The following is a 56893-nucleotide window of genomic DNA, read 5'->3' on the forward strand; positions in this document are numbered from 1 at the left end:
CACCCGGCCGCAGATCGCGCCGGGTGAGAAGTCCCCGATGGCCGGCGGCTCGTTCGCGCTGGTGTTGCGGATCGAGGGCAGTCGGATCGTCGAGGTGGGTCGGGTCACGCACCCGGGCTCGACCATCCGTCGCTCGCTGGTGGTCGGCACCGAACTGTGGACCGTCTCGAACGCGGGGATCTCCGTCGACCGGCTCGCCGACGTGCGGCAGGTGGCCTGGATCCCGACCGCCTGAGCGTCCCGCGCGGCGTCCGGGCGGGCCGGTCTGGTATACCCGGGAGAGCTGATCTGACAGACCATCAGAAACGACCGGGAGCGCATATGGCGGCCACCGTCTTCACCGACCTCCAGCAGATCAAGGACTCGGTGGGCAAGCACCTCGGCCACAGCGAGTGGCTGGAGATCACCCAGGAGCGGATCAACCTGTTCGCCGACGCGACCGGCGACCACCAGTGGATCCACGTGGACGTGGAGAAGGCGAAGGAGGGCCCGTTCGGCGCGCCGATCGCGCACGGCTACCTGACCCTGGCGCTGTCCAACCTCTTCCTGCCGCAGATCCTCGAGGTGCGCAACATCTCGATGGGCGTGAACTACGGCGTGGACAAGGTGCGCTTCCCGGCACCGGTCCCGGTGGGTTCGCGGGTACGCGGCGGCGCGGAGATCGTGGCGGTGGCCGACATCACCGGCGGCATCCAGGCGACCATCCGGATCACCATCGAGATCGCCGACTCGGCGAAGCCGGCGTGCGTGATCGACTCGATCAGCCGCTACCTGGCCTGAGCGCGGGGCGGGTGCGGCGCGACTCGGCACAGCCCGAGCCAAGCCGCACCCGGTGTCGGCGAACGTGTGTCCGCGCGGGTGTCCGCGAACGCCGGACGGGTCCGCATCCCGGTCCGTCCGGCGTCGGCACGGCTACGCCCGCGGTTCGATCACCACGCAGCGGGTGCGGCTGTAGATGGTCGGCATGCACTTGTTGCAATGGATGCACAACGACCTGGTCTCGCGTTCGGCCGCGATCCGGTTGATCAGGTCCGGCTCACGCAGCACCGCGCGGCCCATCGCGACGAACTCGAAGCCCTCGGTCATCGCGAGGTCCATCGTGTCCCGGTTGGTGATCCCGCCGAGCAGGATCAGCGGCAGCTTCAGCTCGGCTCGGAACTGCCGTGCGGAGGCGAGCAGATAGGCCTCCTCGTACGGGTACGAGCGCAGGATCTTGTTGCCGATCAGTTTGACCCCGAGCCGCTGCGGCTGCGGGAAGGTCGCGGCGAACTCGGGCACCGGGGCGTCGCCGCGGAAGAGGTACATCGGGTTGAGCAGCGAGCTGCCGGCGGTCAGCTCCAGCGCGTCCAGCGAGCCGTCCTCCTCCAGCAGGCGGGCGGTGCGGATGCTCTCCTCCAATTGGATGCCGCCCGGGACGCCGTCCTCCATGTTGAGCTTGGCGGTCACCGCGATCCGGTCGCCGACCGCGTCCCGCACCGCCCGGCACACACCGCGCGCGACCTTGGCCCGGTTGGCGAGCGATCCGCCGTAGGCGTCCTTGCGGTGGTTGAGCTTGGGGCTGAGGAAGGCGCTGGCGAAATAGTTGTGGCCGAGGTGGATCTCCACCGCGTCGAAGCCGGACTCGATCGCGATCAGCGCGGCGTCGGCGTGCGCGCGGGTGATCCGGTCGATGTCGGCCTCGGTCGCGGCGCGCGTGACGCGCATGCCGAGCGGGTTGAACATCCGCCCCGCGGACAGCGCGGGTCGGCCGTTGGACTTGGCGTTGGCCACCGGGCCGGCGTGGCCGAGCTGGGCCGAGACCGCCGCGCCCTCGGCGTGCACCGCGTCGGTGAGCCGGCGCAGTCCGGGCACCGCCTCGGGGCGCATCCAGATCTGGTGCCGGTCGGTGCGGCCCTCGGGGGCGACCGCGCAGTAGGCCACGGTGGTCATCCCGATGCCGCCCGCGGCCGGGCGGCGGTGGTACTCGATCAGGTCGTCGGTGACCAGCGCGTCCGGAGTCGCTCCCTCGAAGGTCGCGGCCTTGATGATCCGGTTGCGCAGCGTGAGCGGGCCGAGTTTGGCGGGGGCGAGGACGTCGGGTATCACGGGGCACCTCGTTCTGTGCGTGCGGTCCGGGACGGACCGGGCGTGGACGGGCCGGGCGTGGACGGGTCGGCGGCGCGCGGGGCGTCGAGGCCGGCGGTGACGAAGCCGGCCACGGCCGCGGCGGCGGGCGGCGCGACGAACACGTCCGCCACGGGTTGGCCGTAGAGCTGGAGCAACAGGTCGAAGGCGAGCCGCCAGCGGTCCGTGATCTCCCGGGCGCTCAGGTCCGGGCGCGCCGCGGCCAGCAGTTCGCGCCAGGGTCCGTGCCGGAACCACGGGTCGTCCCAGGGCAGTTCGGTCCCGGAAAGCACGGTGCGGGCGAGCAGTTGGAGCAACATCGGCCCGTTCGGCTCGCGGGCCAGCCGGTCGAACGGCTCGACGATGATGGTGACCACTTCGCCGACCGTGGGCGTCCACCCGGCCGCGCGGGCGCGGTCCAACTCGGCCAGCGGCTCGGCCCACAACGGCCCGAGGCGCTCCTGCAGCAGCGCCACCACCAGGTCCCGTTTGGAGCCGAAGTGGTAGTGCACGGCGGCCGGATTCATCCCGGCGGCGGCGTTCACCGCCCGGACGGAGACCTTGTCGTAGCCCTGGGTGAGAAAGAGCCGTTCGGCCTCGTCGAGCAGCCGGGCCCGCGATCGCGCTGTCACGGCAGGCACGAAACCACGAAGCGCCGGCATTTTCAATCACTGATTGAATCGGCGATCGAAAACGCAGCCACCGGGAAGCGGCGCGCGTGCGGGCCGACCGGCCGGTCGGGCGCGCTGGTCGGTGGGCGAATGGGCGGCGGATCGCGCACGTCGCCGGCCCGCCTGCTCACTCCAGCGGCACCACCAGAACCGGGCAGTGCGCGTGTTCGATCGCGGTGGCCGCGACATGGCCGACCCAGTGCCGCAGTGGGCCTCGGCGGTGCCGGACCCCGACCACCGCCAGCGCACTGCCCACCGAGGCCTCCACCAGCGTCCCGGCCGCGTCGGCCATGACCGAATCCGCACGCACCTCGACATCGGGAAAGCGCGCCCGCGACTGCCCCAGCGCACCCGCCAGCGCGGTCGCGTGCACCTCGGAGACCGCGCGCATGTCCGCGTCGCTGGGACCGGCGAGGCCGGCGTAGCCGGGCCAACTCCACGCGTGCACCGCGTGCACCGGCAGGCCCCACGCCCGAGCCGCCTCGAACGCGGCCCGTACCGCCCGCTCGTCACCGTCGCCCTGCACGCCGAGCAGCACATCGGTCCCGCCCGGACCGGTCCCGGCCGGCGCCCCGTGCTCGCCGCGCACGATCAGCAGCGGGCACGGCGTCCGCGCGGTCAGGAAGCGGGAGACCGAGCCGAGCAGCAGGCCGGCGAACCCGCCTCGGCCCCGCGATCCCGCGACCAGCAGAACCGCGCCCTCGGCCGCCGCGAGCAGCGCGTCCCCGGGCAGGCCGTAGCCGACCCCGGCCTCCACGGCCAGGTCCGGATGGCGCCGCAGCGCCGCCGCCGCCGCGTCCTTGACCAGTTCCTCGGCCGCCCGGCGGGTGGCCTCGTTCGGTTCCACCGGCTCGAAGCCGGGGGTGGCCATCGGCACCCGGATCGCGTGCACCACGCGCAGCCGCGCACCGCACCGGGCGGCCGCCTCGGCGGCCCGGGCCACCGCCCGGTCGCCGTGTTCCGAGCCGTCCGTGCCCACGACCACCAGCGGCGTCTCGACCGCGTCCGGGTTCGCCATGCCTGCCTCCACTACGTCCTCGTTCGGCGCCGCGCCCTCGTCCGGCGGACGAACCCTGGTCCGGTCCGACGCCGGTTCGTCCGGCCTCATACGGCGAAGACCGGCCCGGCGGACCTGCCGCCGAGCCGGTTTCCGGTGACCGCCGCGATCAGAAGTTCAGGTTGCTCAGCAGGTTCGCGACGCTCTTCCCGCTGCTGTGGATGCTCGGCGCGATCGAGGTACTGGCGAGATAGAACCCGAGCAACGCGCACACGATCGCGTGCGGGATTCGCATGCCGCCCTTGCGGATGAAGATGAACACGATGACGCCGAGCAGGACGACGGTGGAGATGGACAAGGCCATGGGGGTGACTCCTCGGGAGGGCGCGCTCGGGAGCGCAGGGGACGGAACGGCCGCACCGTTTTCGGGACAGCGCGAGACGAGTGCCGGTGGGACTGCGGCATTTGTGTGCTTTGTCACCGGCACAAAAACTAACAGAAAGTGTCTATAAAGTAGCAAAATGTCACGCTTTCGCACGGTGAGTCGCGCTCCGTAACCGCGCGCCCGGCGTGTCGACGGCGCGTCCGGTACCGCGCCCGCGGGTCGAGGCCCGGTCGACGGCGTGACCGAGGCGTCCCGGGTGTCCCGGCCCATCGGTCCCGCGAGCGCGCCCGCCGCGACATTCCCGCGGCAACGCCCCGATCGCTCTTCCCGACCCACCCGAGCCGTGGAATTCTGACCGCGCCCGCGCCGCCCGTCAGCACCACTGCCGGAAGGTCAGCCCGTGCCCGAAAAGATCGACAGCGCCGTCCCGAACGCCACCGCGTTCGACGTCTACAGCCCCGACAGCTACGCGGCGGGCATCCCGCACGCCACGTTCGCCCGAATGCGCCGCACCGCGCCCGTGTACCGCCACGCCGATCCCGAACGGCCGGACGGCTTCTGGGCCGTCACCCGGCACGCCGACGTGGTCCGGGTGTCGCGGAACCCGGAGATCTTCTCGTCGCGCGAGCGGCTGTCGCTGCTCGGCGAACCCGAGGGGGACATGCTCGACACCCAGCGACTGATGATGCTCAACATGGATCCGCCGGAGCACTCTCGGCTGCGCAACATCGTCAACAAGGGCTTCACCCCGCGCAGCACGCTGACCCTGGAGGACAAGGTCCGCGACGCCTGCGAACGCATCGTGGCGAACGCCGTCGACACCGGCGAGGGCGACTTCGTGGCGATGTGCGCGGCCGAACTGCCGCTCGTGGTGATCGCCGACCTGATGGGTGTGCCCCAGGTCGACCGGCATCGACTGTTCGAATGGTCGAACAAGCTGGTCGGCGAGGCGGACCCGGACCTGCGCCGGGACGCGGGCGAGGCCGAGCAGGTGCAGATGGAGATGTTCGGCTACGCGGACGCGCTGGGCGCGGCCCGGCGCGCGTGTCCCGTGGACGACATCGTGTCCAAGCTGGTGTGCCCCGACCGCGACGGTCAGGAGCTGACCGCGCTCGAGTTCGATCTGTTCTTCATGCTGCTCGCCGTGGCCGGCAACGAGACCACCCGCAACGCGATTTCCGGTGGCATGCTGGCGCTGATCGAGCACCCCGAGCAGTGGGAGCGGCTGCGCGCCGACCCGGCCGGCCTGGCCGGCACCGCCGCCGACGAGATCGTCCGCTGGGTCAGCCCGGTCAACGCGTTCAAGCGCACGGCGGTACAGGACACCGAACTGAGCGGGCAGCCGATCGCGGCGGGCGACAAGGTGGTGGTCTTCTACGCCTCCGCCAACCACGACGAGGACGTCTTCGCCGACCCCTATCGCCTGGACATCGGGCGCGATCCGAACCCGATGCTCGGCTTCGGGGGCGGCGGCCCGCACTTCTGCCTCGGCCGGCACCTGGCCCGGCTCGAACTGGAGATCATCTTCCGCACCCTCGCGGAGCGGGTCGAGCGGGTGGAATCACTCGGCCCGGCGCGGCGGATGCGCTCCAACTTCCTCAACGGCATCAAGGACATGCCGGTCCGGATCCACCCGGCCTGAGCACGCCGCGGCCGGCCCGACCAGTGGTCGGGCCGGCCGCGCGCACCGCGAACACGGCCCGATCAGGTCGTGGGCACCTCGATGTCGGTCTCCAGTCGGCGGCGCTCCCGCAGCCCCTGGGTGATCGGGTGCCCGTCGCCGAGCTTGCGCCGACACGCGCGCTCGACCCGGACGAACCACTCGCGGGACTCGTCCGCCAGACCGATCTCGCCCAGACTCTGCACCCGGTTGCAGGCCGCGACCAGGGTGTGCGGGTGGTCCGCGCCGAGCAGCACCTCGTACCGCTCGTAGGTCACCCGGTCCAGCTCGGCACACTCGTTCGTCTCGCCCGCCTGGTACAGGTTGTTCGAGTGGTTGAGCGCCGCAGCGAGCGTGAACGGGTGCTCCTCGCCCAGCGATTCGCGCAGGCCCTCGTGGCACCTGCGGCCCAGCGTCATCGCCTCCTCGTGCCGACCGATCGCCCGCAGGTAGGTCGAGAGGTTGCTGCCGCAGCCGTAGGTGAACGGGTGCTGCGCGCCGAACTGCTCGCGGTAGCCCTGGTAGGCGTCCTGGGCGAGTTCGAGCGCCTGGTCGTCGTTGCCCATCGCGTGGTGGTCGGCCGCGAGGTTGACCGCGCAGGCCAGCATGTCGGGATGGGTGGGGCTGAGGTAGGAGCGGTACTTCTCCAGCGTGTCGCTGTCCAGGGACCGGGCGTAGCGCGCGTCCCCGGTCTGGCGAATGGTCACCGCGAGGTTCTTCGAGGTGCGCAGCGCGTCCCGGGTGCGGCCGATCGCCTCCTCGCGGGCCAGCGTCGCCTGCAACACCGCCCGCGAGCCCGGATAGTCGCCCAGTTCACGCAGGTCCTGGCCGACCTGGTTGGCCAGGTAGCAGGTCCTGGGGTGGTCCTCGCCCTGGTTGCGCCGACGCAGGTCGTACGCCGCCTGGTGCACCTCGCGTGCCTCCTCCAGCCGGCCCATCAGGCGCAGCGAGACACCGAGGTTGTTGGCCGCGAGCAGGGCGTCGTTGGTGTCCTCGCCGAAGACCTCGCTGAATCGCCGGTAGTTGTCCCGGTCGGATTCCAGCGCGGTCTGGAAACGACCGAGCGAGCGCAGGTCGCCGCCGTAGCCGCGCCCGGTGATCAGGGTGTGCGGGTGATCCGGGCCGAGCGTCTCGCGCTGCAGCTCCAGGGTGGACCGGTCCAGGTCGTACGCCTTGCGGTAACGCCCCTGGGACCGGTAGACGTTCGCCAACTGCGTACACATCCGCAGCGTCAGCGCGTCGTGCCGGCTGAACGCCGCCCGCCAGCGGTCCAACGCGATCTCGGCGATGTACTGGGCGAACTCCCAGTCGTTGGACCGCCAGGCGAAACGCACCTGTTCGACGATCCAGCGGCGTACGGCCTCCGAGTTGCTCTCCAGCGCACGCGAGGGCACCAGGTGCTTGTAGAGCTCGTCGTAGATCTCCTGGTTGCCCGGGTCGTCCACGTCGCCGGGGGCGCTCGCGGCCAGGATCTCCAGGGCCCGCTCCCGGCGCGCCTGGTTCACGTCCGGCGGCATCTGGTCGCGCAGTACGGCCTGGACCAGCCGGTGCACCTGGATGGTGTCCGCGCCCCGGTCCACCCTGGCCAGCGCGTACCGGCCGAGCTGCTGGAAGATCCTGGGCAACAGCAGGGTGTCGCCGAGCGAGCTGTCCACCTGGGCCAGCTCACGCAGCACCTCGCGCGAGCGCAGCAGGCGCATCGAGATCGAGTCCGGCGACAGGTACGCGCACAGCTCCAGCAGGCGCACCGCGGCCGGCTGGCGCTCCTTGAGTTCGTCGAGCGAGACGGTCCAGGTCGCGGCGGCCGTGGTCGGGTAGTCAGGCGGCTGGCCCTCCTCCAGGATCGCGGTGACGCGCGTGTTGACCCGCTCCAGGTATTCCTCGACCTGCATCGCCGACTCGGCGAGCCAGGCACCGGCCTGTTCGACCGCCAGCGGCAGGTCGCCCAGCGCGGTGGCCACCTTCTGCGCGTCCGCCTCGGTGAGCGTGGGCACCCGGCGCTGGAGCAGCGCGACGCTCTCGTCCCGGCGGAAGACCGGGACCTCCAACGGGCGGGCGCTGCGCGCCCACAGGTCGTTGCGCGAGGTGACCAGGACGTGTCCGTTGACGCTGCCCTGGGGCATCAGGTCGGCCAGCGAAGCGGGCTCGTCGGCGTTGTCGTAGATCAACAGCCAGCGGTCGTACGGCTCGCCCTGTTGCAGGGTCTGCAACACCGTGGCCGTCGCGTCCGCGACGTTCTCGCCGGTGGGCAGGTCCAGTCGGCCGCCGAGCCGGGCGAGTTGGGCGGCGACGCCCTGGGCCTGCTCGGCGGAGACCCACCAGATGACGTCGTAGTCCGCGGCGAAACGGTGCGCGTACTCGAGCGCGACCTGGGTCTTGCCGACACCGCCCAGGCCGTGCAGCGCCTGGGGCAGTACGGCCGTGGCGCCCTTGGCGAGCTGGTCGCGCAGGCGTTCGAGAATGTCGTCGCGGCCGGTGAACGCCGAGTGCCGGGGCAGCAGGTAGGACACCTTCGGCTTGGTGCCGGGGAACCTGGGGCCGTCCGCGGGCGGTGCCTCCGAGGAGGGTCGGCCGAACGCGGTCAGCAGCGCGTCCCGGCAGCTCTCCTCGGACAGCGAGGACAACATGACCGTCTCGCCCACCCCCGGGTCGCTGTCGAGCACGTCGTCCACCCGCAGCGTGACCACGCTCATCCGGTCGACCGCCGCGAGCCGGCGCAGCGCCGTGCGCATCGCGCTCCAGGTCGGGCTGCTCAGCGAGTCCGCCGAGGAGACCACCACGATGCTGTCCACGTCGCGCAGCTTCTCCAGCGGCGTGTCGCAACCACCGGTGCCGACCACCTGGGCGCCCGAGGCGGTCAGTTGGGCCCGCACCCAGTCGACCCACATCCGGTCCCGGGCGCTGTAGAGGATCCGCACGGTCACCGGGGCGGTGTAGCGGATGCGCTCGAAGCGGCGCAGTTCGCGGCGGCGGTCGACCTCTTCGATCGGGTTGAGCCGGCTGATCGCGCCGTCGGTGAGCACGCCGGTCAGCCGCTCGTACGCGCTCAGCAGGCTGCCTTCCTGCAGCGGTCGGTCGCCCAGCGTGGCCAGGGTCTCCTCGTAGGCGTAGAACGCCTTGTACGGGATCTCCACCTCGCCCCAGTACTTGGCCCGTTCGGCCTCGGATCGATCCGCGACGAATTCCGCGAAGCGCTCGCGGGCGTGGTCGCGGCCGGCTTCGAGCTTGTCCTTCTCGTCGTCCTCGACGCGCATCGGCACGGGCAGGATGCGCAGCGGGCGATCGGCCTGTCGGGCGATCGAGCGGGCCACGTTGACGCCGCCGTCGATGGCCTGTTCGTTCAGGGTGAAGCCGTCCACCACGACGTCGGGCAGCAGCGTGGTGCAGATCCCGGCGATGTCGTTGAGGCCGGTACGGCTGTCGATCAGCGCGTAGTCGTAGGACTCGCGCATGTCCTCCCGCAGCGCGTCCAGGAAGCCGATGCCGTGCGGGCTCTCGCAGAAGTCGGCCCAGTTGAAGCCGGCCAGCGTGGCGGCGTACTCGTGGTTCTGTCGGCCCGGACCGAGGAAGCGGATCAGGCCGTCGTCGGGGAAGTCCCGGTCGACCTTGACCGCGCAGCCGTCCACCCGGCTCTCCGCGATCCGGGCTGCCTCGATCATCGCGTCCGTGCTCGCGTCGGAGCCGACCACCTTGGCGAACGCGCGGATCATGTCGAGCACGCCGCGCGTGTCCTCGAGCCGCTTGTCGATCAGGTAGGGGTGGAAGTAGCGGTGCAGGCCCGGTGATTCGAGATCCCAGTCCACGACGAGCACGCGCTTGCCTCGGGAGGCCAGGATCCAGGCGACGTTGGCGAGGGCCATCGTGCGCCCGGTGCCGCCCTTGTACGAGTAGAACGTGACGACGGTTCCCGGCGGGTTGTCGCTCATCGTTTCAGTGCTCCTCAACATCGCCACCGGGTCCCCACAGCAACGGGCGGCGAGGGTTGTGTCGGGCCGTGATCCAACGGGGTCGGGCGGGCAGGTCCGAGCCGGTGCGCGCGTGCGGCGGCAGGGTCCGGGCGGCGGTCGCGAACGGCGCGGAGCCGGCGGCCGAGACCCGCGCGGCGGGGCTCGGCCGGGTGCGCACGGTCGGGAAGAGTTCGCGCGCCTCGGCCGGTGGCAGCGGGCGCAGCGGGACGCGGTTGACCTCGACCACCACGCGGGCCAACTCGGCGATCAGGCGCAGGTAGTCGGCCGAGTGGCCCTCCAGCCGCATCAGGTCGAACAGGCCCTGGCGGGCGTAGATCGGACCGAAGTCGTCGTCGGCGCCCAGATCGGGGGTCGGGTGCTCGCCGGGGTGGGGCTCGGTGGCCCGCCAGCGCACGGTGACCATCGCGTCCAGGTGTTCGCCGGTGCGGACCCGGTGGCCGCGCACCCGCTCGGCCATCACCGCCCATTCGCGCATGGCGTCGGGATCGGCGAGGTAGTCGGGCGATGCCAGTACCACGGCCGCGGGAACCGAACACGCGGCCGACGCGTCTGGTGGGGCGCCCGGATCACGATCGCCGCAGGGTGACAGCAGTCCGCGCGCGCCGTTGCGACCGGACGCGTGAGCGGAGACGGCCTGTTCGAGGTCGGCGTGGAAGCGCTCGACGTAGGCACGCTCGTCCCCGCACGACCGACTCGTGAAGAAGACTGGTGTCATCTCGACCCCTGGTGTCGGCGCTTGGTCGCGACGCGCGGTGGATTGCCCTCCCCGACCGTCACTCGTTGTTCCCAGGCTACCCGAGTCCATCACTCGAAGTTACTCCTCGTTACATCAGGTAATCTCATGTTCATCTCTCGTTTCGTGTCGCTCCACTCGTGCCGACTGCCCGCTCACCGGGGTCGCACCGCCTCGATCGCCATTGCGTTCGACCCACGCCCGACGGCCCGATCGCACCCGTTCGGCCGCGTGTCGTGCCGCCTCGGCGGGTACGTCCTCGTGCCACCACGATGCGACGGTGTCCGCCATGGCCCGCACCACCCGTTCGCCGTCCGGGGTCAGTTCGCCCGACCCGCGCAGCGTGTCGATCGCCTCGGCGACGTGCGCGCGGTGCACCGCGAACTCGGCCTGTGCCCGATCCTGCTCCTCCTTGTCCGCGATCTGCCGGCGAACCCGCCAGAAATCCGCGATCCCCAGATGCGCGTAAGCACCCTGCAACAACGCCCCCACCGGTCGGGGATCCAACCGCCAGGGCGCCCGGTACCGGACCGCCGAGCGCACCGAGAGATTCGTGATGTCCTGTATCGCGCCGAGCTTGTTGTGCTGGAACTCGTGAACCAGGGTGACGGCCAGCGTGGTCGGACCCACCTCGGGCGTGAGCGCCAAGCCGCCGAACGCGTACCGAGACGAGGAACTGAAGCTGACTCCCGGCCCGCCGACGACCGGAACCAGCGTGGACAGCGCCGCCGTCATGGCACCCGCGTAGGCTCGGTGAGAGTGTGCCAGCTCACCCCACGCGGACGCGAAATTCCTTTGCAGCGAAGATACTTGGCGTGCGCTCAACCGGGCGGTCGGTTGCCAGCGGTGCACGTCCCGATAGGGATCGACGTCCTCGATGGCCAAGGACGCGGTCAGGCCGGCGGCGGTTGCGGAACACCTGCGGTTGACCTGTCGGCGGGCCACCGGGCGCCCGCCCGTCGACCAGTGCCGTCCGGCCAGCGCGATCCGCCCCGGGTCGCCGGCCACCCGCACCCGGCCCAACGTGGGCAGGTGGGCCCAGCCGCCGACGGTGTGCAGTTCGACCCGGCCGGGCGGGCCGTGCTCGGGGTCGGCGCGCAGCGCGGCGGCGGCGGCGATCGCCCCCAGGTGGCCCAGGAGTCGATCCAGTTCGGCGGGCGACGCGTCGGGGTCGGCGCCACCCAGTCGCAGCAGGCAGCGCATCGCCCAGGCACCGGTGTAGGGGTGCATCAGCACCGTCCTGGCCGCGTCCGGCGCGGTGCGCTGCACGTGCGCGAGCAGGTCGAGGGCGTCGGTCAGGCGCGCGGTGCGCGCGTGCGGCAAGCGCTCACGGGCGGTGGCCACGACCGCGTACACCTGGAGCAGCCGGCGGCTCTCCTGCGCCCGGGCCAGCGCGGACACCGCCTCGAAGTCGCCGTGCCCGGCGGCGAGTCGGTCGAAGGCGGCCCCACCGAGCCGATGGGTGCCGATCATCCGCGCCTCCCCGACCCGGCCACCAGGGCCCGCACGTCGGCCCGCACCCGCGCACCGACGTGGTCGATCAGCGCGCGCAGGTCGGCGCAGTACACGGACGGGTTGTCGAAGCCGTTGTCCGGGCGATACCGGTGCGCCCGCAGCCCGCCGCCACAGGTGCGCACCACCGGGCAGCGCCGACACGTCGCGCTCAGCCCGGCCGCGCCGGCTCCCGCGCGGGCGTACGCCGGCGCGGCGAGCACCGTCGCCGGGTCGTGGCGGAAGACGTCCAGACCGGTCGCCGCCGCTCCGTCGTAGGCGGCCTTGAGCGAGTCCTCGCGCTCGAACGTGCCGTCGGTCTCGATCACCACCGAACCCGGCGGCCCCAGACCCAGGATCTCGCTCTGTACCGCCCGGCCCAGGATCAGATCCACCAGGTCCTCCAGGATCCGTACGCGCGTCTCGCGCACCGGGGCCCGATACCAGCGGTCGAAGACCGCGATCAGCCAGCGCGCGTAGGGGGTTTCGTCCGCTCCGGCACCGGGGGGCGGGAACTCCCAGGTGGCGTGCGGCAGGAGCAGGTCGATCATCGGCGGCGCGTGCGAGAGCAGTTCCTCGTAGGTGGCCACCGGGTCGTTGCGCAGGTCGATCGTGCACAACAGGCCGCCGTACAGGGGTCGGTAGCGCTCGGTGCGCAGCAGGGCGACGGCCCGCACCGCCTCGGCGTGGCTGCCGCGCCCGTCGGCGTGCAGGCGGTGTCGGTCGTGGGCGCGCGCGTCGCCGTCCAACGAGACGCCGACCCGGATCCGGTGCTCCGACAACACCTCGGCGCACCGCTCGTCCAACCGGACGCCGTTGGTCTGCATGGTGAACCGCAGTTCGGCCACGCCCGCCACCGCGGCGCGCAGGTCGCGCGCGATGGCGTCGATCCGCTCCGGTCCGGCGAGCAGCGGTTCGCCGCCGTGCAGCACGATGTCCAGGACCGGCAGGCCGAACCGGCGCGCGTGCGCGCGCAGTCGGCCGCCGAGCGCGTCCACGGTGCCGGCGGCGATCACCCGGGGGCGGTCCCGCCAACTCCGATCCCGGAGTTCGTACACATAACAGTGATCGCACGCGAGGTCGCAGCGGGAGGCGATCTTGACCACGAATTGTCGAAACGGCGTCGCTTCGCTCATCGGCCCTCCCGTGCTAGACCCCGGCGGCGCCGCTCCCGCCCGCCCGGGGATCGTCGTCGTCGGCCGGCCCGCTCGCGTGGGCGGCGCCGGCCGCCTCCACGGGCACGGGGTCGACCACACTCTGGAAGCCGGCGACCACCGCCTCCGAGGGCTCCTCGGACTCGTGGATCAGCCGCCGCAGCGCGGACGCGAGCACGGAGGCCGGCAGGTCGTCGAGGTCGTCGAGACAGAGCCCGTCGAGGTCGGGCAGGGCCGACTCCACGTCACCGCGCTCTCCTTGCACCGCAGGTCCCCCGTTCTCCCGCGTCGCTCGACCGTTCGATTTCCCCCCGCACGGCCGGCGTGTGCCGCTCGCGCGTGCCGTCCGGGTGAAACCCGTACATTCGAGTGCGGAACGTATCGCCACGATTACACAAGCCTTCCTATACTAGCCGGGCCGGGTCGGCCTGCGCGATGCTCTGTGTGGGCAGAGTCGTACACACGAACGGCCGGCATGGGGGCGGCACTTGCCAGACCCGCCGTTCCGGCGCGTGGGTGCCACTCGGCCGTCCTTCGTACGGTGCTCGATCCCGGGGGTCGCTTGGTGGACTACGACTTCTTCACGAGTCACGTCGCCGACCGCGATCCCAAGTGGGCGGCCCGCTTTCACGACGACGTCGAGGCCGAGTTGCGGCGCGGGAGGGAGCGGGTGCGCGCGGCGATCCGATTGCAGCCGACCTTCGGCCCGATCCAGGTGCCGGACGGCGACCCGCCCGCGCAGGCGCGCGCGATGGTCGCGCTGTGCTCGGACGACTACTTCGAGGATCTGGACTGCGGGCGCGACTGGGCGGTGTTCACCGACCGGTTGCGTCGACACGAGTCGATCGTCGGCGTCGCGCCGCCGAGTTTGATCGCGGTGCCCTGGACCACGCTCGAACAACCGCCCCCGGACGCCGTGGGCACGATCGAGTGGCCGGTCGGGATCGCCGGACCGGGCCGCGGCCCGGGCGTGTTCGACATGCTGCGGCTGGGCGGCATCCGCGACCTGGGGTACGTGCGCGCGGTGCGCGCGGTCGCCGACCGGGTGGCCGAGGCGTTGCGCCATCGGCTGGCGCCGCTGACCGTCGTCGAGGCGGACGAGGTCGAGCCGATGTTCGGCAGCCACGAGGCCGGGACGCGCACGCTGCCCGAGGCGCCGCGCCGCTTGCCGATCCTGGAGCCGGTCCCCCCGGCCCGCACCGACCTGGTGATCAGTTATGTGGGCAACGACCTGGCCTGGGCGGACTGGGTCAGCGAGGTGCTCACCTTCGAGGACTACCGGGTCTCGCTCAGCCGTTGGGACTGGAGCGCGGGCGAGAGCTTCGGCAAGGCGATGGCCCGCGCGCGCGGCCTGGGTGAACACGTGCTCGCGCTGTTCTCCGAGCACTACTTCGAGGCCAGACGGCTGGCCATGGACGAGTGGGAGGAGGCGCTGGGCGACGCGGCCACCGGCGGCAGGCTGCTGCCGATCGTGATCGGCAGCACCCAGGTACCGTCGATGTTCCGCGGCGTGCGACCGGTCGACCTGACCGAGGCGGACGCGGTCGGGCAGCGTGATCTGCTCGTCGACGCGGTGCACCGGTTCGCGCCGTTGCCCGCGCGGAATCCGGGGTCCTCCTGAACGTGTCGGACCCGATACCCCCGCTACCACCGCCACCGAGACCGGCGCGACCGCCCAGGATTCCGCCTCCGCCCCCGCCGCGCTCGCCCACGGACAACCCGCCGGTGTGGCATGTCCCGGGCGCCAGAGGCCGGTTCTACGGGCGTGACAGCACCCTCGCCGACCTGCGCACGCTGATGCAGGTCGAACACCGGGTGGTGCTGCGCCCGCAGGACGACCTGCCGGGCATGGGCACCACCCACCTGGCCCGCGAGTACGCCTACCGGCACCGGCACCTGTACGACGTGGTGTGGTGGTTCGACTGTGCCGCCCGGGCCGGCGAGAGCGGCGTCGCGTTCGTGCATCGGGCGCTCGGCCAACTGGCCGACCTGGGCCGGCGGGTCGACCAGCAGGTCGGCCCCGGGCACGAACTGCGCTCGCGGGAGGGCTGGTTACTGGTCTTCGACGAGGTGGACCGGCCCGGACTGATCGGCGAGATGATCCCCACCGGTCCCGGCCACGTGCTGATCACCAGCACCGATCCGCTGGCCCGCCACCTGGGCAGCACGGTCGATCTGCCGCCGCTGGACCGGGGTTCCTCGGTACTGATGCTCTTCGACGCGCATCGCGGATTCGAGCTGGAGATGGTCACCGCCGAGGCGATCGCCGCGTTCGTGGGCGATCGGCCGGCCGCGATCGCCCGGATCGCCGAACTGTTCGCCTCCGGCGAGGTGTCGCCGGAGGTGACGCTGGAACTGCTGCGCTTCGGCAACATGGCCAAGCTGTCCCGGACCATCCCGCAGAACCAGGTGGTCTACCTCGCCGACCTGTTCCTGGCGGTACGCGGCCTGCGCGCGCCGGACACGTGGTCGATCTGGCTGGACCTGTCCGAGGACTACCTCGAACACCAGTTGCTGCACCGGCACATGACCGACGCGCGGTCGATGCTTCTGCACATGATCCGCACCCTGGTCAACGGGCCGGAGCCGATCCATTCGCTGCAGTGCCTGTGCCGCGCGCTGCACGACGTGTTGCCCAACACCCAGGGCGTCGAGGAGGTCTGTCGCGCGATCGAGAACCTACCCGGCTGAACGGGTGGTTCCGCCCACCCTTCCGGTCGAGCGGCCGAATCCGGCCGGCGGGTGCGCGATGCTGGTGCCCATGGTGAACGACGGGGAGCACGGGGGCGACACGGTGCGCTACTTCATCAGCCACGCCGGTTCGGACACCGCCTGGGCGGAGTGGATCGCGGGGCAACTCCTTCAGGACGGCCTGGAGGTCGAACTCGACGCGTGGGACTGGGCCACGGGCGAGAACCTGACCACCCTGGTCAGTCGCGCGCTGGACAACGCGGGACACATGATCGCGCTGTTCTCCCCGGCGTACTTCGTGCCGGAGCGCTGGACCACCGTCGAGTGGACCGCGATGTCGGACGCGCTGCGCGGCAGCGGGCGCCGGCTGATCCCGCTCGTGGTGCACGAGTTGGACCGCGAGGCCATCCCGTCCGTGCTGCGGCCGTTGCTGCGCAAGACGCTGTACGGCAAGTCCGAGGAGGACGCGCGCGAGGAGCTGATGGCGGCCGTCCACGGGCCGTCCCGGCCGACCGAGCCACCGGCGTTCCCGACCCCGCGCACGGGCGGAACGGGCGGCATGGGCGGCACGGTCCCGGCGCCACCCGGACCGCCCGCGCCCCGGCTGCCGGCCGCGCCCGTGCTCCGGCGCACGATCACGGCCGGGCAGATCCGGGCGCTGACCGACGCGATCCTGGCGGTGCCCAGGATCGCCCGCACCGACCTGTGGAACCTGTGGCTGGATCTGGCCGAGAGCTACTACGAACACCAGTTGCCCCGCGAGCAGATCGCCGCGCCGCGGATCATGCTGCTGCGGCTGATCCACGACCTGTCCACGCTCGCCGAGCCGGCACCGGCGCGCGCGCTGGACGCTCTGGTACGGGCGCTGGAGGACGTACAGCCGACCGGACCCGAAATCGAACACGTCCGCGCGTTGTTGGCCGAGCTGACCCGTCCGGCCGACGCGGCCGAGCAGTCCTCCTGAGTAAAGGCCGCGCGCGGCCCGTCACTTGCCGAGTCGGATCCGCCGGGTCGGCGTCAATCTCCGTACGCGGCACGCCGGCGCCGCTCGTAGGCCCGCCGCCAGCCCGCCCGCCACAGCAGGGCCGTGCCGGGCGGGATCCAGCGCAGCACGCGCCGCCGCTCGGCGTCCGTGGCGTGGTGCAGGTGGAAGGCGACGAGCGCGGGCAGGTCGCGGCCCCAGACCCGCACCGTGCGGGTCGGCATCCGTCCGTCGGGCGTGGCCCGCACGTGCAGGCGCATCAGCGGAAACAACTGGTGCTCCTCGGCCAGGCTGTGCCGGGCCACGAGGTCGTACAGCCGCCCGATCGCGGGCGAGCGGTCACGCAGCGGCACGCTCACATCGGCGGCACGGCGCATCGCGTCCTCCAGGGCCGAGTGGTCCACCTGGAACGCGGTCACGGTGCGGGCGGCGCGCGGCGAGCCGGCGCGCACCCACGGGTACAGCACGGTGTGTTCCTCGCGGTGATGCGCGCGCAGAAAGCGCAGCACCAGGGCGAGATGCTCCTCGACCGCCCGCACGCGCAGGATGTCGACCGGATCGAGGTGTCGGGTCACCTCGGTCAGTCGGGCCAATTCCTCACGCAGACCGCGGTGCGCGACGTAGCCGGGAGTGAGGTCGAGAGTGGGGGCGCGGGAGGGGGTTCGGGTGGGGGACGCGGGTGAAACGGTGGTCGTCGACACGGGGGCCGCCTCGGGGGCATGGAAAGGGGGAGCCTCACACCGTAAGGGCACCTGGTAGGTGTTCCGCACCGATGCAAGGAGTTTTCCGGCCATTCCCCTTCGACGCCCGTTTCCGGTCCGATACCGGCCGAGCCGATACCGAACCGGAACGTCGGTTGTCGTTTTTCTTGCGCCCCGTCCGCGCGCTACTTCTTCAGGTTCGGGATGGTCCAGTCGATCGGCTTGTGCCCCATGGTCTCGAGCGCGGCGTCGATCCGGGAGAACGGCTTGCTGCCGTGGAAGAGCTTCGCGGACAGCGGCGACGGGTGCGCGCCCTGCACGATGGTGTGCTTGGCGGTGTCGATCAGCGCCGCCTTCTTCTTCGCGTGCCCACCCCACAGCACGAACACCACCGGTTCGTCCCGGTCGTTCACCGCCTTGATCACCGCGTCGGTGAACTTCTCCCACCCGCGGCCCTTGTGCGACGCGGCCTCGTGCGCGCGCACGGTGAGCACCGTGTTCATCAGCAGCACGCCCTGACGCGCCCACGGCATCAGGTAACCGTTGTCCGGGATCGGCAGGCCGATGTCGGCGTGCATCTCCTTGTAGATGTTGCGCAGCGACGGCGGGATCCGCACCTCGGGCCGCACCGAGAAGCACATGCCGTGCGCCTGGTTGTCGTCGTGGTAGGGGTCCTGCCCGACGACGAACACCCGGACGTCCTCATACGGCGTCGCCTCCAGCGCCGCGAAGACCTCTTCGTCCGGCGGGAAGATCTGGTGTTCCTTGCGTTCCGCGTCCACGTACGCGGTCAGCTCGGCGTAGTAGGGCTTCGCCAACTCCTCCGCGAGCACGGGCTGCCAGGACTCGGGCAACGTCTGCACAGCAAGAACCTCCACACGAGGGCGCAACGCCCATGGATCCAAGTGGGATCCAACGTAGCCGCTCGCCCGGACACCTCGGCCCGCACCCAGTGGATCGGTGCGGGCCGAGCCGACCGAAGTGTGACGTGTCGACCGTCTCGTCCGCGTTGCGCTCGACGCCCTCGCCCGGCGTACGGGCGGACGGCCTCGTCGCGCTTACGCCTCGACGGTCTCGTCCGGCTTCGGGTCCGGCTTGTAGCACAGCTTCATCAGGAGCGCGGCGTTCGCGACGCCGACGCCGGCCGCGAACAGGGCCGGGCGCAGGCCCGACCTCTTGCGGCCGATCAGCGCGTCCACCGAGTACTTGCCGTTGCCCAGCGCGGCCAGCGCGACCGCGGCGCCGCCGACGACCGCGGTGTACTCCCAGCCGCCCTTGAAGACGAAGAAGCCCTTGCCCTTGTGGTCGGTCGCCGCGGCGACGCTCATCAGGCCCACCGTCGCCGCCGCCGGCAGCGGGTTGGCCACGCCGAGCGCTATGCCGACGCCGGCCGCCATCTCGGTGCCGGCCGCGAGGCGCGCGTGCACCTCGGCGGGCTTGAGCCCGAGCGATTCGAACCAACCGGTGGTGCCCGCGAGGCCGCCGGGGCCGGCGACCTTGTTGTAGCCGTGCGCGAAGAGCATCGGACCGAGCGTCGCGCGCAGCACGAGCGCAGCCACATCGCGGCCTTCGGCCGCCGCCGCGACCTTATTCTTCCTGCCGAACATTGCCCACCTCATCAACTGACGCATCGTCACATTCGTGTGGGCAACCTACCCGAACACACGGCCCGGGCGAGGACCGGGCGCCCGGGACCGATCGCCTCACCCGCCGGATGGACCGATCCCGGCTCGCTCGACACCCGCGACCGAAACGACCTCGACCTCGGCACCGGCCATCCTGGGCACCACGACGGGCGTGCCGTCGCCCGGCGCGCGCAGGATGTCCGCGTCCACGTCGTACAACGCCCGCACCAGCGCCGCGTCGACGACCTCGCGAGGCGGCCCGGAGGCGACCACCCGGCCGTCGCGCATGGCGACCAGCACGTCCGCGTATCGGGCCGCCGAGGGCAGGTCGTGCAGCACCATCACCACCGTGCGCCCACCCGCCGCCACCTGCCGGACCAGGCCCAGCACCTCCACCGCGTGCCCCAGGTCCAGCGCCGAGGTCGGTTCGTCGAGGAGCATCACCGGCGCCTCCTGCGCGATCACCATGGCGACCCAGCAGCGCTGCCGCTGCCCGCCGGAGAGCCGGTCCACCCGCCGATCGGCCAGGTCGAGCACACCGGTCGCGGTCAGCGCGTCCCGGCAGACCCGCTCGTCCGCGCGCGACCACTGACGGAACAGTCCCTGGTGCGGATGCCGCCCGTAGCGCACCAGGCCGGCCACTGTGACCGCCTCCGGCGCCGTCGGGTTCTGCGGCAACAACCCGACCCGGTGCGCGGCCTGACGCGGCTTCAGTCGCCAGATGTCGTCGCCGCCGACGGTGACCCGACCCGAATCCGGCTTGTGCAGGCGGGCGATCGAGCGCAGCAGGGTGGACTTTCCGCAACCGTTGGGCCCGACGATCGCGACGACACTGCCGGCGGCCACCGCCAGATCCACGCCCGACACGGCACGATGCCCCGGATAACCGGCGTGCAGATCTTCCACGAGCAGTTCCATGGGCGGACCCTCCCGACCGTACACAGCGAATGTAAGGCGAGGCTAACCTAAGTGATCGTGCCGCCGGCACCGCCGGCCCGGTCAGCGGCTCCCGATCTCCCGGAACCACTGGGCGCCGACCCGTCCGGTCCGGTCCGCGAACAGCAGCGCGTCCCGGCCGTGCCACGCGAGCGCGGTCACCGGCGCCGGGACGTGCCGGCGGGCCAGCGGGGTCGGCGCCTTGCGGGCCGAGCCGGCGCGCACGTCCCACACCACGAGCATGCCGTCGCCGCCCGAGGTGGCCATCAGTCCGCCGCCGCCCGGCCGCCAACTCGGCGCGCACGCGTGCGGTTGGGCGGGCAACCGGCGCGGGCGCGGGCGCACGCGGCCGCCGCGGGCGGCGAGATCCCACACGGTCAGGCCGGCCGAATCCTCGGCGGCGAGTCGGTGTCCGCCGCAATCAAGCGCGAGCCCGGCCACCGGCGCACTGCCGACCGCGCCGAGGTCCTCGTGCGTACCGCCCGCGCCGCGGATGTGCACACCCGGCGCGTCGCCCGCCGCGCACAACCACGCGCCGTCCGGCGCGCCCGCGAGCACCCGCACCGGAATCGGGTAGGTCCACACGTTCGTCCGCCCGCGCGGCCCGTACATGTGCACCTCGCCGCCGAGCGCGACCGCCAGCCCGCCGACCGAGTCGACCCAGACCACGTCGTCCACCTGGACCGGACCGTCCACCGCGCGCCAGGACTCGGTTCCGGTATCGCCCGCGTAGACCCGTACCGCGCCGCCGAAGGACACCGCACACCGATTGCCCGCGGACCACGCGAACCGCGCGGGCAGGCCCGGTGTACGCATCAGCAGCGCGCCGTCGGTGACCCGCCACAGCGCGTATCCGGTGGGGCCGGCGAGCGCGACCACGGTGCCGTCGGGCGAGAAGCCGGCGCGGTACACCCCGCCGGGCAACACGATCCGGCCCTGGAGTTGCCCGGTCGCCGCGTCCAGCAGCCGAACCCCACCGGCGGCTCCCGCGACCACGCACAATCCACCCGACAACGCGACGGCGGACGGTACGTCGTCGATCCCGTGCTCCCAGCCCAGCCCCGTACGTGTCGCCATGACAGTCATCGCGGCTCCCTTGTTCGCGGGGCGATCCTTGCGCCTTCGTGTTTCGACCAGGAAAACTCTCAGGTCGAGGCCGGTTTCCCTGGGTTCGGCGAGTCTGCTAGTAAGACGACCGGACCTGTTCGCCGATGGATCGGATCACACCGTTGAGGACCCTCGAAGGCACGGCGTCGACCGCGGCGGACATCGCGGGCGCCAGCGGGAACGAGCCGACAATCCTGGTCGCGGGCCTGATCCTGGTCGCGGCCGGTGCCCTGCTCGCGCTCGCGGGCCGCCGCCGGTTCGCGGACGACCCGGACGGGGCGGAGGACGGGTACGACGAGGACCTCGCCGACCCCGCCGCGGCCCCCGTCCCGGCGACCGCCTCCGCACCCGCGCCCGTACCGGTGCCCCTGGCGGTCGGCCGAGCGGCGGAACGACCCGCTACGGAACCGGAGTCGACGGACACGGCCGCGGCACGGACGGAGGGCGCTCCCGCGGCGGGATCGGGAACCGCGAAGCCGGACACGTCGGACGCGAGCGCACCGGAGCCGGACAGGGCCGAGCCGGGTGAGGCGGCCGACGAGCCGACACCTGCTTCGAAGCCGGACCCGGATTCCGCACCCGAGCCCGGGTCGGAACGGGACCGGAACCAGGACCCGGCACCGGGCCCGAACCCGAATCAGGACCCGGATCAAAGCGGGGAGTCGGAGCCGACGACCGAGTCCGTCCCGGAGCCGACGGCCGACGGCGAGGCCGATGCCAAGACTGCCTCGAAGTCCCCACCCACGCAGGAGTCCAAGCCCGACACCGGCCCGAAGTCCCCGCCGAAGCCCGGGACTACATCCGAGGCCGAGCCCGCGCTCACCCCCACCGCCGAGCCCACGTCGGCACCCGATGCCGATCCGCAGACCGACCCCACTCCGCCGGCCGACCCCGAATCCGCGCCCGAATCCGGCCCGGACAAAGGCCCCTGACCCTTCGTCACCTCACCGCCCGGCAACCCCCGAGCGGTGAGGCGGCACGCCGCACGTCAACCCGCGACCCGCCCCTGTGCCCGACGCCGGACTCGGCGACCCGCGCACCTCCCCGCCCGCGCTCACCCGCGCGCAACGCCGCCCGTGTGCGCCACGTCGCCCGTACGCTCCGGCGCGAGTTCGTTCCTCGGCCACTCGCGTCCCTCGACGTTCTCGACCGACCGGTTGAACCGGGTCAGCACCTCGAACAGTTCACGCCGCTCGCCCTCGTCCCAGGACGCCAGGACACGCTCCAGACCGTGGCAGTGCGTCGCCCGCTCCCCCGCGAGCCGTTCCGCGCCGCCCTCGGTGATTCGCAGCTTGCGGGCGAGCCCACCGTCCGGGTCCGCGATTCGCTCCGCGTCGCCGGCCCGCAACAGCGCGGCCACCTGGCGATTCACCGTGGAGGTGTCGAGCCGAAACGCTTCTGCGAGTTGTCCGATCGACATCGGCCCCTCGACCTCCAGGCGGGTCAGCAGCAGGTAGGCGGAGCGCTCCATGCCGTCACCCCGCCGCTTGCCCATGACGTGGTGCCGAGCGATCAGCATCAGCTCCCGCTCGATCCCTTCCAACACGTCCACTCCCGCCTTCACACCAATGCGCCGTCCCCACGACCCTAGCGCTCGCCCCAGGCAATGTGCACGATACACATGATGTGTATCGTGCACATTTGTTGACCGCGACAGGTCGACCGCGGCAGGTCGCCTACGGCACGTCGACCGCGCCGGGTCGACCACGGCAGATCGACCGCACCATTCACCCGGCGAACCCTGGAGGCAGTCCGTGACCGGTCCGAGCGGCATATCCGAGCCGAGCCCTGCGGGCGCTCCCGCTCACCCGCCCGGACCCGTGGACCGGGCCGGGTCGGTGGTGGCGGTGCTGGCCTTCTGCGGCGTGGTCGTGGCGCTCATGCAGACCCTGGTCGTGCCGCTGCTGCCCGACCTGCCCAGGCTGCTCGACACCTCGCCCGCCAACGCGTCCTGGGTGGTCACCGCGACCCTGCTCTCCGGCGCGGTCTGCACCCCGGTGATGGGCAGGCTCGGCGACATGTTCGGCAAGCGCCGGATCCTGATGGTCAGCCTGAGCCTGATGGTCGTCGGCTCCGTGTTGTGCGCGCTGTCGGACTCACTGCTCCCGATGGTGATCGGTCGCCTCCTCCAGGGCGCGGCGTTCGGCGTGATCCCGCTCGGCATCAGCATCATGCGCGACGAACTCCCGCCCGCGAAGCTGGGCTCCTCGATCGCGCTGATGAGCGCGACGCTGGGGATCGGCGGCGCGATCGGGTTGCCGGTGGCCGCGCTGATCGCGCAGCACGCCGACTGGCACATGATGTTCTGGGCGGCCGGCGCGATCGGCGCGTTGGACGTCGTGCTGGTGCTGCTCCTGGTCCCCGAGTCGCCGGTCCGCCTGCCGGGCCGCTTCGACTTCGCCGGTGCGGCGGGCCTGTCCGTCGGGTTGGTCGCGCTCCTGCTCGTGATCACCAAGGGCGCCGACTGGGGCTGGGGCGGCGCGACCACACTGGGCCTGCTCGCGGTCGCGGTCGTCGTACTGCTCGGCTGGGGATGGCTCGAACTGCGGACCGCGCAACCGCTGGTGGACCTGCGCATATCGGCAAAACCGCAGGTGTTGTTCACCAACCTCGCCTCGGTCGTGGTCGGCTTCGCGATGTTCGCCCAGTCGCTGGTGTTCCCGCAGGTGCTGATGAACCCGGAGAACACCGGTTACGGGCTGGGCAGGAGCATGGTCGTCGCGGGTCTGTGCATGGCGCCGTCCGGCATCGTGATGATGCTGGTGTCCCCACTGTCCGCGCGGCTGTCCGCCGCCTACGGGCCGAAGGTCTCGCTGCTGGTGGGCACTCTGGTGATCGCGATCGGCTACGCGCTCTCGGTGTTCATGCTCGACGCGCTGTGGAAGATCGTCGCGATGACGGTGGTCTCGGCGCTCGGCGTCGCGCTGGCGTACGCGGCGATGCCGTCGCTGATCATGCAGGCTGTACCGATCGGCGAGACCGGTTCGGCGACCGGTCTGAACACGCTGATGCGCTCGATCGGCACCTCGACCTCCAGCGCGGTGATCGGCGTCGTGCTGGCGAACATGACGATGCGCGCGGGCGGACGCGAGTTCCCCTCGCACGACGCGTTCGTGACCGCGTTGTGGTTGGGTTGCGGAGCGGCCGTCCTGGGCCTGCTCGTGGCGCTGTTCATCCCCGGACGCAAACCGGTCGAAGCCGCGCACATCCCGGCGCCGAAGCGAACGGACGACGCCGAGGCGGTCCCGACAGCGGGCTGACCGCTCGGTAATTCCCCCGTCACACATGGCCAGAACCCGCCCGGGTAGCCGATGCTCGTAAGTCCACCCCGGCGCCGACCACCCCCTTGGGAGACCGCCACCCCGACTCCGCCTCTCGACAGGGAGACACGATGAGCCTTCCCACCTTCCGCGGATCACGCTCCTCCGCACCCGATCCGGCCCCCGGACACGGGTGGACCACCGAGACCGACTGGCAGCGGCAAGCGTTGCCGAGCGCGCTGCCCGAGGACTGGCCGATCCTGGCCGGCGGTCTCGTGGTGGTCGCGGCGCACCCGGAGGACGCGCTCCTGGGTGTGGGCGGGCTCATCTCCCGTGCGGTGGCGGAGGGTTCGCGGGTACGGGTGGTCAGCGTCACCGACGGCGACGCGTCCCACCCGGGCAGCCGCTTACCGGGCTCCGTACTCGCCGCCCGCCGGGTGCGCGAGTCCGACCGCGCGTTCGCCACGATCGTCGGCAATCCCGGCGGAGTGGCCCCGGTCGAGGTGATCCGGCTGCGCGTCCCGGACCGGGCGGTCACTACGCACGAACGCGACGTGGTGGACCGCCTGATCCCACTCGTCGCCGACTTCGCGCTGTGCGTGAGCAATTGGCGCGAGGACGGCCTCGCCGATCACGAGAGCACCGGGCGCGCGGCCGACGTCGCGGCCCGCGAGACCGGCGTCGCACTGCTGGAGTTCCCGCTGCGGATGTGGCAGTGGGCGCGACCGCAGGACAGCCGGGTGCCCTGGAGCCGGGCCCTGCGCGTCGACCTGACCGAGGTGCAACAGGCGCGCAAGGAACGGGCGTTGTCCTGCCTGGCCTCACAGATAGCGCCGCTGGTCCCGGGCCGCGACGACCGGGTGCCGCTGCCCCCGGAGAAACTCGCCTACTTCCGCCGCCCCTTCGAGATCGTCTTCCGCTGACCCGGGCGCCGGAGTCGAACAGCCGGTGGGGTGGCGGGCCCGCCGCCCCACCTCACACCGCGAAGCTCTCGCGTCCCGTCGTCAGGCCCTCCCGCAGCACCTTCAGGGTGTGCGTGAGCAGGCGCGAGACGTGCATCTGGGAGATGCCCAGGCGTTCGCCGATCTGGGCCTGGGTCAGGTCACCGGTGAACCGCAGCGCGAGGATGGTCCGCTCGCGCTGCGGAAGGCCGGCGATCAGCGGCTTGAGCGACTCGCGGTACTCGACCAGATCGAGCGCGTGGTCCTCCCGCCCCATCCGTTCGCCGACCGTGACGGCGTCGCCGTAGGCGGACTCGTCGAGCGAGGAGGCGCTGTACGCCGAGCACGCCGCGAGTCCCTCCGCCACCTGCGCCTCGCTCAGGTCGAGCCGCCGCGCCAACTCCGCGGCGCACGGCTCGCGGCCGAGGTCGGCGGTCAGCGCGTCGTTGGCCCGCATCAGTTCCCCCCGCAGTTCGCGCAGCCGGCGCGGTACCCGCACGGCCCAGGACGTGTCCCGGAAGAAGCGCTTGATCTCGCCCGCGATGGTGGGCATCGCGTACGCCAGGAACCCGGTCTCCCGGCCGCCGTCGTACCCGTCGATCGCCTTGATCAGGCCGATCGTGCCGACCTGGAGGATGTCCTCCATCGGCTCGACCCGGCGCCGGTAGCGTCCGGCGGCATGGCGCACGAGCGGCATGTTCAGCGCGACCAGGCATCCGCGCAGTTCGCTGTGCGTACGGGTGCCGGGTTCGGAACGGGCCAGCCGGCGCAACATGCGCTCCCCGAGGTCGCGCGCCGCCATCGGGGCCAGGCCCTCGATCAGGATCGGCTCGGCGAGCACCTCGTCGACGCTCGGGACACCCTCCCGCGCCTCCTCGGCGACGCCGTCGTGCGCGTTCCTGCGGTCGAGCCGAACGCTCATGCGCGTTCCCCTTCCCGAGTCGAGCCTACGCCTGGCGGCTTCTCTGCCCGCCGGCGAACAAACCTCCGGCTGCCACCGGGAAGGGGAACGCGCCCGGTCGGCGGACCGGGCGCGCGGGTGGTCAGCCCGGGATCATCAGCCGTTCGCGCAGCGACGCCAGGGTCCGGGCGAGAAGGCGGGACACGTGCATCTGCGAGATGCCGATCCGCTCACCGATCTGCGCCTGGGTCAGGTTGCCGTAGAACCGCATGACCAGGATGGCGCGCTCGCGCTGCGGCAGTTCGGCCAACAGCGGGCGCAGTGCCTCGCGGTACTCGACCAGATCGAGCGCGTGGTCCTCGGAGCCGAGCCGGTCGCCGACCGTCTCCTGACCGTCCGCGTCGCCGTAGGCGGTCTCGTCGAGTGAGGTCGCGGTGTACACCGTGCAGGCGTCCAGTCCTTCGAGCACCTCCTCCTCGGTGATGCACAACCGCTCGGAGAGTTCGCGCGGCGTGGGTGTGCGGCCGTGTAGCGCGGTCAGTTCGTCGGTGGCGCGCAGCAGTTCGGTGCGCAGTTCGCGCAGCCGGCGCGGCACCCGCACGGACCAGGAGGTGTCCCGGAAGAAGCGCTTGATCTCGCCGATGATGGTCGGCATCGCGTAGGCCATGAAGCTGCTGCCGCGATCCGCCTCGTAGCGGTCGATCGCCTTGATCAGGCCGATCGTGCCGACCTGGACGATGTCCTCGACCGGCTCACCGCGACGCCGGTAGCGCCCGGCGGCGTGCCGGACCATCGGCAGGTTCAGCTCGACGAGCAGTCCGCGCAGATACGAGTGGTCCACGGTGCCCGGTTCCAGCGTGGCGAGCCGGGCGAGCATCAGATCGCCCGCCGCCCGGGCCATCGGCGTGGGCAGCCGGGTGACCAGGTGCGGGTGGGCCAGCAGGTCGTCCAGATCGACGGTCGGTGGTGGCGGGGGGGCGGCGGCGCGGGGTTCCGCGGTCGTGTCGAGGGTGCTCAGGCGCACGGCCATGCAGGGTCTCCCAATCCGGATGGATGGACACCGATAACCCCGAGCGACATCGAGTCTGTGACCTGAAGCACAGGAAGATCAAGAGCCCTCCGGGGGTACGTCCTGACGTCAGGATCGCGACATGCGGCCCCACCTCGGGAAACGACGGACCGACGAAACGGAAAAAACGAGCGAAAGCAGCCCATACGGCGCAGTGAAATCGGACATGAGGCAATCAAACGTCTGCCAAACGTGTCCGAAAAGCGCCACGAACCACCACCCGAATGCTCGGGTGGTGGTTCGTGTGGTTCGGGCCGATCGGGAAAACGATCGAGTTGGTCCGGATTCGATCGGCTTCGGCCCGCTCGGATCGCTCCGCCGCGGATCGCGCCGGGTCAGCCCAGTTCGAGCAGCAGGTCGCCGGCCTCGACCGAGGACACCGCACCGATCGCCAACCGGGCCACGGTGCCCGCGCTCTGCGCGGTGATCGACGCCTCCATCTTCATCGCCTCGATGGTCGCCACCGTGCCGCCGGCCTCGACCTCGTCGCCCACGGCCACCTGGAGGGTGACCACACCGCTGAACGGCGCGGCCACGTGCTTCGGGTTGTCGGGGTTGGCCCGCTCGCTCTCCGGACGGGCCGGCTTGACCGAGCGGTCGCGCACCGAGAGCACCCGCGGCTGGCCGTTCATCCGGCAGTACACGGTGCGGAAGCCGCGCTCGTCGGCGTCGCCGACCGCCTCGACCGCGAGGTAGAGCGAGACCCCCGTGGACAACTTGATGGCCAATTCCTCGCCCTGGACCAGGCCGTACAGGAACGGCACGGTCGGCACCGCGGAGACGTCGCCGTACAGCCGCTCGGCCTCGTCGTAGTCCTTGGCCGGGCCGGGGAACAGCAGTCGGTTGAGCGTGTCGCGCAGTTCGTCGCCGTCCAGCGCGGCGTCCTGCTCCGGGGTCAGCTCCACGGTGCGCGTCGCGCTCGCGGTGCGGCCCGCGAGGGCGCGGGTGCGGAACGGCTCGGGCCAGCCGCCGGGCGGGGTGCCCAACTCGCCCTGGAGGAAGCCGATCACCGAGTCCGGCACGTCGAACGCGCCGGGGTCGGCCTCGAACTTGGCCGGGTCGGCGCCCACCGCGCTCAGGTGCAGCGCGAGGTCGCCGACCACCTTGCTGGACGGGGTGACCTTGACGATGTTGCCCAGGATCCGGTTCGACGCCGCGTAGGCGTCCTCGATGTCCTCGAACTTGTGGCCCAGGCCCAGCGCGATGGCCTGCTGGCGCAGGTTGGAGAGCTGGCCGCCGGGGATCTCGTGCCGGTAGACCCGGCCGGTGGGCGCGGGCAGGCCGGACTCGAACGGCGCGTACGCCTCGCGCACCGCCGCCCAGTAGGGCTCCAGCGCGCACAGCGCGTCCAGGGACAGGCCGGTGGCGCGCTCGGTGTAGTCGGTCGCGGCCACGATCGCGGACAGCGGCGGCTGGCTGGTGGTCCCGGCCAGCGCGGCCGAGGCGCCGTCGATCGCGTCGACCCCGGCCTCGACGGCGGCGAGGTAGGTGGCCAACTGGCCGCCGGCGGTGTCGTGGGTGTGCAGGTGCACCGGGAGGTCGAAGCGCTCGCGCAGCGCCCCGATCAGGGTGCGGGCGGCGGGTGCCCGGAGCAGGCCGGCCATGTCCTTGACGCACAACACGTGCACGCCGGCCTCGACCAGCTGCTCGGCGAGCCGCAGGTAGTAGTCCAGCGTGTACAACTTCTCGGCCGGGTTGGACAGGTCGCCGGTGTAGCACAGCGTGCCCTCGGCGATCGCGTGCGTGCCGAGGGTGGCCTCGATCGCCGGACGCATCGCCTCGATGTCGTTGAGCGCGTCGAAGATGCGGAACACGTCGATACCGGTGCGGGCGGCCTCCTCGACGAACCGCACGCACACCTTGTCGGGGTACGGCGTGTACCCGACGGTGTTGCGACCGCGCAGCAACATCTGGATGTTGAGGTTGGGCATGCCCTCGCGCAGCGCCGCCAGGCGGTGCCACGGGTCCTCCTTGAGGAAGCGCAGCGCGACGTCGTAGGTCGCCCCGCCCCACGCCTCGACGCTCAGCAGCTGCGGCGTCATCCGCGCGACGTAGGGCGCCGCGGCGGCCAGGTCGTAGGTGCGCACCCGGGTCGCCAGCAGCGACTGGTGCGCGTCGCGGAAGGTGGTGTCGGTGATCGCCAGCGCGCTCTGCTCGCGCAGCGCCCGGGCGAAACCGGCCGCGCCCAGCTCCAGGAGCCGGTCCCGGCTGCCCTTGGGCAGGTCGCCGGTGGGCAGCTCGGGCAGCTTGGTGCGCGGGACGGCGATGCTCGGTGTCGGGCCGTAAGGGCGGTTGACGGTGACGTCGGCCAGGTAGGCCAGCAGCCGGGTGCCGCGGTCGGCACCCGGGCGGGAGCGGACCAGTTCGGGGTGCTCGTCGATGAACGACGTGGTGATCCGGCCCTGGCGGAAGGCCGGGTCGTCGAGCACGGCCTGCAGGAACGGGATGTTGGTCGCGACGCCGCGGATGCGGAACTCGGCCACCGCGCGCCGGGCCCGGTTGACCGCGTCGCCGAAGGTCCGGCCCCGGCAGGTCAGCTTGACCAGCATCGAGTCGAAGTAGGGCAGCACCTCGGCGCCGGTGTAGGTACCGCCGTCCAGGCGCACGCCCGCGCCGCCGGGCGAGCGGTAGGCGGACACGGTGCCGGTGTCCGGGCGGAAGTCGGCCGCGGGGTCCTCGGTGGTGATCCGGCACTGCAGTGCCGCGCCCTGGATCCGGATCTCGCTCTGCACCAGCCCGAGATCGGTCAGGCTCGCGCCGGAGGCGACCCGCAACTGGGCCTGCACCAGGTCGACTCCGGTGATCTCCTCGGTGACCGTGTGCTCGACCTGGATGCGCGGGTTCATCTCGATGAACACGTACCGGCCGCGCTCGTCGAGCAGAAACTCCACGGTGCCCGCGTTGCGGTAGCCCACGGCCTCCGCGAAGCGCACCGCGTCGGCGCAGATCCGGTCCCGCAGTTCCGGGTCCAGGTTGGGCGCGGGCGCGATCTCGACGACCTTCTGGTGCCGCCGCTGCATCGAGCAGTCCCGCTCGTACAGGTGCACGACGCCGCCGTCGGCGCCGGCCAGGATCTGTACCTCGATGTGGCGGGGGCGGATCACCGCCTCCTCCAGGAAGACGGTGGGGTCGCCGAAGGCGGTCTGCGCCTCGCGCATCGCGGTCTCGATCGAGGAGCGCAGGTCCTCGCGGCGGTCCACCTTGCGCAGCCCTCGGCCACCACCGCCGGCGGCGGCCTTGACGAAGATCGGGAAGCCGATCGTGTCCGCGGCGGCCACCAGCGCGTCCACGTCGTCCTGCGGCGGCGCGGTCTGCAGCGTGGGCAGCCCGGCGCCCTTCGCGGCCTCGAGCGCGCGCACCTTGTTGCCCGCGAGCGAGAGCACCTCGGCCGAGGGGCCGACGAAGGTGATCCCGTTGGCCTCGCACGCCTCGGCGAGCAGCGGGTTCTCGGACAGGAAGCCGTAGCCGGGGTAGATCGCGTCGGCACCGCACGCGATCGCCGCGCCGACGATGGTGTCGACGTCGAGGTAGGCGCGCAGCGGATGGCCCCGCTCGCCGATCTCGTAACTCTCGTCCGCCTTCTGGCGATGCAGCGAGTGCCGGTCCTCGTACGCGTAGACGGCGACCGTGGTGATGTCGAGCTCGGTGGCGGCGCGCAGGGCGCGCACGGCGATTTCGCCTCGGTTGGCCACCAACAGCTTACGGATCACGAGCTACGTACCTCCTTGCCCGGGGTGTCCGGGTGCGGGGGAAATCGGACGGGTGCCTCGGGACGACAGAGTGCCGTGCCCTTGGTGGGGCGACGGCATCGGGGTCGAACCTGCGTGACTTTAGGACACGTGTGCAGGTGCCCCGCAGGCCCGGTCCACATGCCGGGCACATCGGACCAGACCGAATTCCCGGCCCCACCTGCGAATTCCGGGTTCGTCGGAGGTGGTGTGAGCTTGATCGCAGCCCGCATCGCGAGACGCGACGGCATTGTCGCGCCGCTCGCGAGCCGCGACGATCTGTGCGGGACCGCACCGCGGGCCGGGAAATGTCGGATCATGCCGGGAGCCGGGGAACGTCCCGGGGGGACGAGCCGGGAATGGGGAGCGCCGTGAGGGTTCGGATGGGCGTGGTGGTCGCGGTCGCGGCCGTCGTGCTGCCGGTGGCCGCGTGCAACGACGACGGCGGCACGAAGGCGGACGGCGCGAAGAGCCCGAGCCCGACCGCGGGCGGCGCCGGCGCGGGCGGCGATTTGCGGGCGGTGGACGCGTGTGGGGTACTCACCGCCGAGCAGGTCTCGCAGGCGCTGGCGATGCCGGGGCTGCGGGCCGCGCAGAATCCGCTGGGCTGCGACTACGCGGCGGCCGACGGGGCTCCGGTGATCAGCACGATCGCGACCCGCTCGAAGACCTCGGGCGGCGTGGACAAGGCACTGGACGCCTACCTGGGCACGCTGGGCGACACCCGGACCGAGAAGGTGCCGGGCCTGGGCGACGCGGCGGTGTACGTACAGCCCGACACGATCGGTGGCGTATTGGTGATCGCGGCCCGTCGCGGCGACGAGACGGCGGTGTTCTCGCTCAACGCGGGCGGCGGCGACCCGCCGCCGACCAAGGACCAGTTGGTCACGCTGGCGAAGCTCGCGGTGGCCAAGCTGTGACGCGCCCATCACCGTGAGCATAGGGCTCCGAGCCGGACCGGGGAACACCACGGTCGACACAGCGTGAACGGATCCCGACCTTCCGTGATCGCGGTGTGCCCCGATCGCGCTCTATCGCGCCGATCTCGCACGCAGTTCGGTCCGCACACCGATTTCGCACCGATGAGGGACCAATGGCCCGGCTGTTTCCCGCATCGGCGGGAACATGATGGGCAGGGGAGATTTACATACCCGGGCGCGGTGGGGACCGACAGGCGCCGACGGGTCCGTGCATCGTGTAGCGGGAGCGACGACTTGACTGATCTCCTGACCACCCCCGGACCGGGGCGCGAACGCTTCGAGCGTGACGCCGTGCCGTTCCTGGACCCGCTCTACCCGGCCGCGCTGCGGATGACCCGCAACGCCTCGGACGCCGAGGACCTGGTCCAGGAGACGTTCACGAAGGCGTACGCGTCCTTCCATCAGTTCCGCGACGGAACGAACCTGAAGGCCTGGTTGTACCGGATCCTCACCAACACCTTCATCACCTCCTACCGCCGGAAGCAGCGGCAGCCGGTGGCGTCGGGCGTGCAGGAGATCGAGGACTGGCAGCTCTACCGGGCCGGAACACACGAGTCGACCGGTCTGCGGTCGGCGGAGACCGAGGCGTTGGACCACCTGCCGGACTCGCAGGTGGTGGCCGCTCTGCGGGACCTGCCCGAGGAGTTCCGGGTCGCGGTGTACCTGGCCGATGTGGAGGGCTATCCGTACAAGGACATAGCCGCGTTCATGGGCGTCCCGCTCGGCACGGTGATGTCGCGCCTGCACCGCGGTCGGCGGCGGCTGCGCGAGGCGTTGGCGGACTACGCGCGCGAGCGCGGGCTCGTCGTCGCGGCGTAGTCCGCGGTCGCCTGTGGCGGGGTGTCCCGCCGAGGTGACGCCTACAGGTACTTCTGGACCTCGGGCAGCAGGTCGCCGAACGTGTTGCCCTTGGCCGAGCGGCCGATCGCGGTCAGCACCCAGCCGTCGCCGCCGCCGCGCGCGAGCTTGACCATGATCTGCGCGTTGTCGTGCGAGTCGGTGGTGGAGAGTTCGTAGCGCACGAGTTCGCTCTCGTCGCGCTCGTCCACCAGCCGGCAGAACGCGTTGGCGACCCGGGAGAAGTCGTCGCTGGAGAACGCGCTGACCGTGAAGACCAGCGCCGTCACCCGCAGCGGCAGCGCGGCGAGGTCCACGATGATCGACTCGTCGTCCCCCTCGCCGGCCCCGGTGGTGTTGTCCCCGGTGTGCGTGACCGCGCCGTCCTTGGAGACCAACTGCCTGGACCACACGGTGTCCACGAGATGGTGATCGGCGTCGAACAGCAGACACGACGCGTCCAGGTCGACGCCGGTGAGCGCCTGCAGCCCCGGGCGCAGCCCCTCGTGCTTGATCGGGTCCCAGCCCAGTCCCATCCGGACCCGGGCGACCGAACCGGCCTCGCCCTTGCCGATGCTGACGCGCTCTCCCTGTGCGAGAACGACCGTCATCGCAACTCCCCTCCGCGGTGGTTCCCCGATGCCGCGCCTCGTCGACGGACGCGGCGCGTTGACGCAGAGCATCCTAGGGTGTGCCTTCGATCCCCCGTCGTGGGCTCCGAGGCGGGCGGGGGTGGGTCGCCGGGGTGTGACGGCCTTCGGCGTCGGGCGGGCGGTCAGGCCGTGCTGCCCGGGCGGGGCGTGCCCGACGAGCTCGTGCGGTCGGGGATCTCGATCACGTCGGCCGCCGGCGGCACGGTCACCTTGACCGGGATGTCGAAGTCGCCGTAGCTGATCGACCCGCTGTTGCTCGAACTCTTGGACACGATCAGCACCGGGTAGGGCTTGCCGCCCTGGGCCTCGATGTAGACCTTGCCGCTGTTGCTCCCGGGCGGACCGGTGAGCGGGATCATCCTGCGGTCGTCGATCGTCTCGATGGGCAGCTTGACGCCGTCCTCGGGGAAGTTCTTCAGGGCCGCGCCGGGGTCGGCGACGGTGGTGATGCTGCGGACGCCGCGCAGTTTCTCGCTGTTGACGTCGCCCTTGAGCCATTTGCCGGCGAGCAGCTTGGCGGCGAGTTCGCCGTCCACGGTGCCGACCAGCGAGCGGTACGCCCGCTCGTCGCCCTTGACGTACATGTCGGAGCCGACCCGGCGCACTTCCAGCCGGACGTCGTTCTGCTGGATGGTGCCCTGGAAGTCCTCGCTGCCCCGGTCCACGCGCAGGTCGAGCCGCATCGCCTTGCCGTCGGAGACGATGTCCGCCACCACGTGCACGGTCTTGAGACCGGACGCGGACTGCTTTGCCCGGCGCGCCAGTTCGCCGACGTCGAGGTCCTCGTTGCGGACGTTCTCGTCCAGGCCGGAACCCGCGGACTCGGTCACCGGATCGGTCGGCGACGTCTTCTCGATGGTCGACAGCGGACTCTCGGCGGTTCCGCACGCGGTGAGCGCGCCAAGCGATACGCACACCGCCGCAACGGCCGAGATCCTCAGTGTCCTCGCGCGATTTCGACGCACAACCACTCCTTGCTCCACCGATTGTCCTGCCCCTGGGACGGCCCGACCCCCCAGCCGGTTCCCCCGCCCCGCTCGCTCCCACGCTATGCGCCGACCCACCCGTTGTCCCGGGGGAATCCCTGGACTCGCGACGCGGGACGGCCCGCCGTGGACCGTGCCGCGCGGCGCGGGGGTGCCGGGGCGGGTCGCGGGTTCGGGCGACGGCGCCTGACCCGGGTTCGCGCGCACTAGCATCGGCGGGTCGGTTGTCGTGGCTGGAGGTCGGTTCGTGTCTGCTCTCGTCTCGCTTGACTCACCCGTGCCGGATCGGTTCGACGCGGTCACGGTGGCCGGGGAGGCGATGTCACGCGAGGCGTTGTTCGGGGCCGCGACGGCGTTGGCGGATCGCATCGCGGGCGCGCCGGCCGTCGCGCTGCGGGCGGACGCGAGTTCGGCCACCGTGGTGGCCACACTGGCCGGCCTGATCGCGGGCGTCCCGGTGGTCCCGGTTCCGCCGGACTCGGGTCCGCTGGAGCGCGCGCACATCCTGTCCGACTCGGGCGCGGTACTGCTGCTCGCGCCCGGCCCGTGGACCGACACCGGGTTGCCGACCATGCCGGTCGACCTCACCGCGCGCTCGGCGAGCACACACCGGGAGCCGGCTCCGGACACGACCGCGCTGATCCTGTACACGAGCGGCACCACGGGTCCGCCGAAGGGCGTGCTGATCCCGCACGCGGCGATCGCGGCCGGCCTGGACGGGCTCGCCGAAGCGTGGGCGTGGACGGCGGACGACGTCCTGGTCCACGGCCTGCCGCTGTTCCACGTGCACGGTCTCGTTCTGGGCGTACTCGGCGCGCTGCGCGTCGGCTCGCGGGTGGTGCACACCGGCCGGCCCACGCCGGCGGCGTACGCACAGGCCGGCGGGAGCATGTACTTCGGCGTGCCCACGGTGTGGTCGCGGGTCACGCGGGACGAGGACTCGGCACGCGCGCTCGCCGGCGCGCGGCTGCTGGTGTCCGGGAGCGCGCCACTGCCCGTGCCGGTGTTCGAGCGGCTGACCGAACTCACCGGGCATCGGCCGATCGAGCGGTACGGCATGACCGAGACGCTGATCACGGTCAGCACTCGGGCGGACGGCGAGCGCCGGCCCGGCTTCGTGGGATTGCCGATCGCGGGCGTGCGCACCCGACTGGTCGGCGAGGACGGGTCGGCGTGTCCGTACGACGGCGAAACGGTCGGCGAGTTGCAGATCGATTCGCCGACCCTGTTCCAGGGCTACCTGAACCGCCCCGACGCCACCGCCGAGACGCTGACCCCGGACGGCTGGTTCCGCACCGGCGACGTCGCGGTGATCGACGCCGAGGGCCGGCATCGCATCGTCGGCCGGGCGAGCACCGACCTGATCAAGACCGGCGGCTACCGGGTCGGCGCGGGCGAGGTGGAGGCTTCCCTGCTGGCCCACCCGGCCGTGCACGAGGCGGCGGTGATCGGCGTCGCGCACCCCGATCTGGGCCAGGAGATCGTCGCCTTCGTGGTCTCCGGCGCCGAGGTGACGGAGCGTCAGCTCATTGACCACGTCGCGTCCGGACTGTCCGTCCACAAGCGCCCCAGGCGCGTGGTCTTCGTCACCGACCTGCCCCGCAACGCCATGGGCAAGGTCCAGAAGAAACTTCTGACGGACTGACGGGTCACCGGGTGGCGGTTTGGGTCCGGGTGGGCCCGGCGAGGTCGAGTGCGATGCGTGCTTCGAGGCGTTCGGGCTCGTGGCGTCAGTCGCGGCGGGCGATCAGGGTGGTTTCCGGGAGGCGGACCAACGGAATCCGGCGGTCGGTGCGGGTCTGGTAGTTGTTGTAGTACTCGCGGTCGGCGGTGAGCGCGGCCCAGGTCTTGGTGTACTCGTCGCCGTCGAGGATCTCGGCGGTGCTCCAGTACGTTGCGTGCTGGACGCGGACCAGCAGTTGCGGGTTGGCCGTGCGGTCGGACAGGTTCACGTACCAGGACGGGTGCTTGGCGGCGCCGGCGAAGGAACCGACCACGACGCGGTGGCCGTTCTCGTCCGCCCAGAACGGGAGCGCGACCTTGTGCAGCTTGCCGCTCTTGCGGCCGACCGTGTGCACGAGTACGTGGTTCATCCCGGCCAGGAGCCAGACGTCGTCGCCGTCCGACTGCTCCATCTGCGAGACGTGCTCCTTGGTGAAGAGAACGATCTCCTCGGGCGAGGGCTCGATGAACTCGTCGTTCTTCTGTTCCACCATGATCGTTTCGCTCCCGGGAAGGCACGCGCGGCAGTTCGGTTGCGCGACTCTAGTCGGGCCCCCGCCAACCATCAATGGCCGTTCGGGGATCGCGCGACGTGGGCCGCGTCACGACGCGACGGTCCCCCGTTCGGCCACCGACGCGGCCGCCCGAACGAGACTCGGCACGGCCGTCGAGCGGGATTGCCGGGGCCAGGCGATGGCCGGAACCGCAGGTGGGACGTCCGCAACCGGTCGGTAGACGACGCCCGGGCAGGGATGGCGGGCGGCGACGGAGACGGGCAGCGGCGGGATCCGGAGAGAACCTGCTGGGTCACGGGGTGGGCGAGACCTGGGCGTGGGGACTCGCCGACATGGTCGAGTCCCTGGACGCCCAGGGCTACTACGGCACCGACGCGCCGAGCACCCCCGACGACACGCCGACCACGTGCCGCCGATGGTGCGAGGAGGTGCTGCGGCCGGCCGTGGCGTCCTGAGGTCGAGGCGGCGGCTCCGACGGCCGCCGCCGATCACCACCGACGACCGTCGACGGCGGCGGAGCCGTTCGAGCGTGATCCGGCCGGTGGCCGAGACGGCTACGGCCGGGTGAACGCCGGGCTGTTGCTGTCTGCGGGGAGGTCGGCCAAGGGCTCGGCGAGTTCCGCGTGGGTCGGGCCGACCTCGGCCGCCAGTGCGTCCAGCGCGGGCAGGTCGAAGCCGTACAGCGTCGCCGCGTTCCCGGCCAGGATCGCGCGCAACTCGGTCGGCGAGGCGTCGTGGAAGGACCGACGCAGCGCCTCCCGCGTGTACGGATAGGTGCCCTCGTCGTGCGGGTAGTCCGCGCCCCACATGTAGCGGTCGATGCCCAACTCGTGCCGCGCCAGCGCCTCCGTCGGCGACGGGAAGCTCGCGCCCACCCAGCAGTTGCGGGCGAAGTACGCGCTGGGCGGCTCCGGCAGCCGGTCGGCCTCGGTGTACTTGAGCTCACCGATCCGACCGGTGGCCATCTGCGCGTGGTAGCCGTCCAACTGCCGCAGCAGCGGCGGGATCCAGGCCGCGCCCTGCTCGGTGATGGCGAACTTGAGCCGGGGAAAGCGCGCGAACGCCCCGGAGAGCAGCATGTGGGTCAGCGGCCGACGGGAGAACAGCGTCGCCTCGGCGATCCACAGGAACGTCGCGGCCGGGTGGTCGCCGTAGTCCGGACTGCCCGACCCGCCGTGGTTGACCACCGCCAACTCCAGGTCCTGGCACACCTCCCAGAGCCGGTCCCACTCCGGCGCGTACAGCGGCAGGATGCCGCTCACGTCCGGTGGCGTAGTCGGGATCAGGATGCCCGCGAGCCCCTGTTCCTTGGCCCACACCGCCTCGGCGACCGCGTCCTCGATGTCGTTCAGGAACACCTGGGCCAGCCCGGCCCGACGCACCGCGTTCGCCCCGCCGCACCACTGGGCCAGCCACCGGTTGTGCGCCCGGATCCCGGCCAGTCGGCGGGCGTAGGATCGCGCCGACGGCGGGCGGGCGAGCAGTTGCCCGGTCGGGAAGAACGGCGGCACCGTGTTGGGGAACACCACCTCGGCGACGATGCCGTCCGCGGCCAACTCGGCGATCCGCCGGTCGTCGTCCCAGTTGCGGGTGCGACCGTCGCCCTGGAGGTCTCGGAACGGGTTGCGGTAGCGCTCCCGCCAGTCGTCGAACTCCGCACGCCAGGACGGGTCCAGGAACTCGCGATAGGTGTCCATCCCGGCGCCGGCGTGCCCGTCCGCCGAGATGATCGTGTGCCGATCCGACACGGCCCTCACCCCTTTCCGTCCAGCTTGAACACCCGCATCGCGTTCTCCCGCAGGAACTTCGCCCGCACCTCGGGCTTGAACGGCACGTCCGGCAGTTCCCGGAAGATCCGCTCCAGGGACAGGCCCATCGGGTAGTAGCCCGCGTACATCACCTTGTCCGCGCCGCGCGTGTTGGCGTAGTCGACGATCGCCTTGGGGTAGTACTTCGGCGCGAACGCCGACGTCATGTAGTACAGCCCCGGCCACTTGAGCATCAGCTTGACCGCGAGGTCCTCCCACGGCTCCGCGCCGTGGCGCATCACGATGCGCAACTCCGGGAAGTCGTAACAGACCTGGTCGAAGTGCATGACGTCCTGACACCCGGACGGCACCCGCGGGCCGGCGATGCCCGCGTTGGAGACGATCGGCAGGTCCAGGTCGATGCAGGTCTGGTAGATCGGGTAGTAGCGCCGATCGCTCACCGGCACCTGCGGGTTGCAGCCGGCCGGGAACGTGGTCACCGCGACGATGTGGTGCTCCTCGTACGCCCGGCGGATCCGGCGGACCGTGGTGGTGATGTCGTTGGGGTCCACCTCCAGCGTGGGCCGGAACCGGTCGGGGTGCTCGGCGATCGCCCGCAGCGCGGTCTCGCTCATCCCGACCAGACCGATCTCGACGCCACAGGCGTCCATCTGCCCGAGCGTCACCGTGATCGCATCGACGCCCTCGTCCAGGTGGTTCGGCACCCCCTTGAACATGTACTCGGCGGGGAACTCCATCTCGCCGCTCTCCGCGTCGCGCAGTTGCGGCTTCAGGAAGTCGTAGTGGCTCTTGGCCTGTGCGCTGGGGAAACCGATCATCAAGTCGATCGCCCCCGCCCCGGCCGTGGACCCGACTGCGGACATGGCAAAACCCCCTGCGCCATCAAGTTGATTGACTCCATCAACTTAACAGCAGCAGGGGGTATGGGCCATAGCCATGGAGGGCGTCAGCGGTTGGTCATCGCCTGCTTGATCAGGGTCCGTCCGAAGTCCCACATCAAACCGGTGCCCTTGTGCGCGTCGTCCATCACGTCCACGAACCCGGCCACGAAGTGCTCCACGTCCTCGGGTCCCACGACGTACGGCGGCAGCAGCTTGATCACGTCCATGTGGTCGCCCGCGACCTGGGTCAGCACCCGGTGCCGCTGGAAGAGCGGCACCACCACCATCTGCGCGAACAACCCGTGCCGAGCCGCCTGCAACGCCGTCCACCCGGCGCGCAGCTTGAGCGAGCGTGGTTTGCCGAACTCCAGGCCGATCATCAGGCCCCGCCCGCGCACCTCGGCGAACAGCTCGTACTTGTCGATCAGCGGGGCCAGCCCGGCCACGAACGCGTCGCCCATCCGGGCGCTGTTGCCGATCAGGTCCTCGTCGTCGAGCACCGCCAGCGTGGCCAGGCCCGCCGCCATCGCCTGGTTGTTGCCGCCGAACGTGCAGTCGTGCACGAGCACGCGGTCCATCGTCGAGTAGACCTTCTTGAACACCCAGTCCCGGGTCAGCGTCGCGCCGATCGGCACGTATCCGCCCGACAGCGCCTTGGCGACCGTGACGATGTCCGGCTCGACGCCGTCCTCCCACTGGTACGCGAAGAATTTGCCGGTGCGGCCCATCCCGGTCTGCACCTCGTCGGCGATCAACAACGCGCCGTGTTCGCGCAGCAGCCGCTGCGCGGCGGCCAGCCAGCCCGGCGGCGGAGCCAGCACGCCCTTGCCCAGGATCGGCTCGATGATCAGCGCCGCGACGTCACCGCGCTTCAACTCCCGCGCCAGCGCGTCCAGATCGCCCAGCGCGATGCCCACGTCCGGCAGCAGCGGCTCGAAGCCCTTGCGGAACTCCGCCGCGCCGTTGACCGAGAGCGCGCCCGTGGTCAACCCGTGGAAGGCGTGGTCGATGTAGACGATCCGCCGCCGCCCGGTGGCGAAGCGGGCGAACTTCAGCGCCGCCTCGACCGCCTCCGTCCCGCTGTTGCAGAAGTACACCCGGTCCATCCCCGGCGCCCGGGCCAACAGCCGGTCGGCCAGCGCGGCGGCCAGCGGCGGGGTGTGGAAGTGCACGATGTCCGGCAGATCGAGCGCGATCACGTCCTGCATCGCCTTGCGCACCACGGGGTGGTGCCGGCCCACACCGTAGGTGCCGAACCCGGACAGGAAGTCCAGGTACCGGTCGCCCTTGTCGTCGTACAGGTACGGCCCCTCGGCCCGAACGTAATCGCGGTCCATGCCGATCGTCCGCAGCACGCGCGGGAGTTGCGGGTTGAGGTGCTTCGCGTGCAGCTCGAAGCCGCGGTCCGCGTACGCCTCGTACGTCTCACCCAGGTCGAACGTCATCGCCCGCCGTACCTCCTGACTTGGTTCGCTCGTCGTTGGCCCAGTCAAGCAGGGCCGGGGTCGCGTGGCGCAACGTGCGGAATGCCTTGAACCCGTCCACCAGCAGGCGGGGCCGCAGCAGTTCCCGCTCCGGGGTGTCGGTGATCACCCTGACCACCCCGGCCGGCCGATCACCCGCCGCCGCGAGCAGGTACGCCGACTCCATGTCGGCCGCCAGCGCGCCGCGCTCGCGCAACGCCTGCCGGGCCCGGCCCTTGACCAATCGGTCCACGGTCTCGATCGGACCGTGATGCAACCTCAGCTTGGGCGAGACCCGCCGCATCCACTCCAACAACACCTCGGAGCTCGGCAGTTCGATCACCGTGCCGTCCGAGCCGCGCACCTCGGAGGCGATCACCACGTCGCCCACCGCGACCCTCTCCCCCACGCCCGCGCCGAATCCCGCGACCGCGAGCGAGCCGTACTCCGCTGCCGGGAGCTCGGACAGGGCCCGCGCCCGGGCGCGAGCCTTGTCCGGTCCCATCCCCGCGCGCTCCACGCGCACGTTGAAGGCGCCCATCAGCCCCGCCTCGACCGCGCGCATCTCGATGCGCAGCGGGGTGACCACCATCAGGGGCATGTTCAGTCCATCGTCCCGGCGTACCGACCGAGCGCCATCACGGGGAAGACGAGCCGGTACATGTGGTACTTGATGTAGAAGTCGCCGGGGAAGCCGGTGCCGGTGAACTGCGGCTCGTCCCACCCGCCCAGCTCGTTCTGATGCTCGGTCAGCCAGTCGATGCCGCGCTGCGCGACCTCGCCGAACTCGCCCGCCGCGTGCAGCGCGAGCAGCGCCCACGCGGTCTGCGACGCGGTGGATTCGCCGCGCCCGGACCAGGTCTTCGGCTGATCGTAGCTGCGCAGGTTCTCGCCCCAGCCGCCGTCCGGGTTCTGCCGTGCCTCCAGCCAGCGCACCGCGCGCCGGATCGCCGCGTGCCGGGGGTCGACGCCGGCGGTCACCAGCGCCGGCAGCACCGCGCCGGTGCCGTAGATGTAGTTCGCGCCCCAGCGGCCGAACCAGGAGCCGTCCGCCTCCTGATGGTCCATCAACCACTTGACGCCGTCGGCGACATAGGAGCTGTAGCGGGCACCGCCGTCGGCGAGCATCTCCACGATGTGCGCGGTGACGTCGGCCGAGGGCGGGTCGGTGACCGCGCCGAAATCACAGAACGGCAGCTTCAGCGGCAGGATGCTGACGTTGTCCGCGTCGAACGCGCCCCAACCGCCGTCCTTGCTGCGCATCCCGGCCGTCCACCGCTCGGCCCGGTCCAGGACCGCGTCCTTGCGCGCGCCGTCCGGGTGGTCGGTGTAGCGCAGGGCCATCACGACCTCGGCCGTGTCGTCGGTGTCCGGGTAGTAGTCGTTGGCGAACTCGAAGGCCCAGCCGCCCGGTTCCAGGTCCGGTCGGCGCACCGCCCAGTCGCCGACCTCGCGGATCTCCTCGTCCATCAGCCACCCGGCCGCCTTGACCACCCTGGGGTCGGCGGCCGGAACTCCCGCGTCCCGCAGCGCGACCAGGGTCAACCCGGTGTCCCACACCGGCGACTGGCACGCCTCGAACCGGCGGCGCAGCTCGCCGTCCTCGTCGGTGTCCACGATGGTGAACCCGTCCAGGCCCTTGATGCCCTGCGCCATCACCGGGTGGTTGAGCGGGTAGCCCATCAGGCGCAGCGCGATCAGCGAGTAGACCCACGGCGGCTGGATGCCGCCCCATCCGCCGTCCGCCTCCTGGCGCTGCACGATCCACTGCTCGGCCTTGCGCATCGCGGCCTGCCGGATCGGCTTGATCGGCCGCTTCTGGTACTGGTGCAGGCCCGCGTCCAGCGCGCGGAACGCCCGCGACCACGGGTCGTCGGCCGCGGGTCGGCCCCGGACCGCGCCGGTGGGGCGCAGTTCGGCGAGCTCGAACGGCGCGGGCCGGACCGGGCGCAGCGAGCTGACGATGGTCAGCGGCACGATGGTCTGCCGGGCCCAGCAGGCGAAGTCGTAGACGTTGAGCGGGAACCACTTGGGCAGGTAGATGATCTCCGGCGGCAACACCGGCAGGTCGTCCCACGACCACCAGCCGAAGAAGGCCAGCCAGAACCGGGTGAACACGCGGGTGTTGGCGATGCCGCCGCCGTTGCGGATGAAGGCCGCCGCGGCGGCCATGTGCTTGGCGTCCGGGTCGTCACCGGCCAGCTTGAGCGCGACGTACGCCTCGACGGTCACCGACAGGTCGGCGGGACCGCCGAAGAAGGTCGCCCAGGTGCCGTCCGAGCGCTGGTTGGCGCGGATCCATCGCGCACTGGCCAGGGTCTGCTCCTCGGTGCGGATGCCGAGGAACTCGCGAAAGAGCAGATCCTCCGCGTCCATCGTGACGTTGGTCTCCAACTCCCCCTTCCACCAGCCCGCATCGTCCTGAAGCTCCATCAGATGGGCGACGGCCCTGTCGAGTGCGCCCCTGACCCCGTCGTCGTCGTCGACGTCGCCGATTCCCGGCTGGACGGTCACTGTCATCTCTTCACAACTCCCGAGTGGTGGTGAAGGCCGCGAGTGAGGTCAGGTCCGTGTAGGTACCTTGCGGGACGTCCAGGGAGTCCAGGCAGGCCATGGCCTGCTCCAGGCGCCGTGCCGCCTCGGTCTCGGTGCGGGCACGTCCGCCCGCCTCCTCGACCAGGCGTGCGGCCAGGGCGAGTCCCTCCTCGTTGCGCGGTCCTTCGTCCGTGTAGATGCGCGCCAGCTCGCGTCCGGCGGTCGTGTCGCTCGAGAGGGCGGCGACGACCGGCACGGACTTCTTGCGTCGGCGCAGGTCGTTCCAGGCGGGTTTGCCGGTGACCTCGGGTCGTCCCCAGATCCCCAGCAGGTCGTCCACCGCCTGGAAGGCGACGCCTAGGTGGTGCCCGAAGCCGTACAGCGCCTGCACGGTGCGTTCGTCGGCGCCCGCGAGGGCCGCCCCGATCGCCGACGCGCAGGCCAGCAGGGCCCCGGTCTTGTTGCCCGCCATGGTCAGGCACTCCTCGACGCTGACGTCGAGTCGGGCCTCGAAGGACAGGTCCTGGGACTGTCCGTCGATCAACCGGGCGGTGGCCTCGGTGAGCAGTCGGGCGGCACGATCGCCGTCCGCGTCGTCGGCGTCCATCAGGACCTGTTCGGCCAGCACGAGCAGACCGTCACCGGCCAGGACGGCGAGTCCCGGACCGAAGACCTTCCACGCGGTGGGCCGGTGCCGACGTTCCTCGTCGCCGTCCATGAGGTCGTCGTGGATCAGCGAGAAGTTGTGCACGAGTTCGACCGCGACGGCGCCGGGCACGCCCACGCCGGTCGGCGCGCCGACCGCCTCGGCGGAGAGCAGCGCGAGCGCGGGGCGCAGCGCCTTGCCGCCGTTGCCGGGCAGTTCGCGACCGGCCTCGTCGGCCCACCCCATGTGATACGCGGCCACACGGGCCAGGGGCGGTTCGAGTCGGGCCGTCGCGACCCGCAGCGCGGGGCGGCTCGCCTCGCGCGCGCGATCGAGCACGGCGGGGGCGATCGATGCGTCGGCGAGCGTCATAGCGGCGTCGTCCTCTCCGGAATGGCACGGGTGCGGCCGAGATGCGGGAGGGCCTCGCGGGCGGCGGAAAGGCCGCTGCGAACGGCGCCCTCCATCGTCGCGGGCCATCCGGTGGCGGTCCACGCCCCGGCCAGGGCGAGACCGGGGACCGCGGTCCGGGGGCCGGGACGAAGCCGGCCCGAACCGGGAGCGGGACGGAAGGTCGCGGCCCGCTCCTTGGTCACCACGAACCGCTCGACCCGGGCGTTTCGGGCCGAGGGCAGCACGCGGGCCAACTCCGGGACGAACCTATCCCGGAGCTGTGCGCTCGTCAGGTCGATTTCCCGACCCGCCGCGGACAGCGACACGGCCACGTAGCGGCCGGCCGCCAGTCCGTGGCCGGCGCTGCGGTCGAACATCCACTGGACCGGGCTCCCGATGCCCGCGGCGAGCGGGACGTCCAGGACCGGGCGGTCGTAGAGCACGTGCAGGTTGACGATCGGCGAGGTGCCCAGGCCGGCGAGCAGGGTCGGGTCGGCGGGCATGTCGCCGAGCAGCAGGGCGCCCGCGGGCAGCAGTCGGGCCGCGTCGTAGTGCGGTACGGCCAGCACCACCGCGTCCGCCTCGATCCGCTCGCCGTCGGCGTGTATGGCGAACCCGCCGGCGCCGGCGTCGAGCGCGTCCACCCGGGTGCGCAGGTGCACCCGCACGCCCGCGCGCTCCAGCGCGCGGGTCGCCGCGTCGCCGTGCAGTTCCTGGAGCGGGACCAGGCTCCAGCCGATGTCGGCGCCGTCGTTGCGGTCGAGCACGCCGGTGCGGAAGACCTTGACGGCCATGCCGAGGGATGCCTCGGTGGCGGGCAGGTTGAGCGTGGCGATGCCGATCAGGTCCCACATCGCCTCGCGCTCGCGGGCGGTGACGCCGAAGCGGTCCAGCCACGCGGCGAAGGTGAGTTCGTCCAGGGCCGGGTCGGCCGGGTCCAGGCGGCGCAGGGCGAGTGCGGCCAGGCCGACTCGGGCCCGGCCGGCCATGGTGAGCAGGGGGTAGCGGGCCAGCGCCGAGGACAGGTGCAGCGGGGCGGGCAGCGCGGAGCGGCGCAGCCGGGTGCGGGTGCCCCAGGGCGTGCGGACCGGGACGTCCATCCGGGGCTGGAGGTAGACCTTGTCGGCGCTGCCGATCCGCTCCAGGAAGGAGATGTACTCGGTGCAGCAGCGCAGGAACACGTGTTGCCCGTTGTCGAGCCACATGTCGTCGCGGCGCAGCGAGAACGTCGCGCCGCCCAACCGGGGCCGGCCCTCCAGGAGGGTGACCCGGACGCCGGCGTCGGCGGCAGCCAGCGCGGCGGTGATGCCCGCCAGGCCGCCCCCGATCACCACCATGCGTGCGCTCATGCCTTGCTCCGTACCCACGTGATCAATCCCTGTACCGGCCCCTGCGACCGGCTTCCCGTTCCGGCCCGGGGCCGGTCATCGATCGATGTTCACCGCCTGCGCGCGAGCAGCGAACGCGCGCCGACCGGCAGGCCGGCCAGTGCACGTGCGGCGATCTCGGCCTTCTCCCAGCCCGGGAGTGAGAGCCGGCCTATCAGCACCTGGCCCGGTTCCTCCATGATCCTGGTCAGCAGCCGGCGGTAGATGCCCGCCATCGCCCCGGTGCTGGCGGCGCTGCGCCGGTCGAGCAGCGGGAGCAGGGTCAGACCCCGCTCGAAGAGCTGCTCGGCGCGATTGCCCTCGAACCGGACCAGGTCCTCGAAGGCCGCGCTCTGGGTGAACCGGCCGCCCTTGTGCCACGCGTCCTCGAGGCCGAACTTTGCCAGGTCCTCGCGGGGCAGGTAGACCCGGCCGTTGTCCTTGTCCTCCTTGATGTCGCGGAGGATGTTGGTGATCTGGAGCGCGATGCCGAGGGTGTCCGCGAGATCGGGCGCGTGCAGCGAGTCGCGCGAGCCGAAGATGCCCAGCGAGAGCCGGCCCACGGTGCCCGCGACGCAGCGGCAGTAGACCCGCAGCTCGTCGAAGGTCTCGTACTCGGTCTCGCGCACGTCCATCTCGACGCCGTCGATCAGTTCGTCGAGCGCGGGCAGCGGGATCGGGAATCGGGTCGCGGCGTCGGCGAGCGCGACCGCGACCGGGTCGCGATCCGCGCTCAGGTCCTTGAGTTGTTTGCGCATCCGGGCCAGCTCCGCGACCTTGCGGTCGGCCGGCAGGTCGCCGTCGCCGATGTCGTCGATCTCTCGCGCGAAGGCGTACACGGCGCTGAGCGCGAGGCGCTTGGGCTCGGGCAGCAGCCGGATGCCGTAGTAGAAGTTGCGTGCCTGATTGCGGGTCAGGCGCTCGCAATACGCATACGAAGCGTCGACGTCCATGGTTCCCCTTTTACCTCTTTCGTACCAGTACGCCGGACAGCTCGCGCAGCAGGGTGGCCTTGCCGGGCTTGGCCCGGTGGGCCAGGACGTCGAAGCCGACGTCCTTGATCGCGGCCACGGCCGCTCGTCCACCGGCCACGAACCCGGCGATCGCGAGGCGCTCGCGCCCTCGCAGTGTCCCCGCGAGCGGTGCGCCCAGGCGCAGCAGCTGCGTCGCGCGGTGTGTCTCGTAGGCGACCAGTCGCCGAACCGAGGGTGCGGCGGCGGGCGCCGCGAGGTCGGCCTCGGTGACGCCGAACCGATCCAGGTCCTCCTTGGGCAGGTAGATCCGGTCGCGTTCGAGGTCCTCGGCGACGTCCTGGAGGTGCTCGACGATCTGGAGCGCGGTGCAGATCTCGTCGGAGCGCGCGACGCGTTCCTCGCTCGCGCGACCGAACACGTGCAGCACGATCCGGCCGACCGGGTTCGCGGACAGCGCGCAGTAGGCGATCAGATCCTCGTACGTCGCGTAGCGGCGCACCACCTGATCCTGCCGGTTGGCCTCGATCAGACCCAGGAACGGTTCGATCGGCAGGTCGAGTTCGCGCACGCTCGGTTGCAGGCGGCGCAGCACCTCGAGCTTCGGGGTACCGGTGTAGACGCGGCGCAGGTCGCCCTCGAACGCGTCGAGCTGGGCGACCCGGTCGCCCGCGGCCTCGTCGCCGATGTCGTCCACCAGGCGGGCGAAGCCGTAGACGGCCAGCAGGTGGCGCCGGTGGTCGGGGCGCAGGATCCCCATCGCCACGGGAAAGTTCTCGTGGCCGGCCTGGCGCATCACCACGTCCGGGTCGACGACCGCGGCGTCGATGCCCGCCGAGTCCTCGTCGCTCGCGCCGGGCGCGCGCTCAAGACCGCGGGAATCACTCCCCATATCTCTCCCTGGACCCCCGAAAACATCCCCAACATTACAGTTGGCCAGGAATTCGTGCCGTCCCGGTCGGTCTGACGGTTCAGCTTGCCCGATCGAAGTCGGATCGATCAAGCACCGAGAACACGCGTGTCATAGCTCACCCGGACTTTTCCTTCGCGAAACACTTTTGTTATCACCGCGCACCTCTCGGGGACCGCCGACGATCCCCGTACCACTCAGGACGTCCGGCGTCCCCCGGTGGTTTCCGGGCACCTGAGGAGGTTTCGTCGCGCGATCCCCTCCTTGCGGAGTAGTGCGGAGTTCCGCCTTCCGCATGAGGAGTACGGCGATTATCCGTGCGCAATGGACCAAGTGGGGTCGATAAAGCGAGTGGCCGGCGAAATGTTGATCAACTTTCCGGATTTGCGGAATACCCGGAGGATAGCGGCGCGCGCCGACACGCCGCCGTACACCGAATCGATACCCGAATGCGCTGCCCGGGTCGAACCGCGGTCGCCTTACGATCCGCGCGCTACCTGCTCGGGGTCCCGGACGGGCCGGAGTGGGGATGGTGACAGGCGACCTCGACGTCGCCGAGCGACTCCAGCGGCGGTCGCCGTTCGCGACACACCTCGGTCGCGAACGGGCAGCGCGGGTGGTACGCGCAGCCGGCCGGCGGGGCGAGCGCCGAGGGCACCTCGCCGACGATGCCCTCGCCCAACGACGCCGCGTTCGCCCGGCCGATCCGCCCCGGGTCGGGCACCGGCACGCTCGCCAGCAACATCCGCGGGTAGGGGTGCCGCGGATCGCCCAACACGCGCTCGGCCGGGCCGAGTTCGACGATCCGACCCAGGTACATCACCGCCACGCGATCGGCGAGCCGGCGGGCGATGTCGATCTCGTGGGTGATCACCACGATCGCCAGGCCGAGTTCGGTGCGCAGCCGCAGCAGCAGGTTGACCACCGTCGCCTTGACGCTCGCGTCCAGACTCGCGGTCGGCTCGTCCAGGACCAGCACGCGCGGGCGCACGAGCAACGCGCGGGCGAGCACCAAACGGGCCAGTTCGCCGCCGCTGACCTCCCCGGGCAGCCGGTCCAGATGATCCGCCGTCAGGCCGACCCGCTCGACCATCGCCAGGACCAGTTCCTCGCGCTCGGCCCGGTTCGCGCCCAGCCCGTGCACACGCAACGGCTGATGCAGCGCGTGCCGCAGCGAGCGGCGCCGGTTGAACGCGGCCCGCGGGTTCTGCGTGACGAGTTGTACCAGGCGCTGATCCGCCGGGCCGCGCTCGCCGGACAGGGTGCGGCCGGCCAGCGCGACCGTGCCCGAGGTCGCGGTGTCCAAGCCCGCGAGCACACGCGCGACGGTGGTCTTGCCGGAGCCGGACTCGCCGACGACGGCCAGCACCTCGCCGGCCGCGACCTCGAACGAGACGTCCTCGGCGGCGGGCACGACCCGCGGCTCGGCCCGCCGGCCGAACGGTTTGGGCAGGACGTATCGACGGGTCAGCCCGTCCACCGTCAACAGCGCGCTCACCGGCCGGCCTCCTCGTCCACCCAGTGGCAGCACACGTCGCTCGCGCCGTGTCGGGCCGCGGCCGGCATGCGTTCGCGGCACACGTCCAGCACGTGCGGGCAGCGCGGTGCGAATGGGCATCCGGGCAGCAGGTTCGCGCCGTCCGCGCTGCCCTCGACCGCGCGCAGCGGCCGATCCGCCGGCGTCGTCGCGGGCATCGCGGCGATCAGCGCCCGGGTGTACGGGTGCCTGGGCGCGGCGAAGATCTCCCGGACCGGCGCGGTCTCCACCAGGCGCCCGCCGTACATCACACCGACCCGGTCGCAGATCGTGGAGACCACCGCGAGGTCGTGCGAGACGTAGACCAGGGCGAGTCCGAGCTTGTCCCGCAGGGTCAACAACAGCCGCAACACCTGTGCCTGCACGGTGGCGTCCAAGGTGGTGGTCGGCTCGTCGGCGAGCAGCAGCGCGGGCTCGTGCGCGAGCGCGGCGATCGCGATCACCACGCGCTGGAGCTGCCCGCCGGAGAACCCGCCGGGCAGATCGCGCGGGCGCTCCAGGACCGGCCCCAGACCGATCCCGATCAGCGTCTCGCGGACCTCGACGTCGTCCAGCCGATCGCCCAGGTACCAGCGCAGTTGGCGCAGCACCGGCGTGGTCGGCGCGAGCGAGGTCATCGGCTGCTGGGGTACGAACGCCAGCCTGCGCCCCCGGATCCGGCGCAGGTCCCGCTCCCGCATGCCGGCCAGGTCCTCGCCTTGGAACTCGATGCCGCCCGTACGCCGCGCGCCGTCCGGCAGCAGGCCCATCAGTGCGGCGCACACGCTGCTCTTGCCGCTGCCCGACTCGCCGACCAGGCCCAGAATCTCGCCGGGTGCCACGTCGAAGGAGACCCCGCGCACCGCGGGCACCGGCCCGGCCGGGCCCCGGTAGTCGACGTCGAGGTCGCGCACCCGCAGCAGCGGCACCTCGGCCGCGGTCGCACCGTCCATCACACGAACCGCAGGTGTTGCGGGTCCAGCCGGCTGATCCGCAACATCGTCGGGTCCAGCGGGGACAGTTCGGCGCGCTGGGCGAGGGCGAGCTTGGGATAGGCGGGCGGGGTGATCACCGCGTCCTCGGCGAGCAGTTTGTCCACCCGGCCGAGCGCGGCCGCCCGCTCGGCGTCGTCCGAGGTCTGCCAGACGGTGTCGATCAGCTTGTCCACCTCGGGGTTGGCGTAGCCGCAGGAGAGCACGTTGGTGGAGCCGGCGGGCGCGAGGGTGAGGTAGTTCGCCGGGCCGGAGGTGAACCCGGACGAGAACGTGTTCATCAGCATGTCGTAGTCGCGCGAGAGCCACTTGTTCGACCACGGCCCGCCCGCGAGTTGCTCGATGGTGACGTCGAGGCCGATCTGCTTCCAGCCCGCCACCAGCACCTGGGCGATGTCGCGGATCCCCTGGTTGGTGCCGATGGTCACGGTGAACGAACGCTTGGCCGTCTTCGCCCGGGCCAGCAGCGCGCGGGCCCGCTCCAGGTCCGGCGCGGGTGCGAACGGCTTGAAGGTGGGATCCCAGCCGAGTTCGGCGGGCCCGATCGGGCCCTGGCCCACCGTGCCCTCGCCGCCGTACACCCGTTGCAACACCCCCTGGCGGTCCATCGACAGCGCGACCGCTTTGCGGAAATCGGGATCGTTGAACGGCTCCTTCTTCATCATCACGTAGCTGAGCACGTCCAACGGCGCCTCGGTGAGCACCAGCGCGAGCGACTTGTCCTTGCGGATCATGTCGAAGGTGGCGAAGGACGGTGCGGTGATCAGGTCGACCTTGCCCTGGCGCAGGCTCAGCACGCGCGTATTGGCGTCGGCGAAGACCGTGTACTCCATGCCGGCGAACGCGGGCGCGGCGCCGGCGGCGTACTGGCCGCCGTGGTAGCGGTCGAAGCGGGAGAGGGTGAAGCTCTGGCCGGCCACGAACCGGTCCAACCGGTACGGCCCGGTGCCCATCATCGTGTCCTTGCGGGCCACGTAGTCGCGGTGCGTGATCGGCAGGTTGGTCAGGTGCGAGCGCAGCAGGCCGTACGGCTTGCTCAGCACGATCCGCACGGTGTGCTCGTCGACCCGCTCGAACCGGGAGAGGTAGCCGAGCATGTAGGTGATCCACTCGCTGCCGGCCGAGAGGTCGAGCATGTGCGCGAGGGTGGCCACCACGTCGTCGGCGGTGAACGGCGTGCCGTCGTGCCACACCACGCCCTGACGCAGCCGGATCGTCCAGGCCAGCTTGTCGTCGCTGATCTGCGGTTCGCCATCCGCGAGCAGCGGCACCGAGGCGAGCTTGGCGTCGTAGCCGTACAGGCTCTCCATGATCGGCTCGGCGATCCACCGGGTGATCTCCGAGCCGGAGTCCAGCGGGTTCAGGCTGCCGGGCGCGGAGGCGACGCCGATCCGCAGGATGCCGTCCTTGTGGCGATCGGCCACCCGCTTGGCCCCGGAGGAGCTCGAACACGCGGTGAGCACGCCCGTGCCGCCGGTCGCCGCGAGCGCCGCGAGGCCGAGAAAGCCTCGACGGTTCAGGCCGACTGTGCGCACCGGGGTCACGGGATCTCCTTGGGAGTGGGAGTCTGCTCGAGGGTCGGGGACTGCTTTGCGGCCTGGGTCGGCTTTGTGGCCCGGGTCTGCCTGGGGATCCGGCGTGTGGTCGGGCCGGCCGCCGCGGGACGTGGTCGGGCGCCGGCGGATGTGTCGCCGAGCAGGTTGAAGCCCAGGATCCCGAGCACCAGGACGGTGCCGGGCAGCGTCGCGTACCACCAGTCGCCGCCGATGATCTGCCCGCCGGCGTCGGCGATCAGGTTGCCCAGCGTGGCCTGCGGCGGGGCCACGCCCAGGCCCAGGAAGCTCAGGCCGCCCTCCGCGAAGACCGCGATGGCCATCGCCAGGCAGGCCTGGCCGAGCACCGGCGGCCAGACGTTGACCAGCACCTCGCGGAAGAGGATCTCCCGGGTGGGCACGCCCAGTCCGCGCAGGTTGGTGACGTAGTCCTCGCGCATCTCCACCACCGTCGCGCCGCGCGCGACCCGGGCGAAGTAGGGCACGAAGCCCAGCCCGATGGCGAGCGCCACCCGGGGTCCGTTGCCCACGGTGATCGGCCCGAAGTGCATGTCCGCGGTGCCCATCAGACCGATCAGGAACATCACGAAGACGAACTGCGGCAGGGCCTGGAGGGTTTCCACCGAGCGCATCAGCAGGCCGTCCAGGCGCCCGCCGTGCCGATATCCGGCGAGCACGCCCAGCGGCATGCCGACCGCGACCGCGAAGCCGATCGAGGTCAGGCAGATCCACAGCGAGGTCCAGGCGCCCTCGGCGGTCCGGGCCAGCAGGTCGCGGCCGAGGTGGTCGGTGCCGAAGGGGTGCGCGAACGAGGGCGCCTCGGGGCCCGCGGTCACCAGCGCGGTGGGGTCGCCGTGCAGCCGGCCGACGGTGGCCACCAGGAGGTAGAGCAGGACGCAGGCCAGGCCGATCCAACCGGCCACGCCCCATCGCGGCAGGCGCGGTCGGGCCCTCACGCGGCCCGTCCGAGCTTGTCCCGGGTGACGCCCGCCGCGGTGCGCGGATCCAGCAGCGGGTAGAGCAGGTCGACCACCAGGTTCAACAGCAGGAAGATGGCCGAGGTCGCCACGCAAGCGCCGAGCGCGAGCGGGTAGTCCTGCCGCTGGAACGCGGTGACCATCAGTTGGCCGATCCCGGGGATCTGGAAGACGTTCTCGATCAGTACGGTGCCCGACAACAACCCGCCGAGCAGTACGCCGGCCACGGTCAGCGTCGGCAGCAGCGCGCCGCGCAGCGCCACCCGACGCAGCGTGAGCAGCCGCGAACCGCCCATCGCGCGGGCGAACAGCACATGGTCCGAGGCCATCGCGTCGGCCAGCCCGCCACGCAACGAGCGGGTGAGCATCGCGAAGGTGGCCAGGCCGAGCACGATCGCGGGCAAGACGAGCACCTTGAGGTTGGTCGCGGGATCCTCGCCGAAGCTGACGAAGCCGCCCGCGTTGGGCAGCAGATCGGGATGGCTGTCGCCGACCACCACGAGCGCGATCACGGCCAGCCAGTAGCCCGGCAACGACATCGCCACCACGCTCAGCACCCGCGTCCCGTGATCGACCACCCCACCGCGGCGCAGCACCGACCACACACCCAGCAGCACCGCCGGGATCACCGCGAACACGCAGGCGAGCAAGCCGAGTTCGAGCGAGATCGGCAGCGCGCGGCCGAGTTGCCCGGCGACCGAGGTGCCGTCGTAGAGCGAGGTGCCGAAGTCACCGCGCAGCGCGTCGCCGACATAGTCGAGGTACTGGGTCACCAACGGCCGGTCCAGACCCATCCGGTGCTCGACCGCGGCACGGGCCACCGGATCGGCCGCGACCTGCGGCGCGAGCTGGTTGACCGGGCTCACCGGGGACGCGTGCAGCAGCAGGAACAGGCCGGTCACGACGGCGAACATCACCACGACGACGCCCAGGACCCGCCGCACCAGGTAGTTCGTCATCACTCTCCCTGCCGATCCGATGCGCCATCCATTGTCGGACGGCGCATCGGACGGTGGGCCCCCGGGTCGTGCGGTGCCGGCGGAACGTGGCGTTCCGCCGGCATTCAGGCTGTCTCGGTCGTTCGGACGGTCTCGGTCGTGCAGGCGGTGTGGGTCGTGCAGGCGGTGCCGGTCGTTCAGGCGGTCTTGCGGAACCGCTCCAGGTCCCGACCCAGCTCACGCAGCACGGCGCTGTTGATGTCGTACGCGAACAGCACCTCCTGGATCACCAGTTCCTGCTCCTCGGCGTCCCACGGCGCGTTGTTCATCGCCGCGCGGTAGGCGTCCTTCCACACGGTCAGGTCGCCGAGTTGGTCGAACACGTAGAAGTCGCTGCCCTGGGTGCCGGGCAGGTCGTAGTGCTTGCGCATCTGCTTGGCGATGAACTGGCCGCCGGACATGTCACCGAGGTAGCGGGTGTAGTGGTGCGCGACGAAGCCGCCGGCCCAGTCGTAGCACTTCTCCCGCATCCGGTCGGCGTAGCGCACGGTGGCATCGTTCGCGGGCCACTCCTGCTTCCAGTTCTCGCCGGCCAGGAAGAGCATGTCGGCCTCGAGAATGGCCCGGCGATCCAGTCGCGCGTCGGCGAACGGGGCGCCGATCGGGTCGTTGCGCATGGTGTCCGCGGCGTCGTCGAGCACGACGTAGGCCCAGTAGTGCTGGGCCACCATCGCGGTGTACGCGTCCCGGGTCAGCTCGCCCTTCATCAGCGCCTCCAGGAAGCCCGAACCCTCGGCCTCCTGGTGGAAGGCCCACGAGCGCTTGCGCAGCGACTCGGCGAAGGTCGGGGTGGCACCGGCGGTTTCGGCGGTCTCGGTCGTGGTCATGAGGTTTCCCCTAGGTGCGACAAGATCTACCGAACGCGCACGAGTGAGTGCGTACGGTGCGAACTATGACGGATCAGGCGGCTTCGCCCGTGCGGATTCGGCGTTCCGCCCATGGCGAAGCGCTCGCGGGGATTCGGGTCGCCGCCCGTTTCCGCCGGTCCTCGCAGTCTGTGTGGCGCCATGCGGTGCCGTCAATAAGTTACCGACAACTTGTCGGCACGTTGTCGGCGGGGGTGTCGATGGGGACGCGGCGGGTCTCGGTCGACCCGGGGCGGCGATCGCGCGCGGCGGGCCGGCTCCTCGATCGGGCCGCCGCGGCACCGTCGTCACGCGGTTTCGCGTCGTTCGAGTACGGCGTTGTCGCGCGGTTTGCGCACCGTTGTCGTTCGGCGCCGTCATGCGGTTCTCACACCGTTCCCGGACGGCCTCGCGGGCAACCCCCGGAAGTCCGGGTGATCCGGCCCGGTCTTAGGATAGCCTCACCTCCAATCATTCCGTACGCAGTCGTACGGTCGGCCCAGAGGACACAACGTGAGCCCAGCCCGCACCGGACGCCTCGGCGGCACCGTCGCCGCGATCGCGACCCTCCTTCTCGCATGGGCGCTCGTCGGCCTCGCGAGCCCCGCGCACGCGAGCGGCACCCCGGCGGCGGGCAAGGCCACGCTGACCGCGGAGAAGACCACCGGGCTGAACCCGGCGGGCGACGTGGTCAAGCTGGTCGGCAAGGGCTTCACGCCGGGCGTACGGCTGTTCATCCTGCCGTGCGACCCCGCCCAGGGCGCGGGCCGCGCGTGCGACATGGGCTCGTTCGGCGGCCCCACCGAGGCGGACGCGACCGGCTCGTTCAGCACCGACGTCAAGGTCGCCGCCAAGTTCGGCACGGTCGACTGCCTCAAGACCCGGTGCGCCATCGCGACGTCCAACTCGGCCAACGGCAAGGACCGTACGCAGGAGGTCTACCTCCCGATCGGCTTCGCGGGCGAGGCTCCGGGCCTGCCCGCGAGCCCCGGGCCGGCCACCGCCGCTCCCCAGGCCGGCGCTCCCGGCGCGGGTGGTGCGCCGCAGTCCTCGGCCGCCGCCCCCGCCGCCTCGCCTGCCGCCTCGCCCGGTGCCGACACCGTGAAGACCTCGGCGCGGGACGAGGACGACGACAGCAGCAACACCGGCCTGATCATCGGGGTGGTCGCCGCGGTCGTGGTGGTCCTGGTGGCCGTCGGCGTGGTGGTCAAGCGCCGGCGCCAGGGCGCCTGACCCGGCCTCCCCCGACCCACCGAGCTCGTTCCCAGCTTCCGGAGTCCACATATGCGCAAGTCCCGTACCGCCGCGGCCGTCGCCGCCGGCGCGATCGCCGGCCTCGGCCTCACCACCTTCGCCGCCGCCCCCGCGTCGGCCGCCGACGCCCCCACCATCACCCTGTCCAAGTCGACCGGGCTGGCCGCCGGCGGCGAGGAGATCACCGTCACCGGCAAGGGCTACAAGCCGGGCAAGGGCGTGTACATCGCGCAGACCGTGGCCAAGCCGGCCGGCGGCGTGCCGACCCAGTACGGCAACGCGGGCTACGTCCCGCAGGTCGGCGCGGACGGTACCTTCTCGGTCAAGATCAAGCCCGCGCAGAGCTTCGAGGGCAAGGACAAGAAGAAGGTGGACTGCGCCGCCACCGCGTGCTTCGTGGCCACCTTCAACGACCACACCGACCTGGCCAACCGCGACCAGGACGTGTGGGTCCCGGTGACCTTCGGCGCCGCCGCGCCCGCGGCGCCTGCCACGACGACGCCGCAGACCGGCGCCACCACCGAGGCCGGCGAGCCGAAGTTGCCCAAGACCGGTTCGTCGAGCACGCAGCTCGCCTATGTCGGCGCGGGCATGCTGGTGGTCGGCGTGGGTGCGGTCGCCGCGTCTCGTCGACGCCGCGACTCCGCACGCGCCTGATCCCACCCCTACCGCTGGAGGCGACCCGCATGAGCGAGGCGAGCGTCAACCCGTTCGGAGCGGACGCGATCACCGCCGTCTGCAAGCACATGAACGACGACCACCCCGACGACTGTCTGCTGATCTCGCGCGGCCTGGGCGGGCAGCCGGAGGCCACCTCGGCCACGATGACCGGTCTGGACGGCGACGCGGCGTACTACTCGGCGATCGTTGCCGGCGAACCGGTCGCGGTGCGGGTGCCGTGGAGTCGTTCGATCACCGAGCGCCGGGACGTGCGGGTCGAGGTCGTCACGCAGTACAACGACGCGTGCAAGGCACTCGGTGTGCCGGCGCGCGGCGAGGGCGAGCACTGAGCGCGGTCGACCGGTAG

Annotated in this window: 52 protein-coding genes (1 of these 52 cut by a window edge); 16 read left to right on the forward strand and 36 right to left on the reverse strand. The window is 71.5% G+C overall.

Annotated features, from left to right (window positions below; genetic code table 11):
* Positions 1-235, forward strand: partial view of a beta-propeller domain-containing protein gene (locus ACIBSV_RS05390; protein ID WP_395859636.1) — the end only. 1964 nt of this gene lie to the left of the window's left edge; 235 of the gene's 2199 nt are visible here — the last part of the coding sequence; its start codon lies off the left edge, out of view; the stop codon is at positions 233-235.
* A gap of 86 nt (positions 236-321) precedes the next feature.
* Positions 322-780, forward strand: coding sequence for a MaoC family dehydratase (locus ACIBSV_RS05395; RefSeq protein WP_395859637.1), 459 nt, complete (start codon positions 322-324; stop codon positions 778-780).
* Between the two features lie 132 nt (positions 781-912).
* On the opposite strand, the gene ACIBSV_RS05400 is transcribed toward ACIBSV_RS05395, so the two are convergent.
* The 4 genes from ACIBSV_RS05400 to ACIBSV_RS05415 form a co-directional block, all read right to left on the reverse strand.
* Positions 913-2085: an NADH:flavin oxidoreductase gene (locus tag ACIBSV_RS05400; RefSeq protein ID WP_395859638.1), complete on the reverse strand. Its 1173-nt coding sequence runs from the start codon at positions 2083-2085 to the stop codon at positions 913-915.
* Positions 2082-2735 carry a TetR/AcrR family transcriptional regulator gene (locus ACIBSV_RS05405; protein ID WP_395859639.1) on the reverse strand — a complete coding sequence of 218 codons (654 nt, stop codon included), beginning with the start codon at positions 2733-2735 and terminating at the stop codon, positions 2082-2084. Before ACIBSV_RS05405 ends, ACIBSV_RS05400 begins: the two co-directional genes overlap by 4 nt.
* A 166-nt stretch (positions 2736-2901) precedes the next feature.
* Positions 2902-3792 carry a universal stress protein gene (locus ACIBSV_RS05410; protein WP_395859640.1) on the reverse strand — a complete coding sequence of 297 codons (891 nt, stop codon included), beginning with the start codon at positions 3790-3792 and terminating at the stop codon, positions 2902-2904.
* Positions 3793-3940: 148 nt separating this feature from the next.
* Positions 3941-4135, reverse strand: coding sequence for a DUF2304 domain-containing protein (locus ACIBSV_RS05415; protein ID WP_126639508.1), 195 nt, complete (start codon positions 4133-4135; stop codon positions 3941-3943).
* 421 nt (positions 4136-4556) lie between these two features.
* Here ACIBSV_RS05415 and ACIBSV_RS05420 point away from each other — a divergent pair, with 421 nt between their 5' ends.
* Positions 4557-5798, forward strand: a complete 1242-nt coding sequence (locus ACIBSV_RS05420) for a cytochrome P450 (protein ID WP_395859641.1) — start codon at positions 4557-4559, stop codon at positions 5796-5798.
* Between the two features lie 62 nt (positions 5799-5860).
* Here the strand turns inward: ACIBSV_RS05420 and fxsT are convergent, their stop codons facing one another.
* The 5 genes from fxsT to fxsA form a co-directional block, all read right to left on the reverse strand.
* On the reverse strand, positions 5861-9742 hold the full coding sequence (gene fxsT, locus ACIBSV_RS05425; protein WP_395859642.1) for an FxSxx-COOH system tetratricopeptide repeat protein: 3882 nt from the start codon (positions 9740-9742) through the stop codon (positions 5861-5863).
* Between the two features lie 4 nt (positions 9743-9746).
* Positions 9747-10499 carry a hypothetical protein gene (locus tag ACIBSV_RS05430; protein WP_395859643.1) on the reverse strand — a complete coding sequence of 251 codons (753 nt, stop codon included), beginning with the start codon at positions 10497-10499 and terminating at the stop codon, positions 9747-9749.
* Between the two features lie 114 nt (positions 10500-10613).
* Positions 10614-11990, reverse strand: a complete 1377-nt coding sequence (locus ACIBSV_RS05435; RefSeq protein ID WP_395859644.1) for an HEXXH motif domain-containing protein — start codon at positions 11988-11990, stop codon at positions 10614-10616.
* Positions 11987-13144 carry an FxsB family cyclophane-forming radical SAM/SPASM peptide maturase gene (locus ACIBSV_RS05440; RefSeq protein ID WP_395859645.1) on the reverse strand — a complete coding sequence of 386 codons (1158 nt, stop codon included), beginning with the start codon at positions 13142-13144 and terminating at the stop codon, positions 11987-11989. The genes ACIBSV_RS05435 and ACIBSV_RS05440 overlap by 4 nt, the downstream gene beginning before the upstream one ends.
* 13 nt (positions 13145-13157) lie before the next feature.
* Positions 13158-13406: an FxSxx-COOH cyclophane-containing RiPP peptide gene (gene fxsA / locus ACIBSV_RS05445; protein WP_395859646.1), complete on the reverse strand. Its 249-nt coding sequence runs from the start codon at positions 13404-13406 to the stop codon at positions 13158-13160.
* A 297-nt stretch (positions 13407-13703) separates the two neighbouring features.
* Between fxsA and ACIBSV_RS05450 the strand changes: the two genes are divergently transcribed.
* From ACIBSV_RS05450 to ACIBSV_RS05460, 3 genes are all read left to right on the forward strand, one after another.
* Positions 13704-14783: a TIR domain-containing protein gene (locus ACIBSV_RS05450; protein WP_395859647.1), complete on the forward strand. Its 1080-nt coding sequence runs from the start codon at positions 13704-13706 to the stop codon at positions 14781-14783.
* A 104-nt stretch (positions 14784-14887) separates the two neighbouring features.
* Positions 14888-15853 (forward strand): hypothetical protein, encoded by a 966-nt coding sequence (locus ACIBSV_RS05455; RefSeq protein ID WP_395859648.1) that lies wholly within the window; start codon positions 14888-14890, stop codon positions 15851-15853.
* A 70-nt stretch (positions 15854-15923) separates the two neighbouring features.
* Complete coding sequence (locus tag ACIBSV_RS05460) at positions 15924-16817, forward strand: TIR domain-containing protein (protein ID WP_395859649.1); 894 nt, start codon at positions 15924-15926, stop codon at positions 16815-16817.
* Between the two features lie 53 nt (positions 16818-16870).
* On the opposite strand, the gene ACIBSV_RS05465 is transcribed toward ACIBSV_RS05460, so the two are convergent.
* From ACIBSV_RS05465 to ACIBSV_RS05485, 5 genes are all read right to left on the reverse strand, one after another.
* Positions 16871-17536 carry a hemerythrin domain-containing protein gene (locus ACIBSV_RS05465; RefSeq protein WP_395859650.1) on the reverse strand — a complete coding sequence of 222 codons (666 nt, stop codon included), beginning with the start codon at positions 17534-17536 and terminating at the stop codon, positions 16871-16873.
* 185 nt (positions 17537-17721) lie between these two features.
* A complete protein-coding gene (locus tag ACIBSV_RS05470) occupies positions 17722-18399 on the reverse strand; it encodes a uracil-DNA glycosylase (RefSeq protein WP_395859651.1) in 678 nt (225 codons plus the stop codon).
* A gap of 195 nt (positions 18400-18594) precedes the next feature.
* Positions 18595-19143, reverse strand: coding sequence for a DoxX family protein (locus ACIBSV_RS05475; RefSeq protein WP_395859652.1), 549 nt, complete (start codon positions 19141-19143; stop codon positions 18595-18597).
* 96 nt (positions 19144-19239) lie between these two features.
* Positions 19240-20079 carry an ABC transporter ATP-binding protein gene (locus ACIBSV_RS05480; protein WP_395859653.1) on the reverse strand — a complete coding sequence of 280 codons (840 nt, stop codon included), beginning with the start codon at positions 20077-20079 and terminating at the stop codon, positions 19240-19242.
* A gap of 81 nt (positions 20080-20160) precedes the next feature.
* A complete protein-coding gene (locus tag ACIBSV_RS05485) occupies positions 20161-21183 on the reverse strand; it encodes a WD40 repeat domain-containing protein (protein ID WP_395859654.1) in 1023 nt (340 codons plus the stop codon).
* A gap of 143 nt (positions 21184-21326) precedes the next feature.
* On the opposite strand from ACIBSV_RS05485, the gene ACIBSV_RS05490 reads away from it, so the two are divergent.
* Positions 21327-22136 carry a hypothetical protein gene (locus ACIBSV_RS05490; protein WP_395859655.1) on the forward strand — a complete coding sequence of 270 codons (810 nt, stop codon included), beginning with the start codon at positions 21327-21329 and terminating at the stop codon, positions 22134-22136.
* A gap of 122 nt (positions 22137-22258) precedes the next feature.
* Here ACIBSV_RS05490 and ACIBSV_RS05495 read toward each other — a convergent pair whose 3' ends face one another.
* Entirely contained in the window at positions 22259-22723 is a 465-nt protein-coding gene (locus ACIBSV_RS05495; protein ID WP_395859909.1) for a MarR family winged helix-turn-helix transcriptional regulator, read from the reverse strand.
* A 361-nt stretch (positions 22724-23084) separates the two neighbouring features.
* Here ACIBSV_RS05495 and ACIBSV_RS05500 point away from each other — a divergent pair, with 361 nt between their 5' ends.
* Positions 23085-24464 carry an MFS transporter gene (locus ACIBSV_RS05500; protein ID WP_395859911.1) on the forward strand — a complete coding sequence of 460 codons (1380 nt, stop codon included), beginning with the start codon at positions 23085-23087 and terminating at the stop codon, positions 24462-24464.
* A gap of 131 nt (positions 24465-24595) precedes the next feature.
* Positions 24596-25387: a PIG-L deacetylase family protein gene (locus ACIBSV_RS05505; protein WP_395859656.1), complete on the forward strand. Its 792-nt coding sequence runs from the start codon at positions 24596-24598 to the stop codon at positions 25385-25387.
* Between the two features lie 52 nt (positions 25388-25439).
* Here ACIBSV_RS05505 and ACIBSV_RS05510 read toward each other — a convergent pair whose 3' ends face one another.
* The 3 genes from ACIBSV_RS05510 to ACIBSV_RS05520 form a co-directional block, all read right to left on the reverse strand.
* Entirely contained in the window at positions 25440-26327 is an 888-nt protein-coding gene (locus tag ACIBSV_RS05510; RefSeq protein ID WP_395859657.1) for a SigB/SigF/SigG family RNA polymerase sigma factor, read from the reverse strand.
* Between the two features lie 121 nt (positions 26328-26448).
* Positions 26449-27336, reverse strand: coding sequence for an RNA polymerase sigma factor SigF (locus tag ACIBSV_RS05515; RefSeq protein WP_395859658.1), 888 nt, complete (start codon positions 27334-27336; stop codon positions 26449-26451).
* A 374-nt stretch (positions 27337-27710) separates the two neighbouring features.
* A complete protein-coding gene (locus tag ACIBSV_RS05520; protein WP_395859659.1) occupies positions 27711-31085 on the reverse strand; it encodes a pyruvate carboxylase in 3375 nt (1124 codons plus the stop codon).
* A 389-nt stretch (positions 31086-31474) separates the two neighbouring features.
* Here ACIBSV_RS05520 and ACIBSV_RS05525 point away from each other — a divergent pair, with 389 nt between their 5' ends.
* Both ACIBSV_RS05525 and ACIBSV_RS05530 read left to right on the forward strand, forming a co-directional pair.
* Positions 31475-32023 (forward strand): DUF3558 family protein, encoded by a 549-nt coding sequence (locus tag ACIBSV_RS05525; RefSeq protein ID WP_395859660.1) that lies wholly within the window; start codon positions 31475-31477, stop codon positions 32021-32023.
* A gap of 294 nt (positions 32024-32317) precedes the next feature.
* Positions 32318-32902, forward strand: coding sequence for a sigma-70 family RNA polymerase sigma factor (locus ACIBSV_RS05530; RefSeq protein WP_395859661.1), 585 nt, complete (start codon positions 32318-32320; stop codon positions 32900-32902).
* Between the two features lie 41 nt (positions 32903-32943).
* Here the strand turns inward: ACIBSV_RS05530 and ACIBSV_RS05535 are convergent, their stop codons facing one another.
* Positions 32944-33531, reverse strand: coding sequence for a TerD family protein (locus ACIBSV_RS05535; protein ID WP_395859662.1), 588 nt, complete (start codon positions 33529-33531; stop codon positions 32944-32946).
* Between the two features lie 164 nt (positions 33532-33695).
* Positions 33696-34490 carry a hypothetical protein gene (locus tag ACIBSV_RS05540; RefSeq protein WP_395859663.1) on the reverse strand — a complete coding sequence of 265 codons (795 nt, stop codon included), beginning with the start codon at positions 34488-34490 and terminating at the stop codon, positions 33696-33698.
* A 316-nt stretch (positions 34491-34806) separates the two neighbouring features.
* Here ACIBSV_RS05540 and ACIBSV_RS05545 point away from each other — a divergent pair, with 316 nt between their 5' ends.
* Entirely contained in the window at positions 34807-36204 is a 1398-nt protein-coding gene (locus ACIBSV_RS05545; protein WP_395859664.1) for an acyl-CoA synthetase, read from the forward strand.
* 85 nt (positions 36205-36289) lie between these two features.
* On the opposite strand, the gene ACIBSV_RS05550 is transcribed toward ACIBSV_RS05545, so the two are convergent.
* Positions 36290-36775, reverse strand: a complete 486-nt coding sequence (locus ACIBSV_RS05550) for a nitroreductase/quinone reductase family protein (RefSeq protein WP_395859665.1) — start codon at positions 36773-36775, stop codon at positions 36290-36292.
* 320 nt (positions 36776-37095) lie between these two features.
* On the opposite strand from ACIBSV_RS05550, the gene ACIBSV_RS05555 reads away from it, so the two are divergent.
* Positions 37096-37251, forward strand: coding sequence for a hypothetical protein (locus ACIBSV_RS05555; protein ID WP_395859666.1), 156 nt, complete (start codon positions 37096-37098; stop codon positions 37249-37251).
* A gap of 99 nt (positions 37252-37350) precedes the next feature.
* Here ACIBSV_RS05555 and ACIBSV_RS05560 read toward each other — a convergent pair whose 3' ends face one another.
* The 15 genes from ACIBSV_RS05560 to ACIBSV_RS05630 form a co-directional block, all read right to left on the reverse strand.
* A complete protein-coding gene (locus ACIBSV_RS05560; RefSeq protein WP_395859667.1) occupies positions 37351-38544 on the reverse strand; it encodes an amidohydrolase family protein in 1194 nt (397 codons plus the stop codon).
* A 5-nt stretch (positions 38545-38549) separates the two neighbouring features.
* Positions 38550-39428 (reverse strand): amidohydrolase family protein, encoded by an 879-nt coding sequence (locus ACIBSV_RS05565; RefSeq protein WP_395859668.1) that lies wholly within the window; start codon positions 39426-39428, stop codon positions 38550-38552.
* Positions 39429-39511: 83 nt separating this feature from the next.
* Positions 39512-40891 carry an aspartate aminotransferase family protein gene (locus tag ACIBSV_RS05570; RefSeq protein WP_395859669.1) on the reverse strand — a complete coding sequence of 460 codons (1380 nt, stop codon included), beginning with the start codon at positions 40889-40891 and terminating at the stop codon, positions 39512-39514.
* Entirely contained in the window at positions 40872-41510 is a 639-nt protein-coding gene (locus ACIBSV_RS05575) for a 1-hydroxy-2-methyl-2-butenyl 4-diphosphate reductase (protein WP_395859670.1), read from the reverse strand. The genes ACIBSV_RS05570 and ACIBSV_RS05575 overlap by 20 nt, the downstream gene beginning before the upstream one ends.
* Positions 41511-41512: 2 nt before the next feature.
* Positions 41513-43429 carry a squalene--hopene cyclase gene (gene shc / locus ACIBSV_RS05580; RefSeq protein ID WP_395859671.1) on the reverse strand — a complete coding sequence of 639 codons (1917 nt, stop codon included), beginning with the start codon at positions 43427-43429 and terminating at the stop codon, positions 41513-41515.
* A 4-nt stretch (positions 43430-43433) separates the two neighbouring features.
* Entirely contained in the window at positions 43434-44462 is a 1029-nt protein-coding gene (locus ACIBSV_RS05585) for a polyprenyl synthetase family protein (protein WP_395859672.1), read from the reverse strand.
* The gene (gene hpnE / locus ACIBSV_RS05590; protein ID WP_395859673.1) at positions 44459-45832 is read right to left on the reverse strand and encodes a hydroxysqualene dehydroxylase HpnE; all 1374 of its coding nucleotides are present in this window, start codon (positions 45830-45832) and stop codon (positions 44459-44461) included. Before hpnE ends, ACIBSV_RS05585 begins: the two co-directional genes overlap by 4 nt.
* A gap of 89 nt (positions 45833-45921) precedes the next feature.
* A complete protein-coding gene (gene hpnD / locus ACIBSV_RS05595; RefSeq protein ID WP_395859674.1) occupies positions 45922-46803 on the reverse strand; it encodes a presqualene diphosphate synthase HpnD in 882 nt (293 codons plus the stop codon).
* Positions 46804-46813: 10 nt separating this feature from the next.
* A complete protein-coding gene (hpnC, locus tag ACIBSV_RS05600; RefSeq protein WP_395859675.1) occupies positions 46814-47713 on the reverse strand; it encodes a squalene synthase HpnC in 900 nt (299 codons plus the stop codon).
* 511 nt (positions 47714-48224) lie between these two features.
* A complete protein-coding gene (locus tag ACIBSV_RS05605) occupies positions 48225-49229 on the reverse strand; it encodes an oligopeptide/dipeptide ABC transporter ATP-binding protein (RefSeq protein ID WP_395859676.1) in 1005 nt (334 codons plus the stop codon).
* The gene (locus ACIBSV_RS05610; RefSeq protein ID WP_395859677.1) at positions 49226-50200 is read right to left on the reverse strand and encodes an ABC transporter ATP-binding protein; all 975 of its coding nucleotides are present in this window, start codon (positions 50198-50200) and stop codon (positions 49226-49228) included. Before ACIBSV_RS05610 ends, ACIBSV_RS05605 begins: the two co-directional genes overlap by 4 nt.
* Positions 50200-51783, reverse strand: a complete 1584-nt coding sequence (locus ACIBSV_RS05615; protein WP_395859678.1) for an ABC transporter substrate-binding protein — start codon at positions 51781-51783, stop codon at positions 50200-50202. Before ACIBSV_RS05615 ends, ACIBSV_RS05610 begins: the two co-directional genes overlap by 1 nt.
* Complete coding sequence (locus tag ACIBSV_RS05620; RefSeq protein WP_395859679.1) at positions 51780-52748, reverse strand: ABC transporter permease; 969 nt, start codon at positions 52746-52748, stop codon at positions 51780-51782. Before ACIBSV_RS05620 ends, ACIBSV_RS05615 begins: the two co-directional genes overlap by 4 nt.
* Positions 52745-53728 (reverse strand): ABC transporter permease, encoded by a 984-nt coding sequence (locus tag ACIBSV_RS05625; protein ID WP_395859680.1) that lies wholly within the window; start codon positions 53726-53728, stop codon positions 52745-52747. The genes ACIBSV_RS05620 and ACIBSV_RS05625 overlap by 4 nt, the downstream gene beginning before the upstream one ends.
* Before the next feature lie 176 nt (positions 53729-53904).
* Positions 53905-54594: a heme oxygenase (biliverdin-producing) gene (locus tag ACIBSV_RS05630; RefSeq protein WP_395859681.1), complete on the reverse strand. Its 690-nt coding sequence runs from the start codon at positions 54592-54594 to the stop codon at positions 53905-53907.
* 531 nt (positions 54595-55125) lie between these two features.
* Here ACIBSV_RS05630 and ACIBSV_RS05635 point away from each other — a divergent pair.
* Genes ACIBSV_RS05635 through ACIBSV_RS05645 form a run of 3 tightly spaced genes read left to right on the forward strand, consistent with a single transcriptional unit; the run spans position 55126 to position 56876 of the window.
* On the forward strand, positions 55126-55845 hold the full coding sequence (locus ACIBSV_RS05635; protein ID WP_395859682.1) for a neocarzinostatin apoprotein domain-containing protein: 720 nt from the start codon (positions 55126-55128) through the stop codon (positions 55843-55845).
* 51 nt (positions 55846-55896) lie between these two features.
* Positions 55897-56523, forward strand: a complete 627-nt coding sequence (locus ACIBSV_RS05640) for a neocarzinostatin apoprotein domain-containing protein (RefSeq protein ID WP_395859683.1) — start codon at positions 55897-55899, stop codon at positions 56521-56523.
* Between the two features lie 29 nt (positions 56524-56552).
* Positions 56553-56876 carry a DUF2470 domain-containing protein gene (locus ACIBSV_RS05645; protein ID WP_395859684.1) on the forward strand — a complete coding sequence of 108 codons (324 nt, stop codon included), beginning with the start codon at positions 56553-56555 and terminating at the stop codon, positions 56874-56876.
* The last annotated feature ends 17 nt before the right edge of the window (positions 56877-56893 follow it).

The organism is Embleya sp. NPDC050154 (assembly GCF_044460165.1).
Classification (GTDB): domain Bacteria; phylum Actinomycetota; class Actinomycetes; order Streptomycetales; family Streptomycetaceae; genus Embleya.

Excerpts from the sequence above, each read along its gene's own strand:
- ACIBSV_RS05395 (WP_395859637.1), top strand. The coding sequence starts at position 322 with ATGGCGGCCACCGTCTTCACCGACCTCCAGCAGATCAAGGACTCGGTG.
- ACIBSV_RS05410 (WP_395859640.1), bottom strand. The coding sequence starts at position 3,792 with ATGGCGAACCCGGACGCGGTCGAGACGCCGCTGGTGGTCGTGGGCACG.
- ACIBSV_RS05415 (WP_126639508.1), bottom strand. The coding sequence starts at position 4,135 with ATGGCCTTGTCCATCTCCACCGTCGTCCTGCTCGGCGTCATCGTGTTC.
- fxsT (WP_395859642.1), bottom strand. The coding sequence starts at position 9,742 with ATGAGCGACAACCCGCCGGGAACCGTCGTCACGTTCTACTCGTACAAG.
- ACIBSV_RS05430 (WP_395859643.1), bottom strand. The coding sequence starts at position 10,499 with ATGACACCAGTCTTCTTCACGAGTCGGTCGTGCGGGGACGAGCGTGCC.
- ACIBSV_RS05435 (WP_395859644.1), bottom strand. The coding sequence starts at position 11,990 with ATGATCGGCACCCATCGGCTCGGTGGGGCCGCCTTCGACCGACTCGCC.
- ACIBSV_RS05440 (WP_395859645.1), bottom strand. The coding sequence starts at position 13,144 with ATGAGCGAAGCGACGCCGTTTCGACAATTCGTGGTCAAGATCGCCTCC.
- ACIBSV_RS05460 (WP_395859649.1), top strand. The coding sequence starts at position 15,924 with ATGGTGAACGACGGGGAGCACGGGGGCGACACGGTGCGCTACTTCATC.
- ACIBSV_RS05475 (WP_395859652.1), bottom strand. The coding sequence starts at position 19,143 with ATGTTCGGCAGGAAGAATAAGGTCGCGGCGGCGGCCGAAGGCCGCGAT.
- ACIBSV_RS05480 (WP_395859653.1), bottom strand. The coding sequence starts at position 20,079 with ATGGAACTGCTCGTGGAAGATCTGCACGCCGGTTATCCGGGGCATCGT.
- ACIBSV_RS05485 (WP_395859654.1), bottom strand. The coding sequence starts at position 21,183 with ATGACTGTCATGGCGACACGTACGGGGCTGGGCTGGGAGCACGGGATC.
- ACIBSV_RS05495 (WP_395859909.1), bottom strand. The coding sequence starts at position 22,723 with ATGCTGATCGCTCGGCACCACGTCATGGGCAAGCGGCGGGGTGACGGC.
- ACIBSV_RS05500 (WP_395859911.1), top strand. The coding sequence starts at position 23,085 with ATGCAGACCCTGGTCGTGCCGCTGCTGCCCGACCTGCCCAGGCTGCTC.
- ACIBSV_RS05505 (WP_395859656.1), top strand. The coding sequence starts at position 24,596 with ATGAGCCTTCCCACCTTCCGCGGATCACGCTCCTCCGCACCCGATCCG.
- ACIBSV_RS05510 (WP_395859657.1), bottom strand. The coding sequence starts at position 26,327 with ATGAGCGTTCGGCTCGACCGCAGGAACGCGCACGACGGCGTCGCCGAG.
- ACIBSV_RS05515 (WP_395859658.1), bottom strand. The coding sequence starts at position 27,336 with ATGGCCGTGCGCCTGAGCACCCTCGACACGACCGCGGAACCCCGCGCC.
- ACIBSV_RS05535 (WP_395859662.1), bottom strand. The coding sequence starts at position 33,531 with ATGACGGTCGTTCTCGCACAGGGAGAGCGCGTCAGCATCGGCAAGGGC.
- ACIBSV_RS05550 (WP_395859665.1), bottom strand. The coding sequence starts at position 36,775 with ATGGTGGAACAGAAGAACGACGAGTTCATCGAGCCCTCGCCCGAGGAG.
- ACIBSV_RS05565 (WP_395859668.1), bottom strand. The coding sequence starts at position 39,428 with ATGTCCGCAGTCGGGTCCACGGCCGGGGCGGGGGCGATCGACTTGATG.
- ACIBSV_RS05570 (WP_395859669.1), bottom strand. The coding sequence starts at position 40,891 with ATGACGTTCGACCTGGGTGAGACGTACGAGGCGTACGCGGACCGCGGC.
- ACIBSV_RS05575 (WP_395859670.1), bottom strand. The coding sequence starts at position 41,510 with ATGCCCCTGATGGTGGTCACCCCGCTGCGCATCGAGATGCGCGCGGTC.
- shc (WP_395859671.1), bottom strand. The coding sequence starts at position 43,429 with ATGACAGTGACCGTCCAGCCGGGAATCGGCGACGTCGACGACGACGAC.
- ACIBSV_RS05585 (WP_395859672.1), bottom strand. The coding sequence starts at position 44,462 with ATGACGCTCGCCGACGCATCGATCGCCCCCGCCGTGCTCGATCGCGCG.
- hpnE (WP_395859673.1), bottom strand. The coding sequence starts at position 45,832 with ATGAGCGCACGCATGGTGGTGATCGGGGGCGGCCTGGCGGGCATCACC.
- hpnD (WP_395859674.1), bottom strand. The coding sequence starts at position 46,803 with ATGGACGTCGACGCTTCGTATGCGTATTGCGAGCGCCTGACCCGCAAT.
- hpnC (WP_395859675.1), bottom strand. The coding sequence starts at position 47,713 with ATGGGGAGTGATTCCCGCGGTCTTGAGCGCGCGCCCGGCGCGAGCGAC.
- ACIBSV_RS05610 (WP_395859677.1), bottom strand. The coding sequence starts at position 50,200 with ATGGACGGTGCGACCGCGGCCGAGGTGCCGCTGCTGCGGGTGCGCGAC.
- ACIBSV_RS05625 (WP_395859680.1), bottom strand. The coding sequence starts at position 53,728 with ATGACGAACTACCTGGTGCGGCGGGTCCTGGGCGTCGTCGTGGTGATG.
- ACIBSV_RS05630 (WP_395859681.1), bottom strand. The coding sequence starts at position 54,594 with ATGACCACGACCGAGACCGCCGAAACCGCCGGTGCCACCCCGACCTTC.
- ACIBSV_RS05640 (WP_395859683.1), top strand. The coding sequence starts at position 55,897 with ATGCGCAAGTCCCGTACCGCCGCGGCCGTCGCCGCCGGCGCGATCGCC.
- ACIBSV_RS05645 (WP_395859684.1), top strand. The coding sequence starts at position 56,553 with ATGAGCGAGGCGAGCGTCAACCCGTTCGGAGCGGACGCGATCACCGCC.